General features: G+C 41.4%; 36 protein-coding genes. 25 read left to right on the top strand and 11 right to left on the bottom strand.

Going from position 1 to position 57,671, the window contains the following annotated elements; all coding sequences use genetic code 11:
• The first annotated feature begins 161 nt into the window (after positions 1–161).
• Entirely contained in the window at positions 162–1,508 is a 1,347-nt protein-coding gene (locus FRX45_RS03225; protein WP_152266972.1) for a sensor histidine kinase, read from the top strand.
• Here FRX45_RS03225 and FRX45_RS03230 read toward each other — a convergent pair.
• Together FRX45_RS03230 and radC are read right to left on the bottom strand one after the other, a co-directional pair.
• Positions 1,494–2,426 carry an alpha/beta hydrolase gene (locus FRX45_RS03230; RefSeq protein WP_152266973.1) on the bottom strand — a complete coding sequence of 311 codons (933 nt, stop codon included), beginning with the start codon at positions 2,424–2,426 and terminating at the stop codon, positions 1,494–1,496. The two genes, FRX45_RS03225 and FRX45_RS03230, sit on opposite strands and share 15 nt — an antisense overlap.
• Positions 2,427–2,581: 155 nt before the next feature.
• Positions 2,582–3,277: a RadC family protein gene (gene radC, locus FRX45_RS03235; protein ID WP_152266974.1), complete on the bottom strand. Its 696-nt coding sequence runs from the start codon at positions 3,275–3,277 to the stop codon at positions 2,582–2,584.
• Positions 3,278–3,356: 79 nt separating this feature from the next.
• Here radC and FRX45_RS03240 point away from each other — a divergent pair, with 79 nt between their 5' ends.
• The 11 genes from FRX45_RS03240 (at position 3,357) to FRX45_RS03285 (ending at position 16,154) form a co-directional block, all read left to right on the top strand.
• Positions 3,357–3,569, top strand: coding sequence for a hypothetical protein (locus FRX45_RS03240; protein WP_152266975.1), 213 nt, complete (start codon positions 3,357–3,359; stop codon positions 3,567–3,569).
• A 133-nt stretch (positions 3,570–3,702) separates the two neighbouring features.
• Positions 3,703–4,653, top strand: coding sequence for a ribose-phosphate pyrophosphokinase (locus tag FRX45_RS03245; RefSeq protein ID WP_152266976.1), 951 nt, complete (start codon positions 3,703–3,705; stop codon positions 4,651–4,653).
• A 23-nt stretch (positions 4,654–4,676) separates the two neighbouring features.
• A complete protein-coding gene (locus tag FRX45_RS03250; protein ID WP_152266977.1) occupies positions 4,677–5,324 on the top strand; it encodes a 50S ribosomal protein L25 in 648 nt (215 codons plus the stop codon).
• 69 nt (positions 5,325–5,393) lie between these two features.
• The gene (gene pth, locus FRX45_RS03255; RefSeq protein ID WP_152266978.1) at positions 5,394–5,972 is read left to right on the top strand and encodes an aminoacyl-tRNA hydrolase; all 579 of its coding nucleotides are present in this window, start codon (positions 5,394–5,396) and stop codon (positions 5,970–5,972) included.
• A gap of 199 nt (positions 5,973–6,171) precedes the next feature.
• Positions 6,172–6,783: a fumarylacetoacetate hydrolase family protein gene (locus tag FRX45_RS03260; RefSeq protein ID WP_152266979.1), complete on the top strand. Its 612-nt coding sequence runs from the start codon at positions 6,172–6,174 to the stop codon at positions 6,781–6,783.
• A gap of 414 nt (positions 6,784–7,197) precedes the next feature.
• Complete coding sequence (locus FRX45_RS03265) at positions 7,198–7,773, top strand: RNA polymerase sigma factor (protein ID WP_152266980.1); 576 nt, start codon at positions 7,198–7,200, stop codon at positions 7,771–7,773.
• 3 nt (positions 7,774–7,776) lie between these two features.
• A complete protein-coding gene (locus FRX45_RS03270; protein WP_152266981.1) occupies positions 7,777–8,541 on the top strand; it encodes a tetratricopeptide repeat protein in 765 nt (254 codons plus the stop codon).
• Positions 8,542–8,673: 132 nt separating this feature from the next.
• Positions 8,674–10,167, top strand: a complete 1,494-nt coding sequence (locus FRX45_RS03275; protein ID WP_152266982.1) for a S8 family serine peptidase — start codon at positions 8,674–8,676, stop codon at positions 10,165–10,167.
• Between the two features lie 24 nt (positions 10,168–10,191).
• The gene (locus FRX45_RS03280) at positions 10,192–12,990 is read left to right on the top strand and encodes a CHAT domain-containing protein (RefSeq protein ID WP_152266983.1); all 2,799 of its coding nucleotides are present in this window, start codon (positions 10,192–10,194) and stop codon (positions 12,988–12,990) included.
• Between the two features lie 125 nt (positions 12,991–13,115).
• Positions 13,116–13,259, top strand: a complete 144-nt coding sequence (locus FRX45_RS23135) for a hypothetical protein (RefSeq protein WP_193311568.1) — start codon at positions 13,116–13,118, stop codon at positions 13,257–13,259.
• 102 nt (positions 13,260–13,361) lie between these two features.
• Positions 13,362–16,154, top strand: coding sequence for a CHAT domain-containing protein (locus FRX45_RS03285; protein WP_152266984.1), 2,793 nt, complete (start codon positions 13,362–13,364; stop codon positions 16,152–16,154).
• A 35-nt stretch (positions 16,155–16,189) separates the two neighbouring features.
• On the opposite strand, the gene FRX45_RS03290 is transcribed toward FRX45_RS03285, so the two are convergent.
• The 7 genes from FRX45_RS03290 to FRX45_RS03320 form a co-directional block, all read right to left on the bottom strand.
• Complete coding sequence (locus tag FRX45_RS03290; protein ID WP_152266985.1) at positions 16,190–17,704, bottom strand: M56 family metallopeptidase; 1,515 nt, start codon at positions 17,702–17,704, stop codon at positions 16,190–16,192.
• Positions 17,701–18,072, bottom strand: coding sequence for a BlaI/MecI/CopY family transcriptional regulator (locus FRX45_RS03295; RefSeq protein WP_152266986.1), 372 nt, complete (start codon positions 18,070–18,072; stop codon positions 17,701–17,703). Before FRX45_RS03295 ends, FRX45_RS03290 begins: the two co-directional genes overlap by 4 nt.
• Positions 18,073–18,634: 562 nt before the next feature.
• Positions 18,635–21,247, bottom strand: a complete 2,613-nt coding sequence (locus FRX45_RS03300; RefSeq protein WP_152266987.1) for a DEAD/DEAH box helicase — start codon at positions 21,245–21,247, stop codon at positions 18,635–18,637.
• Positions 21,248–21,267: 20 nt separating this feature from the next.
• Positions 21,268–22,404: a PDDEXK nuclease domain-containing protein gene (locus tag FRX45_RS03305; protein WP_152266988.1), complete on the bottom strand. Its 1,137-nt coding sequence runs from the start codon at positions 22,402–22,404 to the stop codon at positions 21,268–21,270.
• Between the two features lie 4 nt (positions 22,405–22,408).
• Positions 22,409–24,112, bottom strand: coding sequence for a site-specific DNA-methyltransferase (locus FRX45_RS03310; RefSeq protein WP_152266989.1), 1,704 nt, complete (start codon positions 24,110–24,112; stop codon positions 22,409–22,411).
• A 172-nt stretch (positions 24,113–24,284) separates the two neighbouring features.
• Positions 24,285–27,146, bottom strand: coding sequence for a sugar-binding domain-containing protein (locus tag FRX45_RS03315; RefSeq protein WP_152266990.1), 2,862 nt, complete (start codon positions 27,144–27,146; stop codon positions 24,285–24,287).
• A 135-nt stretch (positions 27,147–27,281) separates the two neighbouring features.
• The gene (locus FRX45_RS03320; protein ID WP_152266991.1) at positions 27,282–28,196 is read right to left on the bottom strand and encodes an AraC family transcriptional regulator; all 915 of its coding nucleotides are present in this window, start codon (positions 28,194–28,196) and stop codon (positions 27,282–27,284) included.
• 120 nt (positions 28,197–28,316) lie between these two features.
• On the opposite strand from FRX45_RS03320, the gene FRX45_RS03325 reads away from it, so the two are divergent.
• The 9 genes from FRX45_RS03325 to FRX45_RS03365 all read left to right on the top strand — a co-directional run bounded on the left by FRX45_RS03325 (position 28,317) and on the right by FRX45_RS03365 (position 48,483).
• Positions 28,317–29,660, top strand: a complete 1,344-nt coding sequence (locus FRX45_RS03325) for a sugar porter family MFS transporter (RefSeq protein WP_152266992.1) — start codon at positions 28,317–28,319, stop codon at positions 29,658–29,660.
• 39 nt (positions 29,661–29,699) lie between these two features.
• A complete protein-coding gene (locus tag FRX45_RS03330) occupies positions 29,700–33,035 on the top strand; it encodes a tetratricopeptide repeat protein (RefSeq protein WP_152266993.1) in 3,336 nt (1,111 codons plus the stop codon).
• A 188-nt stretch (positions 33,036–33,223) separates the two neighbouring features.
• Entirely contained in the window at positions 33,224–36,391 is a 3,168-nt protein-coding gene (locus FRX45_RS03335; RefSeq protein WP_152266994.1) for a SusC/RagA family TonB-linked outer membrane protein, read from the top strand.
• Between the two features lie 19 nt (positions 36,392–36,410).
• Entirely contained in the window at positions 36,411–38,063 is a 1,653-nt protein-coding gene (locus FRX45_RS03340) for a RagB/SusD family nutrient uptake outer membrane protein (RefSeq protein ID WP_152266995.1), read from the top strand.
• A gap of 238 nt (positions 38,064–38,301) precedes the next feature.
• Positions 38,302–41,589: a VCBS repeat-containing protein gene (locus tag FRX45_RS03345; protein WP_226804920.1), complete on the top strand. Its 3,288-nt coding sequence runs from the start codon at positions 38,302–38,304 to the stop codon at positions 41,587–41,589.
• A gap of 180 nt (positions 41,590–41,769) precedes the next feature.
• Positions 41,770–44,532, top strand: coding sequence for a DUF1553 domain-containing protein (locus FRX45_RS03350; protein WP_152266997.1), 2,763 nt, complete (start codon positions 41,770–41,772; stop codon positions 44,530–44,532).
• 6 nt (positions 44,533–44,538) lie between these two features.
• Positions 44,539–46,050, top strand: coding sequence for a DUF1501 domain-containing protein (locus FRX45_RS03355; RefSeq protein WP_152266998.1), 1,512 nt, complete (start codon positions 44,539–44,541; stop codon positions 46,048–46,050).
• Between the two features lie 60 nt (positions 46,051–46,110).
• Entirely contained in the window at positions 46,111–47,046 is a 936-nt protein-coding gene (locus FRX45_RS03360) for a sugar phosphate isomerase/epimerase family protein (protein WP_152266999.1), read from the top strand.
• A gap of 21 nt (positions 47,047–47,067) precedes the next feature.
• On the top strand, positions 47,068–48,483 hold the full coding sequence (locus FRX45_RS03365; protein ID WP_152267000.1) for a c-type cytochrome domain-containing protein: 1,416 nt from the start codon (positions 47,068–47,070) through the stop codon (positions 48,481–48,483).
• 59 nt (positions 48,484–48,542) lie between these two features.
• On the opposite strand, the gene FRX45_RS03370 is transcribed toward FRX45_RS03365, so the two are convergent.
• Positions 48,543–49,292 (bottom strand): Crp/Fnr family transcriptional regulator, encoded by a 750-nt coding sequence (locus FRX45_RS03370; RefSeq protein WP_226804922.1) that lies wholly within the window; start codon positions 49,290–49,292, stop codon positions 48,543–48,545.
• Between the two features lie 166 nt (positions 49,293–49,458).
• Here FRX45_RS03370 and FRX45_RS03375 point away from each other — a divergent pair, with 166 nt between their 5' ends.
• The 3 genes from FRX45_RS03375 to FRX45_RS03385 all read left to right on the top strand — a co-directional run bounded on the left by FRX45_RS03375 (position 49,459) and on the right by FRX45_RS03385 (position 54,064).
• Positions 49,459–50,064 (top strand): methyltransferase domain-containing protein, encoded by a 606-nt coding sequence (locus tag FRX45_RS03375; protein WP_152267001.1) that lies wholly within the window; start codon positions 49,459–49,461, stop codon positions 50,062–50,064.
• Positions 50,065–50,289: 225 nt separating this feature from the next.
• Positions 50,290–51,951: a SulP family inorganic anion transporter gene (locus tag FRX45_RS03380; RefSeq protein ID WP_152267002.1), complete on the top strand. Its 1,662-nt coding sequence runs from the start codon at positions 50,290–50,292 to the stop codon at positions 51,949–51,951.
• Positions 51,952–52,090: 139 nt separating this feature from the next.
• Complete coding sequence (locus FRX45_RS03385) at positions 52,091–54,064, top strand: glycoside hydrolase family 97 protein (RefSeq protein ID WP_152267003.1); 1,974 nt, start codon at positions 52,091–52,093, stop codon at positions 54,062–54,064.
• 3 nt (positions 54,065–54,067) lie between these two features.
• Here FRX45_RS03385 and msrA read toward each other — a convergent pair whose 3' ends face one another.
• The gene (gene msrA / locus FRX45_RS03390; RefSeq protein WP_152267004.1) at positions 54,068–54,742 is read right to left on the bottom strand and encodes a peptide-methionine (S)-S-oxide reductase MsrA; all 675 of its coding nucleotides are present in this window, start codon (positions 54,740–54,742) and stop codon (positions 54,068–54,070) included.
• Between the two features lie 733 nt (positions 54,743–55,475).
• Here msrA and FRX45_RS03395 point away from each other — a divergent pair.
• The gene (locus FRX45_RS03395; RefSeq protein WP_152267005.1) at positions 55,476–57,590 is read left to right on the top strand and encodes an endonuclease MutS2; all 2,115 of its coding nucleotides are present in this window, start codon (positions 55,476–55,478) and stop codon (positions 57,588–57,590) included.
• The last annotated feature ends 81 nt before the right edge of the window (positions 57,591–57,671 follow it).

A 57,671-nucleotide genomic window follows, 5' to 3' on the forward strand; every position in this document is an offset into this window, starting at 1 on the left:
TAATTCCTTAATCGCTTTCTTTTTTAATTCCTCAGAGAAAATCCGATGCTCACGGATTTCTAATTTTGAGTTAACTTGCCGCATAAGTGACTGTTTTTTGTCAACCTATTTTAGGCATACACACCCTGTAACCTGCACCCTGTAACTTGTAACCTGTAACCATGTTTAAAAAATACGAATGGCGGATATTGGTAAGAGTGGCGTTGTTGTTTATAACATTATGCATTACCGCGTATCTTTTGATGAAAGGACCCGGCAGCTATGTATACCTGGCGCTTATTATTCCTGTAGTGATATATGAACTGGTAGATTTTTACCGCTTTCATAAAAAAGCGCATGATGAGGTATCGCAGTTCGTTGAGTCGGTACATTACCGCGATTTTTCCCGGCATTTTGATGTAAAGCATGCCCCGCTTGAATTACAGCCATTGCGCAGGGGGTTTAACGATATCAATACAACTTTTAAAGTAATCAGTAAAGAAAGGGAAACACAATACCAGTACCTGCAAAAAATATTAGAGCTGGTAGATACGGGTATACTTTCCTACGATCACCAGTCGGGCGACACAGGATGGATGAACGAATCGCTGAAAAAAATGTTAGGCATCCCTTATCTCAAAACCATTCATTCGCTTGAGAAAAGAGATCAGTTGCTGTACCATGAAATTATTTCACTGCGCCCGGGCGAAGGCAAAGTGGTGCAGCTCACCAAAGACAAGAATATTATTAAAGTATTGCTTTCTGCTACTGCTTTTCAAACAGATGGTAAAATATATAAGCTCATCGCTTTTCAAAATGTGGATGAGGCATTGGATGAAAATGAGGCAAAGGCCTGGCAAAAGCTCCTGAGTGTAATGACGCACGAGATCATGAATTCCGTGGCGCCTATTTCTTCCTTAGCCGATACGTTGAAAAATCGCTTACAACTTGCTTCCCGGCATATTGAAGATGATGAAGGAACGGTGGAAGACCTGGAGTTAGGTATTATCACCATTAAAAGAAGGAGTGAAGGCCTGTTAAAATTTGCGGAAACTTACCGCAACCTGAATAAGATCACTACGCTCAATCTTGCCAAGATATATGTGCGCGACCTGTTTGAAACCCTGTTCCGGTTAATGCAGCCCAGCCTGCAGCAAAAAAATATTGATATTGATGTAATATTGAAAGACCCGGAGCTGGTAATTGAAGCCGATGTAAACCTGATGGAGCAGGTAATGATAAACTTGTTGGTAAATGCCATGGAAGCGGTAAAAGACCAGGGGCAGCCACATATTGTTTTGAGTGCTTATAAAGCGGCCAATCAAAAAGTAACGATTAAAATAGCCGATAATGGCAGCGGTATTCCGGCTGATGTATTAGACAAGATATTTATTCCTTTCTTCAGCACAAAAAAGAGCGGTAGCGGTATAGGGCTGAGCTTATGCAAGCAAATTATGATGCTGCACAAAGGCAATGTGCAGGTGCAAAGCACCGAAGGCGAAGGAACCGCTTTTTTATTGATTTTTTAGCCAGCCGTTCTTATCTAACCAGTTTTTGCATCTTTCCATCCATTCATCTTTGGTGGTAGCATTATGCATACCAAAGCCATGCCCGCCATTTTGGTAAATATGCAGTTCAGCAGGAATTTTGTTTTTGAGTAGCGCCTGGTAAAAAACAATGCTGTTGTTGGGGCTTACGCCACCATCATCGGAAGCATGCACTAAAAACGCAGGCGGTGTTTTAGCCGTAACCTGCTTTTCATTGGAATAAAGGTTGAGTTGTTCTGCAGAAGCGTTTGGCCCCAGCAGATTTTTAAATGATCCACTATGTGTGATGGCGATCTCCGCGCTGATAACCGGGTAAATAAGGATCATAAAATCCGGCCGTACACTGATGTTTCCGGGGTTGTCAATCAGCGAATGTTCAAAATGCGTTCCTACGGTAGACGCCAGGTGCCCTCCGGCCGAAAAACCCATGATGCCGATTCTTGCCGGATCAATATTCCATTTTTTAGCATTGGCCCTTACCGTTAGTATAGCCTGTTGTGCATCCTGCAGGGGAGCAACGGGAGGATCGGTTTGATTTTTTTTATCGGGGATGCGGTATTTTAATACAAAGGCCGCTACGCCCATTTCGTTGAATTTTTCGGCTACTTTAAAACCCTCATGATCAATGGCCACTATGCTATAGCCTCCACCGGGACAAATAACCACGGCGGTGCCGTTGGCTTTATCTGCCGGCGGCAAATAAGCGGTAAGGGTGGGGATTTTTATTTTGCTAATGCGAAGAATACCACCATCGGATTCCGATTTTTCTTCATCGGGTCCGGATATATTACCGGGAATTTTATTTTCGGAATATAAGGCCATTTCCATGGGTTTGTTTTGAGTATAACCGGTTGGGGTAAGCGCAAATATCAATAAAGCCAAGGCAAGAAACCGTTTCATACTAATTATTTTTTGAAAGGTAGTGTAATTTGGGTTTCAGGGCGCAAGTTTCAGGGAGGTTACAAGGCATACTATTCAACTTCTGCTTTCTCCCTTTTCACGACTGCCTGCGGGCAGACAGGTTTCTCTTCTCACTATTCACCACTGACTACTCACTACAGCAACCCCTGATCTGCAAAGCTAAAAAAGCCCGCTTCACTCACAATAACGTGATCGGCCACCCTGATATCGAAATACCGGGCGGCTTCCTTTATTTTCCTGGTCAGCGCTTCATCGGCCCTGCTGGGTTTAAGACTGCCGGAAGGATGGTTGTGGCAAAGCACTATGCTTACCGCGTCTTCTTCCAGCGCTCTTTTTAAAATTACTCTCGGGTCGGCCACGGTGCCTGTTATTCCCCCCCGGCTTATAATTTCTGTATGATTGATTTTATTGGCGCGGTTCAGGAACATTACCATAAAAACTTCCCGGTCCTGATCTTTAAGCAGCGCCTGAAGGTACCGGGCAATGCTGCCACTATCGGTAATGATGGGTTTGTCTAAAATTTCATTGGCCTGCCTGCGCCTGCCCAATTCAAGTGCCGCTGCTATGGTAATGGCTTTTGCCTCGCCAATTCCATTGATCTTCATCAATTCTTTTATGGAAAGCCTGCCCAGTTCGCTCAGGTTATTGCTGCCCAATTGCAGAATTTCTTTCGCAAGTTCAACGGCGGATTTGTGGCGGGTTCCTTTTTGTAACAATATGGCTATCAGCTCCGAGTGGCTTAAGCTTTCGGGTCCCTTATTGCGGAGTTTTTCCCGCGGCCGGTCGTCTGTTGACCAGAATTTGATGGATGTTTTTTGTACAGGCAACATAATTTTTGTGTTTTTCAATCGTTATTCCATCCTGTAATATATCCAAATTCCTTTTAAAAATCTTTAAAATCTGCCTCTTATGAAACTGTCAAACCGCCAGCTTGTTATTGGCTCCCTGCAACCGCTTTTATTTTGTATTGGCATGTACTGCGTTATTCTTATTTTCTCGGTATTTGCATGCTCTTCATTATATCATGCTTTTAAAAGCAATAAAAAAACGGTTAATACGGAAGCCAGGGCTGCTCATGTTGTTTCTGCCAGTCAGCAGGTTGCAGCATCATTAAACAGATAGTATACCGCCGCAAGGTTTTAAGATATAATGCATTTTCCTGATTTTTGATAAAATAAACAGGGAAGTGCTTTTTTTTAAAGTACTGTTCAATAGTTAGCACCTTCTTTTTATCTTCGCCGCATATCTACTTATTATGCAACCGAAGGCGAAATTATTTTCAGGCACAGGTTCCCGCTATCTTGCAGAAAAAATTGCACAACAGTATGGACAGCCCTTAGGAAAAATAAGTATCCAGCGTTTTAGCGATGGAGAAATTCAACCTACTTTTTTGGAAAGCATAAGAGGTGATTATGTGTTTCTTATCCAGAGCACTTTTTCTCCTTCGGATAATATAATGGAGCTGTTGCTGATGATTGATGCGGCCCGAAGGGCTTCTGCCTATAAGATCATCGCTGTTTTACCCTATTATGGTTATGCCCGGCAAGACAGGAAGGACAAGCCCCGCGTAGCCATTGGCAGTAAGCTGGTGGCCAACCTGTTAACCGCTGCCGGAGCCGACAGGGTGATTACTATGGATTTGCATGCGCCCCAGATTCAGGGCTATTTTGATATACCTGTAGATCATTTGGATAGCTCCGCTATTTTCATTCCTTATATTGAAAAACTTAATCTCGAAAACCTTACCTTTGCCGCCCCCGATGTGGGAAGCGCCAACAGGATAAGGGAAATAGCCAGTTATTTCAGCGCCGAAATGGTAATTTGCGACAAGCACCGTAAGCGGGCCAACGAAATATCGAGCATGGTGGTAATAGGGGATGTAACAAACAGGAATGTAGTTCTTATTGATGATATATGCGATACGGGCGGTACTCTTGCCAAAGCTGCGGGCCTGCTTATTGACAAAGGAGCCACCAGTGTCCGGGCTTTATGTACACACCCGGTATTGAGTGGTAATGCTTATGTTAATATTGATAATAGTGTGTTGAAGGAACTGGTGGTTTGCGATACCCTGCCTTTACGTGAACATGCAGAGAAAATAAAGATATTAAGCGTTGCAGACCTGTTTGCGAAAGCTATTCGTAATGCATATGAAAACCAAAGTATTACCAGTCTTTTTATCCATAGTCAGTTAAGAAATAAATAGCAAATTTTAAACACAAATAAAAAATGAAAACAGTTACAATCGAAGGCCAACTGAGGACCGGAACCGGAAAAAAAGCCACCCGGCAACTCCGCTCTCAGGGTTTGGTACCTGGTGTAATTTACGGTGGCGACAAGGAGGTTAATTTTCAGGCTCCTGTATTGGCTTTTAAGTCGTTAGTGTACACATCAGAATTCCAGTTGGCAAACATCAATGTTGATGGTCAGTCGTACAGGTGTATTTTAAAGGATATACAATTAGATACAGTGAGCGACAAACTGAATCATGCTGATTTTTTGCAATTAGGCGAAGCCAAAAAGGTTATTGCTAACATTCCCCTAAAGTTCACAGGCGTAGCCGCAGGTGTAAAAGCCGGGGGAAAGCTGGTAACCAAAATGAAAACATTAAAGATTAAAACTCTGCCTCAGTATCTGAAAGAGAATATTGAAGTGGATTTAACCAATCTGGAGATTAACGAAAACGTACGGGTAGAAGATGTGAAAGAAGAACATTACGAGATTTTGAATTCTCCCCGCATTCCCATTGCCTCTGTGGTAATGACGCGCCAGTTAAAGCAGGAAGAATCTGCAGCACCTGCAGCCGGAACCGCTGCCAAAGCACCTGCTGCAAAAGCGCCTGCTGCCAAGGCACCTGCAGCGGCTGCAAAAAAATAAAAAGGATCATTTTCTTTTATATACCCAATCCTTTTATGGATTGGGTTTTTTTACACCTGTTAGTTTCTTATGTCTAAATTTTTAATAATAGGCTTAGGTAACCCCGGACCGGAGTACAGGCATACCCGCCACAATATTGGTTTCGATGTAGTAGATGCATTTGTACAAAAACATGCTGGTATGTTCAGACCGGACCGCCTAGCAGAAGTGGCAGAAATAAAGTGGAAGGGAAAAATATTTATTTGTATAAAGCCCACTACATATATGAATTTGAGTGGCAAAGCCGTTAGGTACTGGGTGGATAAAGAAAAGATTGCTTTGGACCAAACCCTTACTGTTGTAGATGAGCTAGCGCTTCCCTTAAATAAGTTGCGGCTAAGAACGGGGGGCAGTCATGCCGGGCATAACGGACTTTTTGATATCCAAACCATCCTGGGCACGGATAAATATCCCAAATTAAGATTCGGAATCGGTAATAACTTCCCGAAAGGAATGCAGGTTGAATATGTACTGGGCAAATGGTTCCCTGAAGAACAGGCTATAGTAAAAGAAAAAATAGAAAAATGTATAGAAGTAATTGAGAATGTTTCAGTTATAGGATTTGAACGCACAATGAACCTGGTGAATAGTATAGAGTTTGGAAAATAAAGGCGGATTGCTGTAGTAACATTAGCTAAAAAAAGATGCCAAGTGTATAAGTTTCAATTTGTTTGCCTTAAATTAGCATCTTGCTATTTTCAATTTGTGCAGGATCCATCTTCCTTGAACTACCCTCTTAATCTACTTAAAAACATATGTTCATATCGTTTAATTTGTATTTGTAAACCTTATTGAACTCTATTGAATTATGAAGATATTCTGTATCGGCCGTAACTATGTTGAACATGCCAATGAAATGGGCAATGAAATACCATCAGAGCCTGTTATATTTATGAAACCCAAAAGCGCCTTGTTGCAGGCAAATACTCCATTTTATTATCCTGAGTTTACCAACGAATTACATGCGGAGGCTGAATTGGTCTTACGGATATGTAAGAATGGAAAGTATATCCAGGAAAAGCATGCCGGTAAATATTACAATGCCGTATCTGTTGGAATTGATTTTACTGCCAGGGATGTACAGGATGAACTGAAAGCCAAAGGATTACCCTGGGAAAAGGCCAAAGCCTGGGATAATTCTACCGTTATCGGCAAATGGATTGATATAACTCCGGCAATAAAGAAAGATGATATCAATTTTTGCCTTTACAAGAATAAGGAATTGGTGCAACAGGGTAATTCCGGACAAATGATCTTCGGCTTCGACACCATTGTAGCCAATATTTCCAATTATTTTTCACTTAATATTGGTGATGTTATTTTTACAGGCACCCCTGCCGGTGTTGGAGAATGTGTGGTAGGTGATGAACTGGAAGGGTTTGTAGAAGACGAAAGCTTGTTTGAGCTTTCTATTAAATAGCCTGGTAAAACTATAAAACTATATTTTATAAAATTTGCCCCCCAGCGGGGCTTTTCTTTTTTATCATTAAAAGCCGCTAAAACTTTTGTTTTAAGCGGCTTTTAATCATCTCCGAAGCTAATGATTAGTGCACCCGATTCACTAAATTAGTACGGAATGTGTACATGAGAACCCCTGTTGAAAACCCCTGATTAATTTTATATCTTATCATTAAAAATTACTGTAAGGCATACCTGCTTTAAAAGAACAAGGTAAACGGGCAGGCTAAATCATTAAGTATTAAAGAAAAAAAACAACCCGTTTAACCATTTTGGTATTTTGTTTCATAATTTCATCCGCATATATATCCGCCCTTTAAAAATTTGTTACCCCCGCTGAGAAGGTTTTTTTTATGTTTTAATCATTACAACTCAGATGCAACATCCTGACCAGAAGTATATCAATGCTTTATTAGAAAATGATGCGATAGTACTGGAAGAACTTTACCAGAGATTTTCTGAAAAGATTAAATGGATGATCATTCGCAACAATGGCACGGAAACCGATGCTGCTGATATTTTTCAGGATGCCCTGCTTTCTATATATAATAAAGCAAAAACCGGAGATTTTACACTTACATGTCCCCTGGAGGCTTTTTTATACCTTATTTGTAAAAACAAATGGCTCAATACATTAAATAAAAAGAAAACGCAAAAGGTAACAATTACCGATACGGAAGGATTTAATTATATAGGTGAAGATAACTTTAAGCTTGCGGAAGATTGCGTATTGCAGCAGGAGCGTAACAATTTACTTACAGAAAAGCTTGCCGAAATGGGCGATAGTTGTAAGAAAATACTCCGGTTGAGCTGGAGCGGCATAGCAATGGATGAAGTGGCGAAGCAACTGAATGTTACCTACGCCTATGCACGAAAAAAAAAATCGGAATGTATGGCAAGGCTGATTACCCTGGTAAAACAGTCTCCCAAATTTAATTCATTGAAATGGTAACGTATGAAGGATAATAATGTTGAACAATTTGAAAGCTACATTTCCGGGGACATGCCTCCCGAAGAAAAGTTGCTTTTTGAAGCCAGCCTGGAAGAGGATAAAGAATTGTATGACTTATTCCATGTGTACAAAACAATTGATGCCGAAATGTATAACACCGGAAAATACAGCACTGAGGAAGCGGCTCTAAGAACCACCCTGCAAAAGCTTAATGCGGCTTATTTCAAAGCCGAAGCGCCTGTAATACAGATGAAGAGTACTAAAAAAATCTTCAGAATGGCTGTGGCTGCTGCCGCAGGAGTGATTTTAATTTTGGTAGCTTATTTTTCTTTTTTTCAAAATAATACTGATCCCCGGCAATTGGCCAACCGTTACGTGAAGGAAGATCTGTTGCATTTGAGCATCACTATGGATGGCGCAAAAGACAGCCTGCAGCAGGGTATTGCAGCGTATAACGATAAAGCATACGCCACATCCATACAATTATTCGAAGCCGTATATAAAGCGCATCCTGATAATAGCGATGCATTAAAATATGCAGGGATAGCCTACCTTGTTACAAAGGAATACAACAAAGCATTGCGATGCTTTAACGAACTGGCAGCCAAAAAGGAATTATTCAGCAACCCGGGCATGTTTCTGAAAGCAGTAACTTTATTGCAAAGAAATCAACCGGGCGACAGAGAGCAGGCTGAGCAATTGTTGCAGCAGGTAATTAATAAAAATGCCGATGGCAGCAGGGAAGCGGAGCGCTGGTTAAAGAAATAATATTGATCTTTCATTATAATCCTTCCCTATAATACACATCCGCAAGCATTTTTGCCTGAATAGCAGCATTTGCCGTTTAAGCATAAACCAATAATATTAGTTTATACTTTTTCATCCTAAATTTCATATTGTATGGAGATAACAGTTCCCAAAACACTGTCGGCAATATCCTGTATCCGTATAGCTGCTGCATTATGCATTATTGTTATTGCCGGTTGCGATTGTGGAGGCGCCCGCACTGCCCCCGACTGGACAACCTACCAGGTAAAATCTCCTTATGAAGGCGAAAAGCCTGATCCTTATAAGCAATTGATCGTGTGGTTAAAACCCGGTACTTCAAGGCAGGAATTCAATAAATGGCTGCAGGATAGTATTGTGAAGAATGAAAAGAATGAATTAAAAATACGGTTTGTATGCGGCAGTTGCGATTCATCTCTTTTTTTGTTGGAAGGAAGGGGTGTTGAGATATATATGCAGGGTGAAGTAGCACAGGGGGGCAGCGGTAGCAAAAGTAAGCCAAAGGTAACCGGCGAGAGCGGACCCCTTTATTTCAGCACCAATATCCCAGTTCAATTTCCTGATGAAGTTAACGGGCCTAAGGAAACAAGACTTCCCGCCCCTTCGTCGTTTAGTGATTCGGCTGTAAACGTTGCCGTTTTTGATACAGGGCTGGATACTGCTTTGGTTGGTTCAGCTTTCCTGTATAAGGCTGGAGACAGCGCCTGCATACCTGGCGGAAGTGCAGGATGGAACTTTACCGCAGGCAACAACAACTGGCTCGATGACAATCCCGGAAGGCATGGCAGCACGGTAACAAAATTTATAATTGATGAAGCAGAACGGTACAAAAAGAACAGCGTTGTTATTTTACCTGTAAAAATTTTTGGGGCCGATGGAACAAGCGATTTGTACAGCATACTTTGCGGGTTCGCTTATGCAAAAAACCGAAAGGCAGATATCATTAATGCAAGCTTTGGCTATTATGAATCAAGGAATAAATACGACAGCTCGGGTAATGCATTATCGGAATTAACTGCTCCGGTGTTATTGAAAGCATTCATTGAAGAGCACCTTACTAAAAATAATATCTTACTGGTAACGGCAGCAGGCAACAAAGACGATGCTATAGAAGATCCGGAATATAATCCATCAGACTCACTTCAAAAGCGTAACCTCGACAGTGTACATTTTTATCCTGCATCTCTGTCGCCTGTTTTGCCCAATGTAATAGCCATAACAACAGTATATAAAGACCAGGTAAGTCCCACCCAAAATTTTTCAAATAAGGTAGTGGACGCAGGAGTACAGGCAGATGGAATAGACAATGCGGGACATTTCTTTTTTGCAAATCCTGTAAATATAAATTTGCCGCCTGTATCGGGCTCCTCATTTGCTGCGCCGGTAGCCACAGGAAAATTTGCTGCATGGTACCATACCTATAAAAATATTTTAAGCACACCTTTAACTATGGCAAAAAAAGACAGCATTTTTGCTATACTTAAAAATCAGCCTGATCCGGTTTTTTTATACAATGAAACCGGGTTGGCTGATAAAACAAAAGAAGGTAAAGTGATTAATAAAACGGGCATTGCAGCACAGGGAACAGCATCTTCATTAAGAAGATAGAACCCTGAGAAACAGATAGCATGTATGATTAGTGCAGGCAATATATTTTTAAGGGCGGCGATATTTCAACTCATCACTGCCTTTTTTTTTAATACGCATTGCTTTTCCCAATGCCCCTCTGGTAAAGAAGTGTGGAACAGAATTCTGGCTGTAGAAAATGCTTCACTAACCAACTCCGTAAAATTACAACAGGCATACGGGCTGAAAAATGAATTTGATCATTGCAAATTGAACAGGGATTCTGTATATGCAAAGTTGCTGCATCGTATTGCCACGCTTGAATTTCTTGAAAATGGTAACAAGGCAACCAGGGAATCTGTTGAATATATGTTGCGCGCCATAGCCATCAACAATTCAGGCGCCCCTGGCAGTTCTCCGGGATATGCTGTAAACAGTTATTACAATCTGGCCATTTTTTACAACTCACTCGATGTAAACAATAAGGCTTTAGATTATTACGACAGTGTTATTATTTCAGATAAGAAACTAAATCTTCACTATAGTATTGCTATTGAATGCAGGGTGGGGAGAGCGGATATTTTATTTAAAAACGGTGATTTTCAAAAGTGTGTTGATGAATGTATTGCCGGATTTACTGTTGCGAAACCTGCCGGAGATACAGTTACCATGATGCAATTGTTTAACCGGCGCGCCCAGTCTTATTTCTACCTGGATAAACCGGAAAACGCCGGCGCCGATGCCGATTCCGCCCTGCACTATGCCGGTATGTTGCTTGATGATTTTGAATGGGCCACCGCTGCTAAAATAAAAGCGCTCATTTGTGCCCGTGATAAACAGTTTGATAAAGCTGTTTTGTTATTTAACAAGGCAATACACTCCAGGCGAAAAACAAATGAATATGCCCAGGTAGCAGATGATTATACCGATTTGGGTAACTTTTATTTTCAGCATTTAAAACAGTATAAGCAGGCACAGGATTGTTATTTTAAAACGGTTGATTTCGCTAAAAAGGCGGGTGATGCGCAAAGAATGTGTAAGGGCTATATCAATCTTGGAGAAGTAGCTTTCAGGCTGCAGCAGAATGATCACTATACCCGTACTGAAAACTATTACCGTAAAGCGTTAAAGGTATATGGGTTAAACCAGGGCTCTCTTTTACAAAACCCGGCGTTAAACCAGCTATCTGCTATCGGCAATACTGATCTTTTGCTGGTTATCCTTAACAACAAAACAGAATTGCTGCTCAACCTTTACAAATCAAATGGCGATAAGCAATACATCAACGCCTGTCTTTCCACCGCCGTTTTAATGGACTCTGCTATTGCACAGGCACGGCACGAACAGTTAGGCGAGCAAAGCAAGTTATACTGGCGCAATAAAACCCGGTCTTTTTTTGCTATAGCACTCGAAGCCTGCTATGTAGCGAAAGATATGCCCAAGGCATTTTATTTTATGGAAAAAAGCCGGGCGGTATTGTTAAGCGATAAGCTGAATGAGCTGGGTGCTTCTACTCATTTGCCCGCGTTAGAAAGTGCCCTGGAACAGAATTATAAAGCAGCTATTGTTTATGAACAGCAAAAGCTGGGTCGTTTGGATAAACAGTCGCAGGCTTATCAAAACCAGCAACTGAAAGTAATACATGCAAAAGAAGCGCTTGAGGACTATGTTAAAACACTCGAACAAAAATACCCTGCCTATTACCAGTATAAATATGCGGATGATATACCTGCTTTGGAAGAATTGCAAGCCTGGTTGTTGAAGAACAGGGAAAGCTTTGTTCATTATTTTATACAGGATACGATGGCTTATATACTGGTTAGTACGCCGGATGCCAGCAGGATGATAAAGCTCCGCGCAGAAGAACTTAATGTTGATGACATGAACCTTTTTTTACAATGGTGCTCCGGCAAACAACAGTTAAACAATCATTTTCCTTCATTTGCTGCGCTGGCCCATAAATTATATACCAGCCTTTTTAAACCGCTTCAATTGCCTGGCGGGCGTGTAATACTATGCCAGGATAATTTTTTATTGCCATTTGAAGCGCTGTGTAAAGATGATGAGGGGAAACAATTTTTGGTATATGATTATACATTCAGCTATGTATATTCGGCACGTTATCTTATGAAACCATTTCATATTCGAAAGGCCAAAGGTGATTTCATTGGGTTTGCACCGGTATCTTTTGATTATAATTTGGGCGTACCCGAACTCAGGCATTCCGCACTATCGCTTGCTAAAGCCGGCGCTTACTATAATAATACGAAATTGTTTACCAAAACAGCAGCTACCAGGAAGAACTTCATTGAGCAGGTGGCCGGTTACAGTATAGTGAATGTGTTTTCTCATGCGCTGGCGGATACCGGCAACTCAGAGCCTATACTGTATATGCAGGACGCTGTCATCAATCTTTCGGAATTGCAATTGCTCAACCACCCGGCTACACAGCTAATTATGCTCAGCGCCTGCCAGACCAATGTGGGCAAAAACGCAACAGGAGAGGGGATATACAGTTTGGCAAGAGGTTTTTCTTCGGCAGGCATACCATCGGTTTCGGCCACCCTATGGAAGGCGGATGAAGAAACGATATATACTATTTCCAATACCTTTCATGCATTGCTTTCAAAAGGCATGCGCAAAGATGAAGCGCTTCAAAAGTCGAAATTGCTTTTTATGGAAAGCGGCGGAAAGGAAAAGTTGTTGCCTTATTACTGGGCCAATATGATCATTATTGGTAATGCAGACGCTGTCGTACTTTCATCTCCGCCGGCCTACAGGTGGTGGCTCAATGCAGGCATCATTTTTGCTATTATTTTTATTGTTATTATCCTGCTCGTCCGGGTACGGCGAAATATCAATTGAAAATCCCTGATAATTTCTGATAACATCTCATTCATTTTCCTGTGTAAAATGTTTCCGTACAGTGTTAATATAATTCACGTGTTTCTTTCTTATTTATAAAACCACTTAACCTAAACATTTCATTTATGAAAAATGGATTTTTAAAGATTGGGTTCTTCGCAGTATTGCTATGGGCGGTTCTTATTATTGCAGGTTGTCCCAGGGGAGCCCAAAGATCACCCGGTGGTTCCAGCGATACCAGCGGAGCGCCAATTAAGCCTGGTAGTTAGAAAAATATTTAAAGATAGCAGGTGCATTTAAATGAGTAAGGCAATTAAAATGCACCATTTCAGTTCCCCAAACCATAGGTATATCTTTGAACAACAGAAGGTATGCCAACACATGTTACATTGCGCACCTGTACATTAATGATCGTAAAGCAATGCTTTTGCTGTGCAGCAGGCCTGTGGCTATGCCTTAGCTGCTACAGCCAGCAGCGTCTTGTTGCAGAACGCATTTCCTCCATTGAGCATGATCCCGCACTTTCTGCTCAGCAAAAACTTTCCGGCTTATACCGGGTTAAAGCGCAATATGATAGTTCAGGATTTGTAAAGGATACGGTGTATGCAAAGATGCTGGGCAGCATAGGTTTGTACGAATTTATAGCAAACAACAATTATGATGCTGCTATACAGCATACTTTATCGGCGGTAGTCATTAATATGGCAGTGCAGCCAACGCCTGCCTTTTTTCTGGCAACAGGCAACTATTTTAACCTGGGCTTTTATTATGATAAGACACAGCGGTTTTCAAAAGCGTTGGCCTATTACGATACGGCCGTTATGGTTTCGCGCAAAGTTGCGGGCCGCGAAAGCCGCATGCTGGATGCCCGCCTTGGAAAAATATATATTTATTTCAGAACGGGCGATTATCAAAAGAGTGTGGAAGAAAGTACAGGAGGAATAATTACTGCTTTGCAGTTGGGCGATTCGTTGCGCTACCTTGATTTTCTGAACCAGCGGGGACAATCCCTTTTTTTTCAAAACCAATTTGAACAGTCTTTGTCTGACATTGAAACCGTAATACCTGTGGCAGAGCGGCTTCGTCAATCTCACCGGCTTGCCAGTGCATATAAAATGAAAGGATTCATTTATGCTAAGCGCAGGGATTTCCAGGTAGCCACAACTGCTTTTAAGGATGCAATTGAAGCAAGGAAACAAACAACAGATATTGGACAGATTGCGGGAGATTATAACGATCTCGGGAATTTTTATTTCGACAGCCTGAAAAATCTTCAAAGTGCAAGAATGTACTACGGGCAGGGGATGAAATATGCGGGGCAGGCAAAAGATTCCGTTCGGCTTGCCAGGCTTAGTCTTAATACAGGAAGAACATTCATTGACGAAGAGGATTTTAGCAGGGCCGAAAAGTATTTGTTGCGGGCCTTTCTGTTTCTTGGCGTAAATATCAGCAATGGTTTGCACGATACTGCTACGGTTACAGCACTTGGCCAGAACCAAAATAAAGAACTGCTCCTGTATATCCTCGAAAATAAAACCTGGCTCCTGCTAAGGCTGTATGAAGAAAAGAAGGATAAACGTTTTTTACATGACTGTCTTGCTGCAGCATTGCTTACCGATTCGGTAATTACACAATTGCGGCACGAACAAACGGGTGAACAAAGTAAATTATACTGGAGAGACAGAACCCGGTCCTTTTTTGCAACTGCGCTTAAAGCCTGCTATGCTGCCAACAACCCGGCGCTTGCATTTTATTACATGGAAAAAAGCCGCGCGGTATTGCTGAACGATAAGTTAAATGAATTAGGGGCAATGGCTCATTTGCCCGAAGAAGAGCACAATACAGAGCAGGAATACAAACGGCGTATTGCCAGTGAAGAACAACGGCTCAATGGCTTGTTTGTGCATTCGGTGCAATACAGGCAGCAGCAATTGATGGTATTGCAGGTTAAAGATGAGTTTGAGCATTATATTAAAACGCTCGAACAAAAATATCCTGCTTATTATCAGTATAAGTATGCCAGTAAAGTTCCGGCGCTTGCAGAACTGCAGGCTTATCTTTTAAAAAGAGACGCGCACTTTGTTCATTATTTTGTAGAGGATACAGTAGCATATATACTGAACATTATGCCTGATGCGGCTAAAATGATACAGTTGCATTCCAAAGATTTCGACAGGGACCAGGTAACGGCCTTTCTCCAATACTGTTCAAACAAACAGCGGTTGAATAATGATTTCAGCGGTTTTACATCCATATCTCTTGCGTTGTATAAAAGTTTTTTTGAACCATTACAAATACCCGTTGGAAGAGTAATACTGTGCCAGGATGATTTTTTATTGCCTTTTGAGGCATTGTGTAAAGATGATAAGGGCAAGCGGTTTTTGGTATACGATTATGTTTTTAGCTACGTGTATTCGGCAGGGTACCTGCTTAAAGAAATGAATTCGCCTGTTGCGAAGGGAAGCTACATCGGGTTTGCACCGGTATCCTTTGCACCATATCTTACATTACCCGATTTAACAAATTCAGCCACGTTGCTGAAACATACCGCTTCGTACTATAATACTACAACGTTGTTTACCGGCGGAAATGCTACCAGGGATAATTTTATGAAAGCTGTACCGGGGTATAGCATCGCCAATATATTTTCACATGCGCTTGCAGATTCAGGCAATACCGAACCGCTGTTGTATATGCAGGATTCGGTAATACATCTTTCCGAACTACAATTGCTGAACCGTCCGGCCACACAGCTAATTGTGCTGAGCGCCTGCCAAACCAATGCTGGACGGAATGCCACAGGCGAAGGGATATACAGTCTGGCCAGGGGATTTTCTTCGGCAGGCATACCCTCGGTTGCGGCTACTTTATGGAAGGCGGATGAGGAAGCTGTATATGCGTTGTCGGACAAGTTTCATGCATATCTTTCGGAAGGTATGCGTAAAGATGATGCCCTGCAAAAAGCAAAATTGTATTTTGTTAGACAGGGTGGCAAGGAAAAGTTGCTTCCATATTTTTGGGCCAATATGGTGCTCATGGGCAATGCGGAACCGGTTATGTTTTCGCATTCTGCCGGTGTTTCGTGGTGGCTGATGTCTGCTATACCGTTATTGCTTGCGTCCGTTCTTTATATAGTTATGAGGCGAAAAAAAGGGCGGAATTAAAAACTGATTTTCGAAAATTAATATTGGTAAACTCATTATGGGATATTGTATAGTCTTGCAAAGCGATATGAAGTATCTGGATCGCGAGCCAGCATCATGGGTTGGTTATGGGAAACGGCTTTTTTATAATAGTTATCGTAATACGCATTTGTCATTAAATCTACCTGGTAGTTATAACTGACATTCTTTTTTGCTGCGCCGTAAAGTTTGCTAGTGAACGAATGTGAAAAATCAGAGGACTTGTATTGATTTAACTTTTCGTTTTTTATTTTTTTGCCATCTATCCAAACGCCATATATAGCAGCATTTTTCCATGCATTGAATGTTTTTTCTGTAGGAATACCCTTTGCAAACGGGGCCGGTTTTTTATAAAAGATAATTTCCGCCTTTGCCTGTTGCGCTTTGCTCATCATTTTGTAAATGTGCTCCAGCCTGCTTCTCTTTTCATTTGAGAATTTGCTTGTAATAATCTTCTTTTTGTTATTGACCGTTTCAATTTTGAATAAAGGTTTATGTTGCTCTGTAATGGCATTGTATTCATTTATCAACTCCTCTGAAACACCCGCTTCAGTAAATCCCGGAGAGAGTCTTACCCAGGACGGTTCCTGAAATTTTGGATCTGGCTTATGCTTTGTAGTATTATCTTTTGATTTTGGGGAAGATGGAGTTTCATTTTGTGCGATAACGTTTGTGCTGAAGAAAAACAGCATAAGCGCATATAAGGGTAGCACCGCAATCTTTTTTATAACGGAAATTGCTTTTGAGTGCGTTCTTGCTATCATGGTTAATCTTTTTTTAGTGATCAGGTAATAATTGAACCGGCTCGCAAATAACGAATTATTATTATTGGCAGCTTTGTCTATTAAAAGGCGCTGATAGGAATATCTGTTGTTGTATATTTTTATTACGGCTTCGTCCGCTAAAAATTCATGGTTGAGACGGATAGCCTTCCTGTATAAAATAAAGAAAGGATTAAACCATAAAAGACTTTGAAGGATCTCCGCATATAAAAGATCAAGCGTATGGTTTTGTCTTACATGGGTAAGTTCGTGCAGTAAAATTTCTTTTTCGATTGCCCCGGTTTCAAAATCTTTTTTATTGACAAAAACATAATGCAGAAAACTGTGTGGTGTTATATGTTCTGGTAATAGCACGAGGGTAGCGTTATCAATCCTGGTGGTGCTGTTATTGAAGATTTTTCTTAAGAGAAAATATATGTTAGCTGCAAAACGCACAAAGAAAAGGATAGCAATAATAAAATATACAGCCGCCAGAATAGAGTACGAAGTATTGTTTTCTGGCGGATGAACGGACACCCGTTCAACAATTTCTGTGCTCCAGTTATTGTCAATAATATAATCGGGTTGCAACACCGGTAAAGAAGGCGCTGGAAGTTGTATAGTAACGAAAGGAATCACAACACAAAAAGTTATGCTGGTCAGAAGATATATCCTGTTAAAGCGGTGTATTTTTTCTTCTTGCAGGAACAACAGATAAAAAGTAATAAATACACCAGAGCACAGTATTGCTTTAATAAGATATGCTATCATTTTTTCTTATTTTTAATTTCCTGGTTAACTATTTTTTTCAGGCTCTCTAACTGAGCTGTAGTGAGATTGGTGGCTTTTGTAAAAAAGGAAGCAAATTGCAGTGCTGAGTTATTAAAATAAGTTTTAATTATCCCGTTAACGTGTTTTGAGAAATAATCAGTTTTTTTTACAAGAGGATAGTATTGCCGTGAGTTGCCCATAAGCGTATAACCTACAAACCCTTTTTTCTGCATTCTTTTTAATAAAGTAGCAATTGTAGTTGCTGCGGGCTTGGGCTCCGGGTAATGGTCTATGATGTTTTTCAGAAATGTTTTTTCCTCTTTCCAGATAAATTCCATCAACTGTTCCTCGGCTTTTGATAATTGCATGTTCTATATATTAAGAATGTATTCTACAAATGTAGATATACTACAGGAATAAAAAAAATTTTTTTCAAGAAATATTCTGGCTGAATCTTTTTGTGAAGTGTTAAGGAGGGTGGGATAGGTGGATTTTTGATTAAAATTTATCCATTCAGGATGCGTTGACCGTTATAAGCAAGAAGACTATTGAACAAATATCATAAAGCATTTGCATGTCACCGGCAGGAAAGAGACAAGCATCTCTTTCCTGTTCGGATCTTTGGCGAAAAATCAACAACCTGTGTCTGTAACAATATGATTGCGGGATGTTACCGGGTTTATCCTCTTTTTCGATCGTATAAAAAAGGCACAAGTAGTAGCTGCACATGAGGATATGTTACTGATACTTGTGCCCCTGAAGATGATAAGTAAGAAGAACGCCTGGGCATGAATATGTTGAGAGGCTGTGCTTATTAAGAACAGGGTTATGCTTGTTGTGTTACCCCGGTGCTGTGGTTTATTTTGCTGGCAGGCATCGTTTCGTTATCCGGGGGCGTGTTCAGCATAATATTGTGTGCTGAGATTATCCTTAAATATTTTTGATGATATTTAAGAAGTCGTCCAGTTTATAGGCTCCGTCAACTGTCCGTTTATCGTAAACCATGAAGTACCGGTAATTATTTCCGGCTTTACCTGCCCAAAGATTTCCAAGTCTTATTTTTTGTTCTGCATCTAAATGATCGCCCTTTGTTTCTAATATAATAACCTTACCACTTTTTGTCCGGATGATGAAGTCGGGGTAATGATTCAGGAAGCCGTTTATTCTAAAACCCTTCCTTTCTATATTCCTGGTCCAGAAAGCAATATTACCAAGGTTTGCAATTTCATTAATAATTCTTTCTTCAAAACCATTCATGCTTCCTTCTTTCTCGTAAAGCGATTTTGTAATGTCTTTTGCTGTGTTGCCGGGAGCTATAACAGTCGGCAATGTAAAGGCGGGTTTTATAAATACTTTGTCAGTATCCAGGAAATCCCTGAATTTTTTCTCAGCAAAAGATTCCGAAAGAGCTATTATTTTAAATTTAATTTTATCCTTGTACGTGTATTCATTATTGGCTAAATCATTGAATTGTTCGTCAGTAAAATCCTCTAAAATCCTATTAATATATTTTTCAATCTCTCTGTCGGGTATTGGAAACATATTCCCGGTTAAATCCATTATACGTTTTGTAAAATTCTTAATTCTGTTGCCTTTTTTAGAGGGGTCCAGGATATACGCCATAACACTTTCTCTTACGTCGCCGTCGAGTCTTACAAAGCTTGGGGTATGCGATGTTTTTGTTTCGTCAAGGTCAACTTTATACAGTTCCGATGTTATGCTGTCAAATACAATATCAGTTGGCTGCTGGCTTAGTTTAAAACCTTCCAGTAAATTTTCTTTTTCCAAAAGCTGTTCTTCTTTTGTTCCAAATAAATCAGATCCCGGAACTTTCAGATAAAATTGCGGCAGGCTTATTTCTATTGCCTGTTCTTTAAAAACGTCTTTTATACTGTATGTTTTCACTAGTTTTTGTAATTCGGTTGGTAATGAACTTAAAATGTTATTGCTATTTCCGGCAATGCGCGATTCAAATGCTTTATTTTGCTCAATGGCTGTTTGTTCAATTTTTGAAACGGTTACAGTTGGTATTTTAGTTTCTTCCGGAGCAGTAATCCTGGAAACATCAATACCTGCTGTTATATCTTCTTCTTCGGATTCTGTTTTTGGAAAAACACTAAGCTGTGCTGTTGATTCATGTTTCCCTGTCTGTCCGGCAGGCAGGCTCGCTTCTTCTATCATGGCGGGGTCGGCCAGTTTATAATCTTTGTCGCTAAAACCCGCTTTGTTCAATCCCTTTACTATATTATCCAATGTGTCCAGAAATTTTGATGAAGCTGTTAAAACATAACTCAAATTGAGCAATGGAAAATTATGTTTTATTACATAAGGCTGTCTCAGCACTCTTCCCAGTATTTGTTCTACATCTACTGCCGAACTTTTGTCGGCTAAAGAAGCCAGTATATAAGCAAAAGGGCAGTCCCATCCTTCCTTTAGTGCGTTAACGGTAATGATATACCGTACAGGGCAGCTCCTGCTCATTAAATCTTCATTCTTTATTTCATTAATATTCGCCGTCTTTATTTTTACCTGATCTGCCGGTATTTTGAGTTCGATGAGTTTTTCTTTCAGTTTTTCAAAAGTAGTGTTATCTTCTGCATTCTTTGGTTGTGCCTGAAATAATACGATGGGGCGAATATATTTACCGCCTTTTTTTTCTTCTTCAAGGGACTGTAATTCCAGACGCCGCTGCAATTGTAAAGCAGAATTAATTACTTCGGTTTTGTCCTGGTGATTGTAAACGATAACAGGAAGTTTCACCATGTTTTCCTTTTTCAATTCCATGGCGTCAATAAAGCTAATGATGTTGCTGTTGTTTCTTGGCGTTGCAGTAAGGTCGAGTATAAAACAGGGATTTATTTCCTTAAGCATGTCCACACTCAAATCGCTTTCGGCATTGTGGCTTTCATCTACAATCACTACCGGGTTCAGGTATTTGATTACTGCGCCGAGTGTTATATCGTTATCCTTCCCTAAAAGGCTTTCAAATGATTGCAGGTTTCCGTTTTCCTGGAATACTTTTCTGTCTTCTTTGTTTTTAGCCCTTAAACTGTCGAAGCTAAAAACCATGATATTCAATTGTTCATTTATTGTTGTTGCGTTAAAACCGCTTCCCTGCAATAATGCAGCTTTATCGAACACTTCAGCCTTATTGCCGAAATGCGAATTTATTTTTTGACGGTAAGGGTGCGATGGATCTTTAAGATTCTTTATGGTTTGGTCTAAAATAGTAATGGAAGGAACCAGCCATACCACTGCTTTTGGGCGGTCGTAATCAAATGCATCAAATATCGTTTTAAGGGCATTGCAGGCAATAAAGGTTTTGCCTCCGGCCGTGGGAACTTTTACGCAAACATTGGGTACACGTGGCACATTGTTCTTGTATGGCGCTATAGCTGTTCCCGGAAAAGGTTGCAAGGGTGTTCTGGGGTGGTTCACCCAAAAGCTGTGAAATGCATCTTTTGTGTTTTTGGTTTCCTGCACCTGTTCCAAAAACAATGAAAGGTCATTTATTACCTGTTGTTGATAGGGTTTAAGCTCCATATAATAATCATTTAATCATTTTATCCAAAAAACCCCAATTCAGACAATTGATGCAGTTTTTGCTGCAATAATTTTTTATCGGGCAATTGCATCCTGTATTCAGCAATCATTGTTGGCGAAAGGCTGCGGCTTAATGCATATTCTACTACCTCATGATCTTTATCCTTGCAAAGCAATATACCAATGCTCGGGTTTTCGTTTTCTTTTTTCACATCCCTGTCCAATGCCTCTAAGTAAAAATTTATTTTACCCAAATGCTCCGGTTCAAATTTTTCTTTTTTCAATTCAAAGGCAACAAGGCACTGTAATCCACGGTGATAAAAGAGCAGGTCAATATTAAAATCCCTGTTGCCCACCTGCACCTTATATTCCTCTCCGATAAATAAGAAATCCTTGCCCAGTTCAAGGATGAAGTTTTTCATTTGTTTTATCAGCCCTTTTTGAAGATCACTTTCGTTGTGCGGTTCGGGCAGGTTCAGAAATTCAAATACATAGCTGTCTTTGAAATTGTTGAGAATGTTGGGATGCATTTCTTTCAGCGATGATGGGAGTTTTGAATTTCCTATCATTGTTCTTTCAAACAACCCGGCTGATATTTGACGGTCAAGTTCTTTTACTGAATAGTTTTCTTTTATGCATAACCGGATATAAAACTCTCTTTCTTCTTCTATTTTACAACGGGAAAAAATAGTTTTGTTATGTGTCCAGCCAATTTTAGCCAGTATGGTTTGGCGTATATCTTCCCCTAAAATTTGTTGCCTTAATGAGGCGACAAGTTCACTTTCAGCCTGTTTTTCTAATTGTGGCTTCGCTGAGGACACAATTTCATCTAATTGATTTTCAGTACTTTGTATTTGTGGTATCACCGAAACCACAAATGCTGAAGAATGGTACTTTTCGTAGAATTCCACCATTCTGTAAATATTTCTTTTATCAAACCCTTTTAAACCCGGCTCCTGTTTTTGCAGAAAATCGGCAAGTTGCTGCACCGTTTTTTCGCCCCATTGGCTTTGAGCTAATTGCCTGCTTACAAAAGCGCCTGCCTGCCAGTATAAATTTACCAACTCAGCGTTCGCCGTTTTCAGCGCATTATACCTTGCCTGCCTGATGGCTTCCTGCAAAACCAAAAAACTGATATGCTGGTTTGCTTCCTGCATTGGTTTAAAATTTAGTTATATCCCGTGGTATTTTTTTAAAAATGATATTGTGTTTAATCATAAAACCTTTGGTGAGCAAACAGTTGTCGGCATAAATAACATATTGCTCTGCTTTGGTTTTCATTGTTGATAAAAAAGCATGGTCTAAAGTGGTTATTTCGTTTCGCTCGTAATTAAAGTAATATGCAGTGTCGTTATGCTTACCCAGGAAATGTTTGTTGTCTCTTTTGCTTGAACCCTGATTTTTAAGGTTGCTTTTATTATGGTCATCATGTAAATCCAATAAATTATGGTTCAAACTGCTTTTGGTTTCAGCATAAAAAACATACTGCCTTATTTTTTCTTCGCCAGCCAGTTCATTCAGGTTGCCATCTTCCAAAAACAGGGGTTGCCCTAATTCGTAAAAATCAAAGCTACCGCCGGTGCCTTCGGTATCGCCATAGGATGAAATTACTTTTTTGATTCTTTCGGAAGAAATTGTTTCAACATAGTCCATCATTTCAATGATAATAAACTTTCGATTTCTGTTATCTTTTCGATTGAGATTTAAAACTGCATGTGCAGTTGTCCCAGAACCCGCAAATGAATCTAATACTATAAAGTTTTCACCATTGATTAAGCTGATTAGGTATTGTATTAATGTGAGTGACTTAGGGTAATCAAATTCAAATCCCATTTTCTTTAATTCGCTACTCATGTTTTGGGTGCTTCCCATATTTTGAAGAGAACTAACAACATGACTTGCTTCTACTCTTGATTTTATATTTTCAATAGCTCCTGTTTTCGAAATTACGAAAGTTGTATCTTGACCTTTGCTATCTTTTACAGGATTAAATTGATTTTTTATAAACTCAATAAATATTTCTTTTGAACTCCATCCACTTTTTATTGTAACCTCATTAATTAATTTGTAATTTTCAATTATTGCATCAGATTCATAATGCGGCCATGAGTTAGCCCTTGCTTTTATTAGTCCATTTTTAATATCAGAAGGAAAGCCAATGGGAAGCTGAACTTCGCTAATCGGATTTTTTGGACCATTTTTTACAATCGTATTTCTAATTTCACTTTTGAACAGTTTACTTCCTTGGGAGATGTTAGGGTCAACGACTTTAGGATATTCAAAAAAAATTATATTTTTTGAATAACATAAGATGTATTCATGATTAATTTTAATCTTTGCTTGATTATCGAAATTGCCATCAGTTCTCCAAGTGAAATTTGTGATAAAATTGCTGCGACCAAATATTTCATCGCAGATGTACTTCAAATTTTGATATTCATTATCATCAATCGAAATAAAAATTGCACCATCATCTGCCAATAATTTATGCAATAATTTTAGCCTTGGATACATCATGCACAGCCATTTATCATGGCGGCTTAAGTCTTCACTTTCTTTGCCAACAACTTGTCCAAGCCATTTTTTTATTTTCGGGTCGTTTACATTGTCATTATATACCCATGCTTCGTTGCCTGTGTTATAAGGCGGGTCAATGTAAATACATTTTACTTTTCCTTCGTATTCCGGCAACAATGCTTTCAGCGCTTCTAAGTTGTCGCCATGTATAATTTTATTGCCGCTATTGGTTTCAATCCCGGTTTGTTTGCCATTGTTAAATCCGTAACTGTGTTCCAGCACCCTGTAGGGCACGTTCAAATGATGATTAATAACCTTTTCTTTTCCTATCCAGTGTAGTGTTGGCATGTATAATAAATGTCCGTTGTTGATTTATGGGTGTAAAATAATCAAAAACAACGGCCCGGCAATCGCCGGGGCTTCATGGTGTGAGGTCGCCTTTAATTTATCCAAAGATTTTTAACGCAAAATTTTTGCGTAATATATAATGGCTTCCTTCCGAAAGTAGAAACTAACAATATCAATTCAACAAATCCCTTATGTTTTCCATATCCGCTTCTACAACCGGATCGAATTTTTCACTTGTCATATATTTTTTCAAACTGTATAACAATTGTCTTGCCTCAGGTCTTTTATCCGCGCCGGTTAGCAAATCAATGCCCGAAACGATCAGCTTGCCTTTACCAGCTTTGCATTCAAATATCAATCCTAAAGGCTGCGCCGTTACCCAATCATCAATTACACGAACGATGGGTTTAATACCGGGAGCAACAGCATCAAGGCTTATTGGATTGGAATGGCTCATCGCATCCCACCATTGCCAGTTACTGTGATATTCCGTAGGGAAAGCCTGTAGTGCCGGATGTTGCGGATTACATAAAATTCCCAGGGTAGTGGGCGCCTGCCCGCCTGTCCACGCGGTATTCCAGAATATGCTGGAAAAACCAATTTTTACATTGCCTCCTTTACCTGGCTTTACCGATCCTTTTTTAGTGGTAAGCAATACTTTTCCGCCGGCATTAAGGGTTTCTATTGCTTTGTCATCCAATTGCTGCGTTATCAAAATTTCATCTTTTGTTGCGGGAAGCGATGACGGATAAACAAATATATGCCATGCGTTGTGGTTGTTATTTACAGACACAGTGAGGGTAAGCATTTCTGCCTGCTTTACGGCATGGAGAGACTGTTTAATTTCACCCAGCTTAAAACCGTTCCCCAGAGGAATATTTACTTTTGGCAATTTGCCGCTGAACAGTGTTGCACCCGAAGCATTGGTAATATTCCATACCGGCGTAACATCGTGTAACGCAGATGCTCCAAAATGAGCGACCTCTGCAGGCACAGAGAGTATTTCATTATTCAGGTAGATCATTTTCGGTAACCTTACCAAAGGAACGGTTGCATTGCAAAACCGGCTGTATTGCGCTCCGGTAACATAACCTTTATCATCCCAAAAGGGATCCAATACCCCAACCAGCGCTGTTCCCTGCCCCGGAAAATCGTGCAGGTCAAGAAGCTGAAAGCCCCCAAAACCGGGTGTGCGCAACGCGGCTTCTATATCGGCTTTATAGCATAATACCTGTAGTTTTCCGGATGCCAAAAGAAAACTGTCGGCCAAAGCCCCCATTCCATTTTTGTTTAGTTTTTCCTGGAATATTTCAAAATTTTTAGCTTTTAAAACGCCGTCATATTTGGATATTTCTTTAAAATTGGGATAAACGCACCACTGCCCGATTTCATGACTAACAGTGGGATGCTGCCACTTTGAAATAATTTCTTTCCAGTCGTAATCGCATCCTGGCGTCTGTGCATTAATTATGCTTTTCAATCCTTCGCCCCAACGCTGGATTCTTGGGTCGGGCGTGCTGTTATAATCGTTTTCCGGAATTACAGGCCACCCTGCACCTGAAGTATACAATATCCTGGGGTCTTTCTTTTTCCAGTAGGTAACAAAATCCGTTAAATATTTTACCTGCTGCTTTCCTGCAGGTTCATTGCCGTAAGTCATCATGCAAAATGAGGGATGATTACCGTAGGCCTTAACCACTCTTTTGCTTTCATCATAAATATATTTATCAAGCGGTTTGCCATCGCCGATAGTTGCTCCCTGGTTTGCCCATGAGCTGATTTCTACCTGCAGGTAAAAGCCCGAACGGTCTGCCGCTTCAAAGGCAGCTTCAGGAGGAGTCCAGGAATGAAAACGTATATGATTGAGTCCATATGATCTGCAAACTTTAAAAATATGTAACCAGGCTTCCACATCTGTTGGCGGGTAACCCGTTTTAGGAAAAATGGCACATTCAAGGGTGCCTCTCAAAAAAGTTAAATTACCATTAATGGTAAATTGCGTGCCTTTCGTTAAAAATTCCCGCATGCCAAATGTTACTGTTCTTTCATCACGTTCTTTTGGTGTAGTTAAATTGATCTGCATGGCATACAGGTTCGGATGAAATTCATCCCACAGCAGCGGAGCATTTCCCATCGGGTAAATGATTTCAAGTGCCGTATCGCCACCTTTTAGGATAACCTTCTTTTGAATGAGTTTCAATTTTTCGGATTTGGTATTTTCGGATGTTACCCTGAGTTGAATGCCGGCCTCAACCTGTTTGTTTGCCGGGTTGTTGATTTTTATTTTGGCCTTCACCAGCTTGTTTTTGATATCCGGATACAATTGTACATTCTCCAAATGAAGCAGCGGGTCTGATACAAGAAGCAATTTGCCAATCATACCATTCCAGTTGCTTTGCGTATGATCGGTAATGCTGTGTGAATTTGGACCTACATTAATGTCTTTAACGCGGTTGTCAACACGGATTGTTAACAGGTGCGTGCCCGGACGTAATGATTCGGATAAATCAAAGCGATGCGGCGTTCCCAAACTGTTGTTCATTCCTGTTTGCACACCGTCAATCCATAGGGTAGTTTCCCAATGGCTGCGTTCTATAAACAGTTCAATGTATTTGTTTTTCCACGACTCCGGAATGGTAACTGTTTTTTGATACCACGCAGCGCCTTTATAGTATTTAACGGGCTGCAGCCAGAAGGGAATTTTAATATTGCCGGGCTTGCGATATACAGCGTACTCCGGTTTTAAGAACCACGAGGAGTCCATAATGCTTCCGGTCCAGGGAGTATTCACATCAATGTCGTTGCCCTTCTTATTGGTGGTCATAGATCCGGGAAGCAGTACACTATCCGTGAGTTTTTTGTTAAACCAGCGTTCATGTGTACCCTCATCAAGCGAATCAATACGGAAAAGCCATTGCCCCGAAAGATCAATGGTATTTTTTGCTGAATAGTTTACTTCCTGGGCGCGTAATGTTGTAAAGGCTGTAAATAACAGATAAAATATTGACATTACCAATAGCACATATTTTTTCATTACCGGGGAATTTTTTGGATAAAAAATTATTGCCTGCTAATTATTCGAATTTCAGGCTTAATGATCATTATTCAAATGAACATTCTTACGAAAATGATGTACTATTTGTTGATTGATTAAAAGTATTGCGGAAAATCAATCTTTTGGATTGTAGTAAACATGCTCACTATTTCTCTTTTCCCTGTACGCATTAGGCGACATACCCATCAGCTTTGTAAAAAAGCGTGAAAAATAATACGGATCTTCTATCCCCACGCGGGTGGCTATTTCCTTTATTCTTAAATTGGTAAACATCAGGAACTGGCAGGCTTGCTGTACTTTAAGGTGATTAAAATATTCCATTGGCGGGTAGCCTGTCTTTTTTTTGAAAAGAAAGGAAAAATGCGAGGGAGACATGCTTACTTCATCCGCCATCTGTTGGAGGGTGCACATGGAATCAATATTTTTTTTCATGAAGTCAATCACAATGTCCATTTCAGTGAGAGTGCTGACAGAATTAAATTTTTCGGCGTGCATAAAGGAGCCCAGAAAATGATAAAAACACAAATTGGCATACAGCATATTTTCGATGCTGTAGCCTCTTTCCAGTTGATGGTAAATGGTATTAAACAATTCTGTGCGCTGTTCATTGTAATGCAAAAAACTTTTGTGCCCGTCAAACTGCTCCAGCATATGGGTTATAATGGCATCTGAAATGGCTCCGGTAAAATGAATCCAGTAAATAGTCCATGGATCTTTTTCATTTGCGGCATAGTAATGCTCCGTTTGTTTTGGAACAACAAAGAAATCTCCGGGTTCAATATCATACTGCTCCTTTTTTATGGTTACGCTTCCTTTGCCTTCTATGCAATAAATAAGAATATGCTGTTCGGCGCCACGTAACCGCTCACGGTAGTGAAACCGGGCTTTTGGGTAATAGCCGATATCGGTTATATATAGCCCTGATATAATGGTATTATTTGTGCAATTTGATGCCAGCACTTTCCGGGGAATTACAACTGCTTTTTGTCCCTGGAATCCTTCCTTTTTTTTAATAATTGTTGCCGGCATGCAGGTAAATTTTGCTAAAAGTAAAAAAATCCATCATTATCCAAGTTTTTTACATTGAACTTATGTAAACACAATGGGATATTTGTTGTACATATATTTGGAGAAACACTTTTGTATAAAATGCTTAAACTTTTACCACCTCATCAATTTAATACAGGATATATTGTTGGCATTTCATTTATCTCTGCTTTGGGTGGTTATCTCTTTGGGTTTGATTTTGCTGTTATTGCCGGCGCTTTGCCCTTTTTGCAAAAGCAATTTGGTTTGGATGCCTATTGGGAAGGTTTTGTAACGGGTAGTCTTGCATTAGGGGCCATTGCAGGCTGTTTGTTTGCCGGAAAAATATCCGATAAGTATGGAAGAAAAGCAGGGCTGCTCTTAGCTGCCTTTGTTTTTGCTGTATCATCGCTGGCCATGGCATTTGCCCCTGGCCGCAACTTTTTTATAATAGCCCGTTTTTCCGCTGGTATTGGAGTAGGCATGACTTCTATGCTTTCACCCATGTACATTGCCGAAATTGCGCCGGCGCAATGGCGGGGCAGGCTGGTTGCAATTAATCAGCTTACTATAGTGCTGGGAATACTGGTTACCAACCTGGTTAATTATTTATTGAGTAATAGTGGTGATGATGCCTGGAGGTGGATGTTTGGTTTAGGAGCTGTTCCTTCTGTTTTGTTTTTAACCGGCATTTTTATTTTACCCGAGAGCCCGCGGTGGCTGGTGCAAAACAATAAAGCCACCAGGGCACTTGATGTTTTACATAAAATAGGCGATAGCCGCTTTGCTGAAAGCGCTGTTATCAGTATTCAGCAATCATTAAAGGGTGTAACTAAAATAAACTACAGCGCAGCTTTGAATAAAGCTTTTCTTCCCGCCGTTTTAATTGGCATAGGGCTGGCAGTATTTCAGCAGTTGTGTGGAATCAATACGGTATTTAATTATGCTCCAAAGCTGTTTGAAAGCATTGGTGCTTCGCAGGATGATCAATTAAAGCAAACCGTTTTTATTGGTGGTGTAAATCTTGTATTTACATTGCTGTCTATGCTCCTGGTAGATAAGCTGGGCCGAAAGCCTTTAATGCTGTTTGGCGCGGGAGGGCTTGCCATATTATATATTATAGTTGCCCAAATGCTTGCTTCAGGTTCATCGTATGTTGCGTGGTTTTTGCTGGCGGCTATTGGCACTTATGCCATGTCGTTAGCCCCCGTTACCTGGGTACTGATCTCTGAAATATTTCCCAATAAAGTAAGAGTTGCAGCCACGTCCATTGCCGTAATTTGCCTGTGGGCAGCTTATTTTATACTGGTATTTACCTTTCCTGTACTGTATGAAAAATTCAGGGATTCTACTTTTTATTTTTATTCTGCTGTTTGTATCCTGGGTTTCCTGTTTATATGGAAAAAGGTAAACGAAACAAAGGGCAAAACGCTGGAAGAAATGGATGCTGTTGCGGGAGGACATTGATCCTGTTTCTTGCAGTAAGACAATTAAAAATCCATCATTATGAGTAATGAGGTAAAAGCATGGGAGGAAATGGTGATCATTCCTACTTATACAACCGGGGAGCCTGATAAAAATCCCATGTTCCTGGAAAAGCGTGTATACCAGGGCAGCAGTGGTGCAGTATACCCGCATCCGGTTATTGACCGTGTAGCCGATGAAAAAACAGATGTAGCATATAAGGCCTTATTCATTGAAAATGAGTTTCTGAAAATTATGATCTTGCCGGCGATGGGCGGGCGGCTCCAGATGGCTTATGATAAGACCAATGATTATCATTTTGTATATTATAACAGGGTTATAAAGCCTGCACTGGTGGGACTTACAGGTCCGTGGATATCCGGAGGCATAGAGCTTAATTGGCCGCAGCATCATCGCCCCAGCACTTTTGATCCTGTAGATTATGCTATAGAAACGCATACGGACGGGAGTAAAACAGTGTGGGTAAGCGAGATAGAAAAAATGTTTCACACCAAAGGAATGGCGGGCTTCCGGTTATATCCTGGCAAAGCATACATTGAAATTACCGGCAGGTTGTACAACCGCACAGTATTGCCTCAAACATTTTTGTGGTGGGCTAACCCGGCGGTGGCGGCAGATGAGCATTATCAGTCCATATTTCCTCCCGATGTGCATGCTGTATACGATCATGGCAAAAGAGATGTGTCTTCTTTCCCCATTGCCACGGGTACTTATTATAAAGTAGATTATTCGCCCGGTACGGATATTTCCATGTATAAAAATATTCCGGTGCCAACTTCTTACATGGCGGTTAATTCGGAATTTGATTTTGTGGGTGGTTATCATCATGGTAAAAAGGCCGGTTTATTGCATGTGGCCAATCATCATATTTCGCCCGGGAAAAAACAATGGACCTGGGGTTGTGGTGATTTTGGTAAGGCCTGGAACAGGCACCTGACAGATGAAGACGGGCCTTACCTCGAAATAATGACGGGCATGTTTACCGATAACCAACCGGATTTTGGCTGGATAATGCCCAATGAAGAAAGAACATTCACGCAATATTTTCTTCCTTATAAAGCAGTGGGCAATGTAAAAAATGCAACTAAAGATGCCCTGATAAATCTTGAAGTGAAAGATCATAAGGCGGTATTGAAAGTATATCTTTCTTCTTCCCGGAACAATGTAAGGATACTGCTCTCATTGGGTGATGTGATTCTTTTTGAAACAACGGACAGCTTATCACCTGTAAGAACTTTTGAAAAAAGTATTGATTTGCCCGGCGCCTATTTACTTCAGCAATTGAAAGCCATTGTAAAAAGCGAAACCGGCCAAATGCTGGTAAGTTATGTGCCTGTTGTGGGCAATGATGGTGTTGCTGTTCCCGATGCTGCTAAACCTTTACAGGATCCGGCCGATATAGAAACAAATGAGGCATTGTATATGGCGGGGTTGCACCTGGAACAGTACCGCCATGCAACCTGCTCACCTGTTCGTTATTACGAAGAAGCATTGCGGAGAGATGGATCAGATATCAGAAATAACAATGCGCTTGGTCTTTGGTATTTCCGCAGGGGACAGTTTGCGAAAGCAGAACCTTATTTCCGGAGTGCGGTAACATCTCTGCTTGTGCACAATCCCAATCCTTATGATGGGGAACCATTGTATAATCTCGGATTAAGTTTTTTGTACCAGGACAAAAAGAAAGAAGCATACGAAAGTTTTTTTAAAAGTTGCTGGAATGCCGCCTGGCAGGACAATGGCTACCTGCAACTGGCAAGGATGGAAATGGCTCAAAATAATACAGAGCAGAGCTTTTTGTTTGTTGAAAAGTCATTGGCGCGCAACCATCACGGATTTAAATCGCGGCACCTCAAAGCCATGTTGTTCCGGTATATGAACAGGCTGGAAGAGGCAAAATTATTTGCGATGGAAACTTTGCAGATGGATGCTTTTGATTTTGGTTCATCTTATGAATATTTTCTTATACTGCGTTTGCAACAATGTACACAGGAGGCCAATCTGCAACTTGCGCAATTAAAGCAGAGGCTTCGCAATGAGGCGCATACTTTTATTGAAATAGCCATTGATTATGCATGGTGTGGCAGGTACAGGGAGGCTATCGCTTTTTTATTATTGGATGATCGCACAACACAGCATCCGTTGAACGCGTATTATATCTCTTATTACTATTTTTTATCGGCTGATCATAATGAGGCGAAACGATGGGCCGATAAAGGATTTGCTCAAAGTTCCAATCGTGTATTTCCTAACCGGCTGGAAGATATCGCTGTGCTGAAGTATATTTCGCAGCTCAATCCCGCAGACTATAAGGCTTTGTACTATCTCGGAAATTTATGGTACGATAAAAGACAATACAGCGAAGCGATAGATTGCTGGGAAAGATCATATCACGTATATGATGGTTTTGCTTCCGTTATGCGCAACCTCGGCATTGCCTGCTACAACCGGCTTCACCAGGGAGAAAAAGCATTGCAATATTTTGAAAAAGCGTTTTTCGCAGATACTTCAGACGCGAGGGTGTTATTTGAACTGGATCAATTATATAAGGCCCTAAACTATAACGTGAAGAGGCGTCTTGATTTTTTAAAGCAATATGCTCCGTTGGTATTGCAAAGAGATGATCTTTACCTTGAACTGGTAACCCTTTATAATGTATGTGGGGAATATGAAGAAGCCATGCATTTCCTGGCAAACAGGAAGTTCCATCCGTGGGAAGGCGGAGAAGGTAAAGTAACCGGGCAGTATGTGCAGGCAAAAATGGGACTGGCCAAAAAATCCATAGCCAACCGGCAGTACAATGATGCAATAAGACTTTTGGAAGAAGCCTGTGCATATCCTGTAAATTTAGGCGAAGGTAAATTGCCCGGCACACAGGAAAATGACATTCTTTACTGGTTAGGAACAGCATATGAATATTTGAATGATAAAAAAACTGCTGAGGATTATTGGTTGCAGGCATCTGTTGGAATAGCCGAACCTGCCGCTGCAATATATTATAACGACCCACAGCCGGATACAATATTTTACCAGGGATTGTCCTTATTAAAATTGAAGCGGGCAAAGGAAGCGCATGCAAGATTCGGCAATTTAATAGCGTATGGCCAACAGCATATGGATGACAATGTGAAAATGGATTACTTCGCTGTTTCATTTCCCGGTTTGATGATACTGGATGATGATTTAAATAAACGCAACCGCGTTCATTGCCATTATGTAATGGCATTGGGTTATACCGGACTGGGAGAAGTAGAAAAAGCTGCCTGGCATTTTAATGCAATCAGTGATATGGATATCAGTCATCAGGGAACTCATGTACACGCTGATATAAAAGGAAAGCGTATCCTCCACCCGTAAAGGATACCTGTTTGACGCAAAGAGAATGGTACTGGTTTATCAGGTATTATCAATCATTTCACACAAAATCCGTAAAAAAATCCATCATATTCCATGCTAAGTCCATGTCCTTCCTTTACTGTGTGTTATAATTTTGATGGAGCATTATAATTTATTTATATACTTTTTCAAAACGTAAAACTGCCAGTATGAATGATTGCTTTGCCAGCTTGCCGCACAATGTTTATTGTGTTTGCAAAAATGTATTTCATTCCCTCTCTCATAAATTGTTTGCAGTATTTATTTTTTCATTTATTACCACACAAACTTTTTCGCAATCAGCTATTCCTGTAAAAGGTGTAGTTTCCGACGAAAAAGGTGTTCCATTATCGGGTGTTACTATTACTGTTAAAGGAAGCGAAGCAAACGCGGTAAGTGGTGCTGATGGAAGGTTCAGCCTCAATGCTCCGAATAAAAGGGCAGTGCTGATTTTTAGCTATGTGGGGCACCAGGTGCAGGAAATTACGGTTGGAGACAAAACGGATTTTAATATTACGCTTATTGCCGGCGAAAACCAGTTAGAGCAGGTAGTGGTAGTGGGATACGGTACGCAAAAACGCGCATCTGTTACGGCTGCTGTGGCTACTATCCAGGGGAGCGATATAGCTGCCAAGCCTGTGGCTAACCTGAGTAATAGTATCGGCGGCAGGGTAGCGGGTGTAATATTTACACAAAACGCGGGCGAGCCAGGCTATGATGGCGCCAACCTGTTAATAAGAGGAAGAAGCACAACAGGCAACACCCAGCCATTGGTGATAGTGGATGGTGTACCCCGTAGTTTTAATCAATTGGATCCGAACAGTATTGCCTCTTTAACTATTCTGAAGGATGCAGCAGCGGTAGCGCCATACGGTATGGCAGGCGCCAATGGCGTAATATTGATTACTACTAAAAGAGGTAAAAGCGGCGCGCCAACGCTTGAATACAGTGGTTATGTAGGATGGCAGAATCCTACCCGCCTCACAAAATTTGTAAATGCCTCAGAATACGCAACCATGCGTAATATTGCCAACGCCAATGTAGGTAGTCCTGCCGTATATACCGAAGAGGAATTGCAGAAATTCAAAGATGGCTCGGATCCTGATCTTTACCCCAATCACAATGTATTAAAAGAATTAATTACTCCCAATGCCATTATAACAGGACACAATCTTTCTTTGTCGGGCGGAACCGACAAACTCCGTTATTACGGAGGATTAGGTTACCTGAACCAGAAAGGGATGTGGGGACCTACGAATTATAAAAGATACAACTTAGTGTCCAATATTGAAGCGCAGGCAACAGCCACCACAAAAGTTTCACTATCGCTGAACGGGCGTGTGGAAGACCGCAATTTTCCGGGGGTGAGTGCGGGCAGTATTTTTTACCAGGCCTTTCGCACACCGCCTACCGCGCCTTTAACTTTCAGTAATGGTTTGCCGGGTTCCTATATCGGCAGGTCGGCTTACGGCAATATTTTTAACAGCGGTTATACCAATACGGTAGGTTATGTGCTGCTCAGCCAGTTCTCTATAGAACAGCAGCTTCCTTTTATTAAAGGGCTTAGTGTAAAGGCCGCTGTTAGTTACGATATGAATGAGCCGGGTGGCAGCGATCCTGCCATAACATTAAGCAAAACCTGGCGTACTCCAATACCATATTATACGGTAAATGCAACAACACAGCCTTATACCTATACCCTGGCAGGGAATGACGGTCCTGCCAAACCGGTTTACTCTGTATCATACTTCCAGAACCAGGCATTTACTTACCAGGGTTACCTGAATTATAATAATGATTTTGGTAAACATGGCGTAACCGCTATGGTAGTGCTTGAGGCAAGGAACAGTAAGTTTACTTCATTAGGTGCATCGAGAAGTAATTTTAATGTAAATGTTCCTGAATTGAATAATGGCAGTTTTAATGCTACAGATATCAGTAACAACGGCTTTTCCGGACAAACCAAACAGCAATCCGCTATATTCAGGGTTACTTATGCTTACAATAGCAAATATCTTTTTGAAGCATCGGGCAGGTACGACGGGCATTACGCTTTTGGACCCGGTCACCGGTATGGTTTCTTCCCTGCAGTGTCGGCAGGATGGCGTTTATCTGAAGAAGATTTTATACGCCAGAACCTGGAGTGGGTTGATAATTTAAAATTGCGTGCATCATATGGCGAATCCGGTGCACTGCCCTATATTGGCGGTAATCTTGCCGCTTTTCAGTACTTAAGCGCATATAGTTTGTATGGCAACTCCGCAGTAATTAATGGCTCGGGAACACAGGGACTTAATGAAACATTGGAAGCCAATCCCAATATTACCTGGGAAAGAGCCCGCAAAACAAACATAGGTTTAGACCTCTCCATATTGAATGGTTTATTTACACTGGAGGCAGATTACTTTTTTGAAAAGAGAAATAATATGCTGGTGGCGCCAAATGCTATTCTTCCGGGTGAATATGGCATAGGGCTGGCGCAGGAAAATGCAGCTATAATGAGCAACCGCGGATTTGAATTTACAGCCGGTACGCGTTATAGCCCCGCAAAAGATTTAACATTAGGGCTAACAGCTAATTTTACGCTGGCAAAAAACAAGTTGCTTCAAATCTTTGAAGATGATGCTACTTTCAATAACCCGAACCGGAAACTAACAGGCAGGGCATTGGGAACGCAATTTGGTTACCAGGCAACCGGGTATTTCCAGGTGAGTGATGATAAAGACGGCGATGGAATCATTCAGTCTTCGGAATACCCCGTAACACAGTTTGGTACTTTACACCCGGGGGATTTGAAGTATTTAGATGTAAATGGCGACAACCAGATTTCTCCTGATGATTATATGCCTATTGGCAAACCTTCCACCCCGCAAATTATTTATGGTTTTGCACCCACAATTAATTATAAAAGTTTCGATCTGAGCCTGCTCTTCCAGGGAGCGGCTGCAAGAGATTTTTATATAGCTGCAGAAGCAGCTTTCCCCTTTGTAAATTCTGCATCCGCTGTTAGGGAAACGCTGGATTACTGGACACCTGAAAATCCAAATGCGCGTAATCCGCGTGTAACCCCGCAACCTACTGATAATAATCAACGGGGATCATCCTGGTGGATCAATAAGGGATCTTACCTCAGATTAAAAACAGGAGAACTGGGCTATACACTGCCTGCTGCCATATTAAAAGGCATCAAAATACAGGCTGCACGTTTTTATTTGTCGGGGCAAAATATTCTTACCTGGAGCAAGATTAAAAATTTTGATCCCGAGATCAGCTCAACCAGCGGGCAGTATTATCCACAGCAAAGAGTAGTATCTGTAGGTTTAAATGTAACATTCTAAAAATATCAACATTCGCTATATGATAAAGCAATTTTCTATAAAACAGGTATGCTGCTTCATGTTGTTATTGGGTGCATTATACTCGTGTAATAAAGATAAGGCGATTGACGTAGTACCGAGAGACAGGTTTTCCGATGCCACTGTGTGGACTGATAAGGGTGCCAGTGACCTTTTTCTGAATGATATTTATCTTCAGCTTCCCGATGGTAATAACTGGTACGACCCGTTTGACAACTGGTCTGATAATGCTATGTGTGGCTTTAGCTGGCCCAGTTCAAGAAACTCTGCCCAGCAGGCTGTATACACGCCATCTACCTTAACTTTTGGCGATATAGGCAATTGTTTTGAATGGGGTTCGCGGTATGCCAATATCAGGAAATGTAATGTGTTTATTGAAAAAGTAACCGCATCGGAGCTTGATGAGGAGTATAAAAAGCTGAGACTGGCGGAGGCGAGGTTTTTGCGGGCATATTATTATCATCAGTTATGGATGAGCTATGGGGGTGTGCCGCTCATTACAGAAGTATTGAACAGGGCTGAACAGGGAGATGATATTTTTAAAGCAAGAAATACATTTGACGAAACGCTGAATTTTATTACCAGCGAATGTGCTGCTGCTTATACCGATCTGCCGGTTTCTCCGGAATCTGGAAGGGCATCAAAAGGAGCTGCCCTGGCCTTAAAGGGCTGGTGCGAATTATTTGCACATAAGTACACAGAATCCGCTGCCACAAATAAGCAGATCATGGATGAACTGGGCTATGAATTACACCCGGACTATGCCGAATTTTTTCTTACCAAAGGCAATGAAAGTAAAGAAAGTATATTTTACAGGGAATACATTCCACGTGTTCGCGGTGGTAAACTGGAAGGATACCTGGGACCTACCTTTACCAAGGATGGAGCTGAAACAAGCTGGGGAGGCGTTAGTCCTACGCAGGAACTGGTGGACGATTATGCAATGGATAATGGAAAAATAATTTCCGATCCCACTTCTGGGTATAATCCGCAAGACCCTTATAAGAACAGGGAAAAAAGATTTTATCAATCCATTGTTTATGATAATACATTTTGGTATAACGATATTATTTTAACCCGGCAGGGTGTGGGAAGTAAAAATGAAATTGATCTGGCAGATAAGGACGATGCGAGCCAGACAGGATATTACATGCGTAAAAGGCTAAGCGATAAAATTACTTTAGGAGCAGATAACTGGGATGGTGCAAGCAGCCCGCAGAATTATTCTTATTTCAGGTATGGAGAAATACTGCTGAACTATGCTGAAGCGCAAAATGAAGCAGCAGGGCCGGATGAATCGGTATACGAAGCAGTAAGAAAAATACGGGACAGAAGTGAGTTGCCTCCCTTGCCCGCAGGGTTGAGCCAGGAAGATATGAGACAGGCCATACGAAGGGAAAGAAGAGTGGAGCTTGCCTTTGAAGATAAACGCTGGTGGGACCTGATACGATGGAATATCGCCCATATTAACCTGAATAAACCATTGCATGGCATATCCATAAAAGAAAGTGGAGGGGTACTTACCTACACGCCAGTGCCTGTTGTTGGGGGCGACAGGAAATTTGATGCTTCTAAAAATTATCTTTTCCCGGTACCACAAACCATGATAGATAAGAATAAACTGCTTGAACAGAATCCCGGCTATCCGCAATAGTATGTATGAAACTATAATAACCGGTTTGGTGGGGTAACAGACAACCGGGCGAAAAGAATATAAAAGCTTTTACCGTTAGTTTTGGAATATAAAAATCCTCTGGTTTTCATCAGGGGATTTTATTTTGTAAGTTTAAGCTTAACCAATAATTGATATGCCCTGTTTATTTTTTTGCAGAGAATTGAAATACACGCTTCTTTTTACAATACTTGGTATAGTATACGGAGGGTGCACAAATATGAGCGATAATGCCTCAAAAGAAAAAGCAGGCGCAACCCTTTTTACACTTCTTGATGCAGCTCATACAGGAATTTCCTTTAATGATTCACTCACCGAAACGCTTAATACCAATGTATTGATGTACGAATACTTTTATAATGGTGGCGGTGTTGCGGCAGGTGATCTGAATAATGACGGGCTGGATGATATTTATTTTACTGCAAATATGATGGACAATCAATTGTACCTGAATAAAGGGAATATGCAGTTTGAGAATATTACAGGACCGGCAGGAGTAGCCGGAAGACCGGGACCATGGAAAACCGGAACTACTTTCGTGGATATCAATGGCGATAATAAGCTGGACATTTATTTGTGTTATTCAGGTAAGATATCCGCCGAAAAAAGAGTGCCCCAGCTTTTTATTAACCAGGGAAATGATGAAAATAATATTCCTTATTTTAAGGATGAGGCGGCGCAATACGGGCTCACTGATCCTGCATACAGCAGCCACGTAGTTTTTTTTGATTACGATAAAGACGGCGACCTGGACCTGCTGCAGTTGAATCATACTCCCAAACCTTTGACTAATCTCGATAATGCCCGTATAGCATCATTACTTGAAGAGCAAAGCAATGAAGCCGGTACAAGGCTGTTAAGAAATGACGATGATCATTTTGTAGATGTAACAAAAACATCGGGCATACAAAATACAGTGTTTAGCTACAACCTTGGAGCAGGTGTGGCCGACATTAATCATGATGGATGGACTGATATTTATATTTCCAATGATTACCTGGTTGCTGACTACCTGTACATCAATAATGGGGATGGAACCTTTTCTGATCATTTGGGTAAAAGTATAAGGCATACCTCGCAATTTTCTATGGGTAATGATGTTGCGGATGTTAACAATGACGGGCTTGCGGATATATTTACTTTAGATATGCTGCCTGAAGATAACCTTCGTCAAAAATTATTATTTGCACCTGATAATTATGAAGAATTTGATATGATCGTTCGCTCGGGCCTGCATCACCAGTATATGCGCAATATGCTGCAGTTGAATAATGGAGATGGAACCTTTAGCGAGATCGGCCAGTTGTCGGGGATATCCAATACAGACTGGAGCTGGGCGCCACTCTTTGCCGATTATGACAATGACGGATGGAAGGATTTATTCGTTACCAATGGTTATGTACGCGATTACACCAATATGGATTTCCTGAAATACATGAGTGGGGTTCTTAAAGACAGACGAGGGGATGTATACAGGCAAAACCTTTTTGACCTGGTAAAACAAATACCTTCATCAAATGTGGTGAACTGTATCTTCAGGAATAATGGCGACCGGCCTGCCGGACAGGCAGGCCTTTCATTCAGCAATATGGGTAAACAATGGGGCTTTACTGTTCCCTCTAATAGTAACGGGGCTGCATATGCAGATCTCGATAGTGATGGCGACCTGGATATTATAGTCAATAATATCAATAAACCCGCTTTTGTATACAGGAATGATATTAATGAGCAACAGGAAAATCATTACCTGCAGGTAAAGCTGGAAGGCGACGGCAAAAATACCCTGGGGTTGGGCGCCAAAATAACACTTTACGGCAATGGTAGAAAGCAATACCTGGAGCAAATGCCGGCAAGAGGTTTTCAATCATCGGTTTCACCCGTTTTACATTTCGGGTTAGGTAAAGAAGTTACTATTGATTCACTGCAGGTAAGCTGGTTAAGCGGCAGACAACAATTATTCAGGAATGTTAAGCCAGACCAAATAGTAACGGTTAAAGAAAAAGATGCGGTTGCTGCTGATCATCATAGAACAATTCCTGTTCCGCTTTTTGGGGAAGTTAAATCCCCGGTTGCTTACCGGCACATGGAAAATAATATCAACGATTTTAAAAGACAACCATTATTAATAAACCCACTTTCTTTTTCGGGACCCTGCCTGGTAAAAGCAGATGTTAATAAGGATGGACTGGAGGATGTATTTGCCGGAGGTGGAAATGGCGGAACGGCAGCCTTATATATTCAACAAAAAAGTGGTGCGTTTATACTAAAATCCCGGCAGGCTTTTTTAGATGATAAATTATGCGAAGATGCGGATGCCCTTTTTTTTGATGCCAATGCAGATGGTGCGCCTGATTTGTATGTAGTGAGCGGCGGGTATCATAATTATCTTCCGGAAGATCCTTTACTACAGGACAGGTTATATTTAAATGATGGTAATGGCAATTTTACCAAGACACGAAATGCTTTACCTCAAATGTATGTGAGTAAGAGTTGCGCCCGTTCGGCAGATATTAATGGTGACGGGTTTGAGGATTTGTTTATTGGGGGTAGGGTAATACCAGGCAGGTATCCTGAAACGCCTGCAAGCTCTATTCTTATTAATGACGGGAAAGGCTACTTTAGCGACAAAACAAATGAAATAGCGCCTGCTTTACAAAAGGCGGGTATGATAACAGATGCCGCATGGATAGATTTGAATGGCGATAAAAGAATGGACCTGGTTGTTGTGGGAGAATGGATGCCGGTAAGTATTTATATCAATAACAATGGCAGGCTCGAAAATCAGACAAAAAATTATATAGACAAAGAATACAGCGGATGGTGGAATAAAATACTTACAGGCGATTTTAATAAAGATGGTAAACCCGACCTGGTTATAGGTAATATGGGATTAAATACGCAATGCAGGGCAAGTGATGATGAACCTGCGGAACTCCTGTATAAGGATTTTGATAATAATGGCTCTGTTGATCCTATACTGTGCTTTTATATACAAAATAAAACATACCCTTATGTTACAAGAGATGAATTGCTTGGCCAGATAAGTACGATGAGAACCCGGTTTAACGATTATAAAAGTTATGCAGGAGCAACATTGAACGAGATATTTACCGGTGACGAAATGAAAGATATGGGTCATCTGCAGGCAAATCATCTGCAAACAAGTTATTTTGAAAGCGCTGCGGATGGAAAGTTTCATATAAAGCCATTACCCTTACAGGTGCAGTTTTCTCCTGTATATACTATTACTCCTCTCGATTTTAATAAAGATGGAAATGAAGACCTGTTGTTTTGTGGAAATATCAATTTCGCCCGTTTACGGTTTGGAAAATACGATGCCAGTTACGGGTTGCTTCTGCAAGGCGATGGTAAAGGTAATTTTACATATATCAATCAGCAGCAATCGGGTTTTCACCTGCAGGGAGATGTGAGAAGCGTGCTTGGTTTAAATGACATATTATTATTTGGTATCAATCAACAGCAACTAAAAGCGTATAAAAGAAAATAAGTAAAAAAATCCATCATTTTCCAATTATTGTACATTGGACAGCAATCTTTAAAAGAGGAAATTTGGAATAGTAAATAATGTGGCATTTATTATCAGTCCCTTGTGGAATGGATTGATTATTATATATTTCATTTTTTAAATTTCGTACCTTACATTTTATACTGAACGTGTTTTTCCATCATGAAAATAAAAATCAACAAAAAACTATTCCTAATTACCGGCACACTCGTTGCGGCCCTTATTGTTACCACCAGTCTTATTGGTCACAAAACGGTTGACTATAACACGGAAGTAAAGCCCCTGTTCAATAAAAAGTGCATCACCTGTCATGGCGGGGTAAAAAAGGAATCCGGGTTCAGCGTATTATTCCGCTCCGAAGCATTGGCTAAAGCAGAAAGTGGTAAACTGGCGATTATTCCGGGCGATCCCGATAACAGCGAGATGATCCGCAGGATTACCAGTAAAGATCCGGAAGAAAGAATGCCTTACGAGCATGCTCCTTTAAGCTCCGAAGAAATTGATATGCTCCGGCAATGGATTAAAGAAGGAGCGCATTGGGGCGACCACTGGGCGTATGTGGCAGTAAAACCTGTAGAGGTACCAGATGCGGCTTCTGGATTTTGGGGTTTTCTGTCGGGGAAAAATGAATGGGTTAAAAATGATATTGATCATTTTATTTACAATCAACTAAAACTACAGCAACTGGAACCATCTGCCGTGGCGGATAAACCTGCACTTTTACGAAGGGTGAGTCTTGACATTACCGGCGTTCCTCCATCGGATGATCTTGCACAAAAATTCTTGAATGATAACAGTGATGATGCTTATGAAAAGTTGGTAGATGAACTTTTGGCTTCACCTCAATATGGTGAAAAATGGACGTCTATGTGGCTGGATTTGGCCCGCTATGCCGACAGCAAAGGATATGAAAAAGATGGTTACCGTTCTATATGGCGTTACCGCGACTGGCTGATCAAAGCATTTAACAGCGATATGCCTTACGACCAGTTTTTAACCCAACAGCTTGCAGGTGATCTGATGCCGGGTGCTACCGATGAACAATTTATTGCCACCGCGTTTAACCGCAATTCCATGACAAATGATGAAGGTGGTACAGACGATGAAGAATTTAGGACTGCAGCCGTAATTGACCGGGTAAATACCACATGGGAAACCCTGCTCAGTACAACCTTTGCCTGTGTGCAATGCCATAGCCATCCTTATGATCCCTTTAAGCATGATGACTATTATAAATTCATGGCTTTTTTTAACAATACAAGGGATGAAGATGTGACAGGTGATTACCCGCAGTTGAGGGAATTTGATATTGAAGACAGTGTTAAACTTGAAAGATTAAAGCAATGGCTGGCACAGCATGCAGCTAAGGAAGAATCAGATAAAGTTATTCGCTTTCTTAAAACATGGCAGCCTGCTGTTAATGCACACCTTGCCGATCAATTGGTGAACAGTGCGGTTTCGGATACCAGGCTGGCACTCAGAAATAATGCGGTTAGCCGTTTACCCGGGATTGACCTTACCAGTAAAAATGTATTGCGTTATCGCTATACTTCCGGAATTGATAAGGGCAAATGGACAATTCATTTAGATAGTCCCGGCGGACCTGTGCTGGCATCCACTGTTATTCCCGCATCGCAGGGATGGAATGTAGGCCGGGTTGATCTTAATACAGTTAGTGGCGTACACGACCTGTATTTTACATACAACAATCCCACTGTTGAAAAAACGAATGAAAATACCCTGGCTTATTTTGACTGGTTTTATTTTGCCTCATCTTTCCCGGGCAGGGAAGCACCCGGATACGATAGTGCCTATGCCTGGTTTAACGATCTGATCACCACTTCCGCTTCTACCATTACACCTGTATTGATGGAGAACCCACCTGATATGTTTCGCTCCACCCATGTATTTGAAAGGGGCAACTGGATGGTGAAAGGCGATGAAGTGCAGGCGGATGTACCTCATTCACTCAACCCACTGCCCAAAGGAGCACCGCGCAACCGCCTCGGCCTGGCGATGTGGATGACAGATAAAAAAAATCCGCTTACATCAAGAACCATTGTAAACCGGATATGGGAGCAGCTCATGGGGCAGGGGATTGCCGAAACGCTGGAAGATCTGGGCTCCCAGGGTATTGAGCCCACGCATCGGTTATTGTTGGACTGGCTTTCGGGACAACTGATGAATGAATACAACTGGAGCCTGAAAAAACTGGTCAAAACCATTGTAATGTCGGCTACCTACCGGCAGGATTCTAAAGTAACACCTGAAATACTGGAAAAAGATCCTTTTAATAAATATTATGCACGTGGGCCACGGATAAGGCTATCCGCAGAACAAATAAGAGATCAGGCCCTGGCACTGTCTGGATTATTAAGTCCGAAAATGTATGGTGAAAGTGTAATGCCTTACCAGCCGCCGGGTATATGGCTGTCTCCTTATGATGGTAATGTATGGGAAAAAAGCACCGGGGAAGATCAATACCGGCGTGCAGTATATACGTACTGGAAGCGTACTGCCCCTTATCCTACGATGCTTAGTTTTGATGGCGTGGCGCGTGAAGTATGTGTTGCCAGGCGAATACGAACCAACACACCCTTACAGGCTTTGGCCACTTTAAATGACGAGGGCTTTATTGAAATGGCGCGGCATTTTGCGGCAAGAATGGAAAAAGAAGGCGGCGGTAATGTGCAGCAACAGATCAGCAAAGGATATGAACTGGCGATGTTTCGGCCCATCAGCAAAGAAAAGCTGGAACCTTTAATGAATTTATATCAGCAGGCATTACAGCAATTTAAGAAAGATGCAACGAAGACATGCGAAATGATTGGTGCAAACAGGGAGCACAACACCCCTGAAAAAGCAGCGCTGATTGTAGTGGCAAATGCTATGCTTAACTTAGATGAATTTGTTACGAAGAATTGATAAAATATGACTCAAAAAGAATTGCATAACCAGCGGCTGATTAATGAGGCCAATCATGAAACCCTGCGTTTTGTAACACGCAGGCATTTTTTAAAAGACAGCATTACCGGTTTGGGCGCCATGGCGTTTGGATCATTATTAAGCGGTTGCGATTTCTGGGGTTCAAAAGGAGCGGGATTGAATGCTTTTGACAGTAATAATCCATTAGCGGCACATCCTCCTATGTTTCCCGGAAAAGCAAAATCCGTGATCTATCTGCATATGGCAGGCGCCCCATCGCAATTGGAAATGTTTGATTACAAACCTGATCTTATGAAATTAGACGGGTTGGAATGTCCGCAATCTTTGCTGGAAGGAAAACGCTTTGCATTTATAAGAGGTGTACCTAAAATGCTGGGGCCGCAGGCGCATTTTGAGCAACGCGGACAAAGCGGGGCATGGGTATCGGATCATTTACCGCATTTTGCAACAGTGGCCGATGAAGTGAGTTTTTTAAAAGCTGTTAAAACAGACCAGTTTAATCATGCACCTGCGCAACTGCTCATGCATACAGGTGGCGCACGTTTAGGACGGCCGAGCATGGGTTCATGGGTAAGTTATGGTTTGGGAACAGAGAACAGTAACCTGCCTGGCTTTGTTGTGCTTACTTCGGGTGGTAAAAATCCTGATGCCGGAAAAAGTGTATGGGGCAGCGGTTTCCTGCCTTCCGTTTACCAGGGTGTGCAATGCCGCTCCGAAGGGGATCCTGTACTTTTTATTAATAACCCTGAAGGAATAGATAAAGACATTCGCAAAGCATCTATTGACGCGATCAACAAAGTAAACCAGCAATCGTACGAAGAGTTTAAAGATCCTGAAATATTATCGCGGATATCTCAATATGAGATGGCTTATAAAATGCAGATGTCGGTACCGGAAGCAATGGATATCAGTGACGAACCGGAGTATATACATGAGATGTACGGTACCAAACCGGGCCGCACAAGTTTTGCCAACAATGTGTTACTGGCAAGGAAATTAGTGGAGAAAGGCGTACGGTATGTGCAACTGTTCGATTGGGGATGGGATTCGCATGGAACAAGCCCCGCCGATTGCTTAGAAATAGGATTGATCAACAAATGCCGCTCCATAGACCGGCCCATAACCGCCTTATTGCTCGATCTTAAACAAAGAGGCCTGCTGGATGAAACATTGGTGGTATGGGGCGGAGAGTTTGGCCGCACACCTATGCAGGAAAACAGGGATGGTAAGGAAATGCCTTTCAAGGGAAGGGATCACCACGCCGAAGCATTTACGATGTGGATGGCAGGGGGCGGTATAAAAAAAGGTGTCAGCTATGGAGAAACAGATGAGATCGGTTATAGTGCCAGGAGCGGAAAGGTAGAGCCCAATGATATACAGGCTACCGTATTGAACCAGTTGGGGTTTGATCATGAAAAATTTGTTTACCAGTTCCAGGGACGGCCATTCCGTTTAACCGATGTAAGCGGGAGGGTGATAAGCGAAATTGTAGCATAGAACTATTGAACTGTATTGCTTGTCACTCATCACTTACTACTTATCACTTACCACTATTGTATGCCTTTAAACCGGAGAAAATTTATTTCAACTACTGCTGCCCTTGGCGGAGCAATGATCGCACCTTTTCAACAACCAATAATGGATAAACCCGCTTTCCCGCTTCCTGCTGATTTTATGCCGTTGGTAATGGCAACCAATTGGGGATTTGAAGGAACAACCGATGATTTTTGTGCTAAGGCCAAACAGGAAGGCTACGATGGCATAGAAATGTGGTGGCCAACCGAAAAAATGCAACAGGATACTTTATTTGCCGCATTGCAAAAGCACAGGTTAGCTGTTGGGTTTTTATGCGGATCGGGCGATAGCCACTTCGAAAAACACCTGGAGCAATTTCAGAGAATGACAGATGCGGCTGCCACACAGCAAATACAAAAGCCATTGTACATCAATTGTCATTCGGGAAAGGATTATTTTTCTTTTGAACAGAACAAACAGTTTATTGAATATACTATTGCACTGTCAAAAAGAACGGGCATTCCCATCAGCCATGAAACGCATCGTTCACGCATATTGTATGCTGCTCCTGTAGCGCGTCAGTTTGTGGAAGCCATTCCCGGATTGCGTGTTACGCTGGATATTTCTCATTGGTGTAATGTACATGAATCATTACTGAATGACCAGGAGGAAACCGTACAATTGGTTTTATCAAGGGTTGATCATATTCATGCAAGGATAGGTCATCCGGAGGGGCCTCAGGTAAATGATCCGCGGGCGCCTGAATGGGAGGCTGCGGTAAAACGCCATTGGCAATGGTGGGATAAAGTAGTGGAACTAAAAATTAAACAGGGAATAAAAAAACTAACTTTTCTTACCGAATTTGGCCCACCCGATTATCTTCCTGCACTTCCCTATACACGGCAGCCGCTGGCAGATCAATGGGCTATCAATGTATATATGAAAGATCAACTGAAGAAAAGATATTCTGATCAATAAAAATATTACTCCGCAGCTTTTATGATACTACTCAGCATTTCAGGTTTCTTCGGTCGTTTTCATCCCTTACTCGTGCATTTGCCTATAGGCATTTTATTATTGGGTGTTATATTGCACTGGCTCAGCCGGAAACCACAGTTTAGCGCTATCCGTCCTGCTGTAAGTGTTACTTTATTACTGGGCGCCGTCAGCGCCGTATTATCCTGTATCAGCGGCTGGTTATTGGCCGCCGGAGGCGAATACGATGCAACTATTTTAGACCGGCACAGGTGGATGGGTATAGGCGTTGCCGTAATTGCCATTTTGTATTATATAATATATGCTGAAAAATTTTCTTTCCGGTTCCATCCGGCACTGCCTTATATACTTTCTGTGGCCTTGTTTATACTGATCACTTTTACAGGCCACCTGGGCGGAACACTTACTCACGGTGAGGGGTACCTTACACAGGATATAGTAGAACCGGATGACACAAAGGAAGTAAAGAAAATTATTCCCAATGTGCAGGAAGCCATGGCATATAATGATATTATACAACCTGTATTACAGAACAAGTGCTATAGCTGCCATGGCCCGTCGAAACAAAAAGGAAAATTACGTTTGGACAGCAAAGAAACGATTGCAAAAGGCGGAGAAGATGGTAAAGTGCTGATGGCGGGTAAAAGTGCGGAAAGTGAATTGTATAAAAGAATAACGCTCGATTTGCTTGAAAAGAAACATATGCCCCCTAAGGGTAAGCCGCAGCCTTCGGAAGCGGAGATCGCTTTGATCCATTGGTGGATCAGTACCGGCGCCAGTTTCGACAAGCCGGTAAAGACCCTGCCGCAGGATGAAAAGATAAAACCATTGCTCATCGCTTTGCAGAGTGATCATCAGCAGGCGCCGGCAAAGCCCGAAATACCTGAGACGCCTGTAGCAAAAGCTCCTGAGCAGGCGGTGAACAAATTAAAAGAAATGGGTGTTACTGTTGTTCCGGTATCAACGGGCAGCAACTATCTTTCTGTTAATTTTTTGGATTCAAAAAAGATTGGTGATGATGAAGTGAAGCTGCTGGAGCCACTTGCACCGCAGTTGGTTTGGTTAAAATTGGGCAGCACTGCTGTTAGCGACAGCGCTATGACTACTATTGGTAAACTGCCTGTTTTAATTAAGTTGAGTTTGGATAATACCAAAATATCAGATACGGGCCTGGCTATGCTGCAATCTTTATCAAAACTTCAATATCTTAATGTTGTAGGAACAAAGATTACTGCCGGCGGCTTACAGTCTTTAAAAAACTTACCGGAATTGCGCGCCCTTTATTTATATAAAACGGCTGTAGCTGGTGCAGACTGGACATCACTAAAACAAGCCTTTCCTAAAGCTGTATTGGATACAGGCGGATATACATTGCCTTTGTTGGAAGGAGATACCACACTGGTTACGCAGAAAAAGTAGCAAAGCCCCATTCTAAATTTGATAAGAGGACAGCATAACCCTAAGTGGCGGTGCCGGGGTCACCTGGCATTTGCCAGATCAATCAGTTTTTTGATATCGGTAATAAATATTTTTCTGCCTTTTGTTTCAACCATTCCGGCCTCTTTAAATTCACTCAGCACTCTTACTACATTTTCCCGGGCAGTACCTGCAAGGCTGGCCAAATCATCTCTCGACATATTGATTTCTACAGCCATGCCGGGCTCAAAATTCACTTTGTATTTTTCTCTTAATACAATTAATTGCAAAGCCAGTCTTTCCCGAACCGAATTTTGTGCAAATAAAGTAACACTATTGGCTAATACCGCAAACTCATGGCTGAGCGTTTTCAACAGCCGGTTATTAAGAATGGCGGACTGCTGTAAACAGGCTAAAAAATCTTCTTTCGGTATAAAAGCAATCGTACTTTCTTCCAGCGTAGCGGCAGAATCGGGGTAGCGGTATTCCGATAAAATGGCGTGGTAACCGAGTAGTTCGCCGGTGTTAGCCACATAAATGATTTGCTCCCTGCTGTTTTTATCTGTTTTATATTTTTTAACCTTGCCTTCAACAATATAATATATGCCTGCAGGGTAACCGCCTTCCCGAAAAAGAATCTCTCCTTTTTTATATACATGTTCACTTTTACGCGCCATGAGGCGGTCAAAGTCGGCAACTGGCAGATCGGCCAAAATAGATTCACTTTTAAAATCCCATTTGTCTATTGGAAAAATACCCTGGATGCTCATAGTATGTACAAAACTACCTTTAAAAATATTGATATAAATCACTTTTCGCAGTGATAAGTTTTACCGCATAACGAATAATTGATATGTAATTTTGCAATCGGCTAACAAAAGTGAAAATGTGCCTGCACCATATATTGAGAATTCTGATCCCGGCAATGCAGTATCGTGAATTAAGACTTATAATACATTTTAAAGTTCTATAACAATCATGCATGTAAATGAAAAGAAATTGCCCATAAACAGGTTCTTCAGTTCCGATAACAGGTTTAATACACTTTATCCGGAGCCGGTCCGCTTATTAGCTGCCAGGCATTGGACTCCTTTAAATGTTGCGCGAAGGGCTTCCTTTTTTCTGGCGGCCGAAAATGGTATGCGTATACTGGATATCGGCAGCGGGGTAGGTAAATTTTGTTTAAGTGCTGCGTATTATTCTCCCAATGCGCATTTTTATGGTGTGGAACAGCGCAAAGACCTTGTTACGTATGCACAGGCTGCAGGAAATACACTGGGTTTACAGAATGTTTCTTTCATACACGGAAATTTTACTCAACTCGATTTGCGCAATTACGATCATTTCTATTTCTATAATTCATTTTATGAAAACCTGGCGGGTACCGATAAAATAGATGAGCGTATTGTGTACTCCGGCGAGTTGTATAATTATTATAACCGTTATTTATATAAACAGTTAGAGCAAATGCCTGCCGGAACACGATTGGCTACATTTTACAGCCTCGAAGATGAAGTGCCCAGGGATTATCATATTGTGGGTTCGGAAATGGATAACCTTCTGAAATTCTGGGTTAAGATATGATCATTTTAAACAAATTACCTGTGCTAACAAATGAATACGGATGATTCTATGAGTGCAGTAAAAAAAGAAAATATTGTATGCTGATAAGTTAATATGTGATTTAAGCCTGTACGATCGGATGGACCAAACTGCACAGGAATAATTTGATATTAAAATGCACACGTTTCTCCTCCAGATCAAATTAAACAAAACGTTGAAGCTGGAGCATTATAACAACATCAATATATGTTTAAGCCTAAGTTGTTTGATACCCTAAAGCACTATAGCAGGCAGCAATTTGCTAAAGATGTGATGGCGGGTTTAATTGTAGGGGTTGTAGCCCTGCCGCTTGCCATTGCATTTGCTATAGCTTCAGGCGTATCGCCGGAAAAGGGATTGTATACCGCAGTTATTGCGGGTTTTATTATTTCCGCGCTGGGTGGTAGCAAGGTTCAAATTGGAGGGCCTACGGGCGCATTCATTGTAATTGTATATGGCATTGTTCAGCAATTTGGCATTAATGGTTTAATTATAGCCACTTTTATCGCCGGGGTAATCCTCATCATCATGGGTATAGCCCGTTTGGGCACCATCATTAAATTTATACCTTATCCCTTAATTGTGGGATTTACCAGCGGTATCGCCCTGATCATTTTTTCTTCGCAAATGAAAGATTTTTTTGGATTGAAGATGGGGGAAATTCCTGCTGATTTTACAGATAAATGGCAAAGTTATATTGGAAATTTTCAATCGGTTAATATATATGCGCTTTTAATTGCTGCGGGTACAGTTGCTATTATTGCTTTGTGGCCTAAAGTTACACGTAAAATACCCGGATCATTAATTGCACTTTTAGTTACAACTGCTGTGGTGCAATTGCTGCACCTGCCTGTAGAAACCATTGGCAGCCGTTTTGGCAGCATTCCTTCTTCCTTTCCTTCACCTGTAATTCCCGATCTTGATTTCGCTACTATTCAAAAACTGATTGCACCTGCATTTACCATTGCTTTGTTGGGAGGTATTGAATCTTTATTGTCTGCTATTGTAGCCGATGGAATGATTGGGGGAAATCACAGATCCAATACGGAACTGATAGCCCAGGGCACAGCCAATATCTTCTCCTCTATTTTTGGCGGTATTCCCGCTACAGGCGCCATAGCCCGTACCGCAACCAATATTAAAAACGGAGGGCGCACGCCGGTGGCAGGCATCGTGCATGCATTTACGTTATTACTAATCATATTGTTTATAGGCAAATGGGCCGCCCTTGTACCAATGGCTGCATTGGCCGGCATACTGGTGATTGTGGCTTATAATATGAGTGAATGGGAGAATTTTATTTCAGTAGTAAAAGGTCCGCGTGGCGATACCGCAGTATTACTTACCACTTTTTTTCTTACCGTATTAATTGATCTTACCGTAGCTATTGAAATAGGTATGGTGCTGGCTGTATTTCTGTTTATGCGGAATATGATAAAGTTTACAGATGTAAATATTCTTACCGGTGAAAATACCGATAAAGAGGAAGGGCGGGATAAAGATGCGGTAAGTAATTATGCTATTCCGAAAGATGTTGAAGTATTTGAAATAAACGGACCCTTATTTTTTGGGGCCGCCTATAAATTTAAAGATGCTATAAAGTTTATTAAAAAGCCACCCAAAGTATTCATCATCCGCATGCGGCAGGTACCTATTATTGATGCCACAGGAATCAGAACGCTGAGGGAAATTCACAAGGAATCAAAAAACCGGGGTACAAAATTAATCCTTTCGGAAGTGCATAGCAAGCAGGTAATGGACGAACTGAAAGCTGCCCGTTTATTATTTGCTGTGGGTAAGGCTAATGTAACGGACACTTTTGAGCAGGCGCTGAAAAGGAGCAATGCGGTGATAAATGAGGGGAGGTGAAAGGTGTGAAGTGAGAGGTGAAAGGTGAGAAGTTGTTTCCGTTATTCAATTAAAGGAATAAACCACTAAGCAAGACAAATAGATATAGTTGATTAACTTGTAGTACAATTTCTTTTATAACGATTGCATAACTGCTGGTATGAAAACAATTCCCGTATTTCTTTTCCTGCTGCTGCTTTATGTACCATGCAGGGCCGATGCGATCAAAGAAATACAATCTCCGTCGGGAGATATTAAGGTTTCTGTAAGCATTGACCATACCATTACCTATACGGTATCTTATAAAAACCAGCCCTTGCTTTTGCCGTCTGTTATTGATATGATGCTGGAAGATGGCAAAAAGCTTTCCGGTAAACCCGGCCGCTCTAAAATAAATACCCGTTCAGTAAATGCCGTGATCGTATCGCCGGTTCCCGAAAAAAGAAAGCATATTCCTGATACATACAATGAAATGCAGATCCGGTTTACGAATGGGTTTGGCATTATTTTCAGGGTTTACGATGATGGAATTGCTTACAGGATTACAACAGCATTTAAGGATTCAATTATCATAAAGAATGAGATCGCTGAATTTAATTTTCCTCAAAATGCTTTGCTTTACTTTCCGGAAGTGGTAAAAAGAGATAACCAGGATAAATACCACACCAGCTTTGAAGAGCCTTACCAGGTAAAACCATTGGATAGTGTAACCAAAAATAATCTGTGCTTTACACCTGTGCTTATTGCATCTGCCGGCAACCCGAAAATAGTAGTTACCGATGCTGATATTGAAGATTATCCCGGTATGTTTGTTACAGGTAAAAGTAGTAATGTATTAAGGGCGGAGTTTGCGCCTTATCCCCTGGAGGAAATGCTTGCGCCGGGCGATTTTCCACAGTTATATGTTTCGAAACGGGCAGATTATATTGCCAGAACAAAGGGTACAAAATATTTTCCCTGGCGTGTACTGCTGATCGCTCCGGAAGATAAGGATTTGCCTGCCAATGATCTTGTATACCGTCTCGCTTCGCCTTCAAGAGTGAAGGATGTTTCCTGGGTTCATCCCGGTAAGGCTACAGATGAATGGATCATTTCATCTAATATTTTTAATGTAGATTTTAAGAGTGGCATCAATACCGCTACGTACAAATATTATATTGATTTTGCCAAACGTTTCGGTTTTGAACGCATTATGATGGATGCGGGATGGAGCGACAATAACGATTTGTTTAAGATCAATCCTGGTATTGACATGGAAGAAATAGCAGCATACGCAAGAAAACAAAACGTGAAGCTGAGCATGTGGACGCTGGCCATGACCTTAGATAAACAATTGGAGCCGGCGCTTGAACAATTCAATAAATGGGGCGTGGATTTTATAATGACGGATTTTATTGACCGCGATGATCAGAAGGCCGTAAACTTCTTCTATAAAATCGCCGAAGCCTGTGCAAAGCATAAGATCATGATCATGTTTCACGGCGCCTTTAAACCGGCAGGCTTTAACCGCACTTATCCCCATGCCATTACCCGTGAAGCCGTGCTGGGCTCCGAATACAATATATGGAGCAGCAAGGCAACCCCCAAGCATAATTTGTTGCTTCCTTTTATACGCATGACGGCAGGTCCAATGGATTATGAACCGGGGATATTGGATAATGCCACGGAAAAAACTTTCCGGCCAATAGGAGAAAAGATAATGTCTTTTGGAACCCGCTGCCAGCAATTGGCCATGTATGTGGTATATGAAAGCCCTGTACAGTTTTTCTCTGGAAATCCTTCACAGGGTTTGCTGGAGCCTGCTTTTATGGAATTGCTCGGTAGTATTCCCACCACGTGGGATACTACTGTTGTGGTGGATGGCAAACTGGGTGAGTATATAATCACTGCACGCAAAAAAAATAATGAATGGTTTATTGGGGCCATGAACGATCTTACAGAAAGAACATTTACTATTCCGCTTGATTTTCTGGAAAATGAAAATTATACTGCCACTGTTTGCGAGGATGGCATGAATGCCAGCAGGTATGCTTCGGATTATAAACTATATTCTAAAACCCTTAACCGCAAAGATTCCATCATTATTAAAATGGCTCCGGGCGGAGGGTATCTCATCAGGCTTCAGCAACAATAGCTTTTACTGTTTTTTTAATTTATCCTTAAATATTTTTTCAAACTTTTCCAGCTTGGGCCTGATCACATACTGGCAGTATGGCGCTTTTCCGTTGAGCATAAAGTAATTCTGATGGTAATTTTCCGCTACATAAAAGTTTTTAAACGGCTCAATGGCTGTTACAACAGGATTGGGCCATGCCCCACTTTTATCCAATTCGATTTTATAAGCCTCGGCTTTTTCTTTCTGGGTATTATCGTGATAGAAAATTACGCTGCGGTACTGCGGTCCCACATCATTACCCTGCCTGTTTAATGTGGTAGGATCGTGTGTTTTCCAGAAAACTTCTAATAATTCATCGAAACTAATAACGGCAGGATCATACACAATTTGCAGCGCTTCTGCGTGCCCGGTATTTTTTTCACAAACCTGTTCGTATGTAGGGTTCGCCACATGACCGCCACTGTAACCACTGGATACTTTTTTAACGCCTTCCAATTGCTGAAAAATAGCTTCCGTGCACCAGAAGCAGCCGTTTGCAAAAGTGGCTACTGCGGTATGGGCATCGGGAGTAATAGCAGCAGGATTAATAGTAGTATCGTTGCTCATATTATTTGTTTTTTGAGAATTGCTTTTTGCACCACAGGAAAACAACGCGGTTGCAGGAATCATTCCAAGGATCAGAAAAAGGTATTTCATTGCTTAACATTTACGAATGATAAATATTATGCCAATCAGAGCGCAAGTTACTGAATACAGCAAATAATGTACGCAGTAAGCGTATGGCGGAGACGTTAAATTTTGTTAAAGAGCGATTGCGGGTGCTTTGTTGGGATGCACACTGCTAAAGCTCAACCCTATTACTACTGTTTATCATTCCGACAAAGCTAAAGGGCAGGCAGGGAAGCATCCATCTGCGCTATGATCAAACGATAAACCATAAACGACAACCGACGAATAGTCAATACAGATGCTTCGCTTCCCGCCGCGGCGGTGGCAAACTCAGCATGACAAGCAGTGGAACAGGAGTTCAGCTTTTGTACTACAGTTTAGCCACTCACTGTAGCTTGTCATGCTGACGCAGGAAGCATCCATCCTCGCTCCAATCATTCACTACCACTTGTCATTCACGATTCAGATGTTTCATTCCTTAGCATGACAATAGAGGCAGTATGCGGATCCGAAACTGAAATCCAAAAAAGAAGCACCGGGAGCCAAATAAAACCCATCCTCCGTGACAGTTTCAAATCCGCCTATCGGCAGGCAGGTTTCAAATCCAGGAATTCACCACTGATCACTGACCACTCACCGTTTAAGTATTCATACCATCATTAGTAGTTGCTCACCTGATAGCTGACGGCTGATAGCTCATACCCGCAATAAAATACATTTCCACTTACCTTTGCAAATCTTAAAAAGAAGCAATACAAAAATGAAACTCTTTCCGGAATCGGCTTTGATGCAGTTGGAATTTGATAAAGTGAAAGCCTTGCTTACAGCGCATTGCCAAACCGCTTATGCTAAAAACAAAGCTGAGCAATTGCGTATTCATACCCGGCTGTCTTATATAGAACCAGAACTGCAGCAAACCAACGAATATAAATTGCTGCTGCAGAACGGGATTTATTTTCCCAATGATATTGTTTTGAATTTAACCAATGAGTTAAAACTGTTGGGTATTTCCGGTGCAGTGTTAAATGAAGAGCAGTTGATGAGCATACGAAAGCTGGCAGATGCCATGAAGCAGGTTTTTCACTGGTTTGATGCGGAAAGAAAGGTCGTTTATCCGACCCTGTTACAGGTGATTGCCGACAGTTATTACGAAAAAGAGATCATCCGGCTTATTGATGATGTGCTGGATGAATATGGGAATGTGAAGGATAACGCATCAAAAGAACTGGCGCAGATAAGAATGGGTTTGGCGCGTAAGCGGAGCGAACTGCGCAGGGCATTCGACAGGGTGGTGGCCAAATGGAATAAAAGCGGGTATGTATCGGATATAGAAGAGGCATTTTTAAATGGCAGAAGAGTCGTAGCTGTTCATGCGGAATATAAACGGCAGGTGAAAGGCATTTTGCTCGGAGAAAGCGATACGCGTAAAACATCGTTTATTGAACCGGAAGAAACGATTGAACTGAACAATGATGTATTTACCCTGGAGCATGCCGAAAGCCGTGAAGTGTACCGGGTACTCAGGGATTTAACGAAGCAACTTTCTGTATATGCTCCTTTACTGAAGAATTATCATGGCATTATTGGCGAATATGATTTTATCCGGGCTAAGGCAAAATTAGCGGCGGATATGGGTGCCAGTTACCCTGTTGTGCAGGATAAAGCGCATGTGCATCTTATCCAGGCCTTTCATCCTTTATTGTATCTCTATAATCAAAGATCGGGAAAGCCGGTTATGCCGGTAACGCTTACTCTTGATGAAAAAAATCGCATACTCGTTATATCGGGACCCAATGCGGGTGGTAAAACGGTTACTTTAAAAACCGTGGGACTTTTGCAAATGATGCTGCAAAGCGGCCTGCTGGTTCCTGTGCACCCGCATTCGCAAATGGGAATCTTTAAGCAACTGATGATCCATATTGGAGATACGCAGAGCCTGGAATTTGAGCTGAGTACTTACAGTTCGCATTTGAAGAACATGAAGTACCTGATTGAAAATGCCAATGGACGAACCCTGTTTTTTATTGATGAATTGGGCAGTGGCAGCGACCCGCATCTTGGTGGTGCTTTTGCTGAGGTAATACTGGAAGAACTGGCGAAGAAGCATGCTTTTGGAATTGTAACCACCCATTATCTTAACCTGAAAGTAATGGCCAACAAAACGCCTGGCATTACTAATGCGGCGATGGCCTTTGATGAAAAAAATCTTTTGCCCTTATATAAACTCATCATTGGCAAACCCGGAAGCTCCTATACTTTTTCGATTGCTGAAAGAATTGGTATGGATCCTCAACTTATTGCAAGGGCCAAAACCATGGTGGCGGAAGACCATTTCAGCTTGGATAAACTATTGAACAGGGCAGAGCAGGATATTCGCAGGCTGGAACAAAAAGAAAAGGAATTAAATAAACTGCTGAAAGAAAATGAAAGGCTCAAAAAAGATATGGAGCACACCATGCAGCGCGAAAAACACCAGCAGCAGGTGGAGTTGCTGAAACAGCAGAATAAAATAAATGAGGAAAGGATTGCATACCTGAAGGACATGGAGCGTAAACTGAAGCAAATTGTATTTGACTGGCGCAGGATGGAGAACCAGGAAGATAAAACAGCTTTGATGAAGCAACTGCATGCCATGCTGTTTAAACAAAAGGAAAAGCAGGTAAAAGAGAAGGCGAAGAAAAAATTCGATTCAAGATACATTGAAACGGGAGGGGAAGTAAAACCGGGTGTAAAAGTGCGGATGATGCAGAATAACCAGATTGGCACTGTAAAAGAAATACGGGATAAAAAAGCGATTGTGCAGTTGGGCGTTATTCCTATTACCGTGGAATTAAAGAATTTGGTGGTGGTGCAGGAGAAGGAGGGAGAGGGGTGAATCGTCAGTAGTCAGTAATCAGTGGTGAGCAGTGAATGGTGAACGGTGAGGGAAAAGGTTTAAGATTTCAGGCTTGAGACA

The sequence above is a fragment of the Agriterribacter humi genome (assembly GCF_009192765.1).
GTDB lineage: Bacteria > Bacteroidota > Bacteroidia > Chitinophagales > Chitinophagaceae > Agriterribacter > Agriterribacter humi.

Bases quoted from the DNA above. Each gene is read 5' to 3' on its own strand.
- FRX45_RS03365 (WP_152267000.1), top strand. From the start codon at position 47,068: ATGATACTACTCAGCATTTCAGGTTTCTTCGGTCGTTTTCATCCCTTA.
- FRX45_RS03250 (WP_152266977.1), top strand. From the start codon at position 4,677: ATGAAAACAGTTACAATCGAAGGCCAACTGAGGACCGGAACCGGAAAA.
- FRX45_RS03290 (WP_152266985.1), bottom strand. From the start codon at position 17,704: ATGATAGCATATCTTATTAAAGCAATACTGTGCTCTGGTGTATTTATT.
- pth (WP_152266978.1), top strand. From the start codon at position 5,394: ATGTCTAAATTTTTAATAATAGGCTTAGGTAACCCCGGACCGGAGTAC.
- FRX45_RS23135 (WP_193311568.1), top strand. From the start codon at position 13,116: ATGAAAAATGGATTTTTAAAGATTGGGTTCTTCGCAGTATTGCTATGG.
- FRX45_RS03375 (WP_152267001.1), top strand. From the start codon at position 49,459: ATGCATGTAAATGAAAAGAAATTGCCCATAAACAGGTTCTTCAGTTCC.
- FRX45_RS03380 (WP_152267002.1), top strand. From the start codon at position 50,290: ATGTTTAAGCCTAAGTTGTTTGATACCCTAAAGCACTATAGCAGGCAG.
- FRX45_RS03275 (WP_152266982.1), top strand. From the start codon at position 8,674: ATGGAGATAACAGTTCCCAAAACACTGTCGGCAATATCCTGTATCCGT.
- FRX45_RS03225 (WP_152266972.1), top strand. From the start codon at position 162: ATGTTTAAAAAATACGAATGGCGGATATTGGTAAGAGTGGCGTTGTTG.
- FRX45_RS03385 (WP_152267003.1), top strand. From the start codon at position 52,091: ATGAAAACAATTCCCGTATTTCTTTTCCTGCTGCTGCTTTATGTACCA.
- FRX45_RS03230 (WP_152266973.1), bottom strand. From the start codon at position 2,426: ATGAAACGGTTTCTTGCCTTGGCTTTATTGATATTTGCGCTTACCCCA.
- FRX45_RS03265 (WP_152266980.1), top strand. From the start codon at position 7,198: ATGCAACATCCTGACCAGAAGTATATCAATGCTTTATTAGAAAATGAT.
- FRX45_RS03335 (WP_152266994.1), top strand. From the start codon at position 33,224: ATGAATGATTGCTTTGCCAGCTTGCCGCACAATGTTTATTGTGTTTGC.
- FRX45_RS03245 (WP_152266976.1), top strand. From the start codon at position 3,703: ATGCAACCGAAGGCGAAATTATTTTCAGGCACAGGTTCCCGCTATCTT.
- FRX45_RS03330 (WP_152266993.1), top strand. From the start codon at position 29,700: ATGAGTAATGAGGTAAAAGCATGGGAGGAAATGGTGATCATTCCTACT.
- FRX45_RS03395 (WP_152267005.1), top strand. From the start codon at position 55,476: ATGAAACTCTTTCCGGAATCGGCTTTGATGCAGTTGGAATTTGATAAA.
- FRX45_RS03305 (WP_152266988.1), bottom strand. From the start codon at position 22,404: ATGCAGGAAGCAAACCAGCATATCAGTTTTTTGGTTTTGCAGGAAGCC.
- FRX45_RS03320 (WP_152266991.1), bottom strand. From the start codon at position 28,196: ATGCCGGCAACAATTATTAAAAAAAAGGAAGGATTCCAGGGACAAAAA.
- FRX45_RS03310 (WP_152266989.1), bottom strand. From the start codon at position 24,112: ATGCCAACACTACACTGGATAGGAAAAGAAAAGGTTATTAATCATCAT.
- FRX45_RS03270 (WP_152266981.1), top strand. From the start codon at position 7,777: ATGAAGGATAATAATGTTGAACAATTTGAAAGCTACATTTCCGGGGAC.
- FRX45_RS03340 (WP_152266995.1), top strand. From the start codon at position 36,411: ATGATAAAGCAATTTTCTATAAAACAGGTATGCTGCTTCATGTTGTTA.
- FRX45_RS03260 (WP_152266979.1), top strand. From the start codon at position 6,172: ATGAAGATATTCTGTATCGGCCGTAACTATGTTGAACATGCCAATGAA.
- FRX45_RS03325 (WP_152266992.1), top strand. From the start codon at position 28,317: ATGCTTAAACTTTTACCACCTCATCAATTTAATACAGGATATATTGTT.
- FRX45_RS03355 (WP_152266998.1), top strand. From the start codon at position 44,539: ATGACTCAAAAAGAATTGCATAACCAGCGGCTGATTAATGAGGCCAAT.
- FRX45_RS03315 (WP_152266990.1), bottom strand. From the start codon at position 27,146: ATGAAAAAATATGTGCTATTGGTAATGTCAATATTTTATCTGTTATTT.
- FRX45_RS03345 (WP_226804920.1), top strand. From the start codon at position 38,302: ATGAGCGATAATGCCTCAAAAGAAAAAGCAGGCGCAACCCTTTTTACA.
- FRX45_RS03240 (WP_152266975.1), top strand. From the start codon at position 3,357: ATGAAACTGTCAAACCGCCAGCTTGTTATTGGCTCCCTGCAACCGCTT.
- FRX45_RS03295 (WP_152266986.1), bottom strand. From the start codon at position 18,072: ATGCAATTATCAAAAGCCGAGGAACAGTTGATGGAATTTATCTGGAAA.
- FRX45_RS03280 (WP_152266983.1), top strand. From the start codon at position 10,192: ATGATTAGTGCAGGCAATATATTTTTAAGGGCGGCGATATTTCAACTC.
- FRX45_RS03300 (WP_152266987.1), bottom strand. From the start codon at position 21,247: ATGGAGCTTAAACCCTATCAACAACAGGTAATAAATGACCTTTCATTG.
- FRX45_RS03350 (WP_152266997.1), top strand. From the start codon at position 41,770: ATGAAAATAAAAATCAACAAAAAACTATTCCTAATTACCGGCACACTC.
- radC (WP_152266974.1), bottom strand. From the start codon at position 3,277: ATGTTGCCTGTACAAAAAACATCCATCAAATTCTGGTCAACAGACGAC.
- FRX45_RS03360 (WP_152266999.1), top strand. From the start codon at position 46,111: ATGCCTTTAAACCGGAGAAAATTTATTTCAACTACTGCTGCCCTTGGC.
- msrA (WP_152267004.1), bottom strand. From the start codon at position 54,742: ATGAAATACCTTTTTCTGATCCTTGGAATGATTCCTGCAACCGCGTTG.
- FRX45_RS03285 (WP_152266984.1), top strand. From the start codon at position 13,362: ATGCCAACACATGTTACATTGCGCACCTGTACATTAATGATCGTAAAG.